At 68.1% G+C, this 55,153-nt stretch carries 55 protein-coding genes, 1 pseudogene and 1 riboswitch (2 of these 57 cut by a window edge); of the genes and pseudogenes, 30 read left to right on the top strand and 26 right to left on the bottom strand.

Annotation, left to right across the window (positions count from 1 at the left end; genetic code table 11):
* The 7 genes from grxD to map form a co-directional block, all read right to left on the bottom strand.
* Positions 1–105, bottom strand: partial view of a Grx4 family monothiol glutaredoxin gene (grxD, locus tag AC1DW4_RS10595; protein ID WP_477017225.1) — the start only. 261 nt of this gene lie to the left of the window's left edge; 105 of the gene's 366 nt are visible here — the first part of the coding sequence; it begins with the start codon at positions 103–105; its stop codon lies off the left edge, out of view.
* Positions 106–198: 93 nt separating this feature from the next.
* The gene (locus AC1DW4_RS10590) at positions 199–1,107 is read right to left on the bottom strand and encodes an aldo/keto reductase (RefSeq protein ID WP_477017224.1); all 909 of its coding nucleotides are present in this window, start codon (positions 1,105–1,107) and stop codon (positions 199–201) included.
* 4 nt (positions 1,108–1,111) lie between these two features.
* The gene (locus AC1DW4_RS10585) at positions 1,112–1,354 is read right to left on the bottom strand and encodes a BolA family protein (RefSeq protein WP_477017223.1); all 243 of its coding nucleotides are present in this window, start codon (positions 1,352–1,354) and stop codon (positions 1,112–1,114) included.
* A gap of 389 nt (positions 1,355–1,743) precedes the next feature.
* Positions 1,744–2,265, bottom strand: a complete 522-nt coding sequence (locus AC1DW4_RS10580; RefSeq protein WP_477017222.1) for a GNAT family N-acetyltransferase — start codon at positions 2,263–2,265, stop codon at positions 1,744–1,746.
* A complete protein-coding gene (gene radC, locus AC1DW4_RS10575; protein WP_477017293.1) occupies positions 2,262–2,930 on the bottom strand; it encodes a RadC family protein in 669 nt (222 codons plus the stop codon). The genes AC1DW4_RS10580 and radC overlap by 4 nt, the downstream gene beginning before the upstream one ends.
* Before the next feature lie 225 nt (positions 2,931–3,155).
* Positions 3,156–3,629, bottom strand: a complete 474-nt coding sequence (locus tag AC1DW4_RS10570; protein WP_477017221.1) for a molybdopterin-dependent oxidoreductase — start codon at positions 3,627–3,629, stop codon at positions 3,156–3,158.
* The gene (gene map, locus AC1DW4_RS10565; protein ID WP_477017220.1) at positions 3,629–4,456 is read right to left on the bottom strand and encodes a type I methionyl aminopeptidase; all 828 of its coding nucleotides are present in this window, start codon (positions 4,454–4,456) and stop codon (positions 3,629–3,631) included. Before map ends, AC1DW4_RS10570 begins: the two co-directional genes overlap by 1 nt.
* 135 nt (positions 4,457–4,591) lie before the next feature.
* Here map and AC1DW4_RS10560 point away from each other — a divergent pair, with 135 nt between their 5' ends.
* Positions 4,592–5,350 (top strand): competence/damage-inducible protein A, encoded by a 759-nt coding sequence (locus AC1DW4_RS10560; protein WP_477017219.1) that lies wholly within the window; start codon positions 4,592–4,594, stop codon positions 5,348–5,350.
* A 184-nt stretch (positions 5,351–5,534) separates the two neighbouring features.
* A complete protein-coding gene (locus tag AC1DW4_RS10555) occupies positions 5,535–6,848 on the top strand; it encodes an OmpP1/FadL family transporter (RefSeq protein WP_477017218.1) in 1,314 nt (437 codons plus the stop codon).
* Positions 6,849–6,924: 76 nt separating this feature from the next.
* On the opposite strand, the gene AC1DW4_RS10550 is transcribed toward AC1DW4_RS10555, so the two are convergent.
* The 3 genes from AC1DW4_RS10550 to AC1DW4_RS10540 form a co-directional block, all read right to left on the bottom strand.
* A complete protein-coding gene (locus AC1DW4_RS10550; protein WP_477017217.1) occupies positions 6,925–8,496 on the bottom strand; it encodes a DEAD/DEAH box helicase in 1,572 nt (523 codons plus the stop codon).
* Positions 8,497–8,741: 245 nt separating this feature from the next.
* On the bottom strand, positions 8,742–9,395 hold the full coding sequence (locus AC1DW4_RS10545; RefSeq protein ID WP_477017216.1) for a DUF1345 domain-containing protein: 654 nt from the start codon (positions 9,393–9,395) through the stop codon (positions 8,742–8,744).
* A 37-nt stretch (positions 9,396–9,432) separates the two neighbouring features.
* Positions 9,433–11,010, bottom strand: coding sequence for a carboxylesterase/lipase family protein (locus tag AC1DW4_RS10540; protein WP_477017215.1), 1,578 nt, complete (start codon positions 11,008–11,010; stop codon positions 9,433–9,435).
* A gap of 173 nt (positions 11,011–11,183) precedes the next feature.
* On the opposite strand from AC1DW4_RS10540, the gene AC1DW4_RS10535 reads away from it, so the two are divergent.
* Complete coding sequence (locus AC1DW4_RS10535; RefSeq protein ID WP_477017214.1) at positions 11,184–13,331, top strand: malate synthase G; 2,148 nt, start codon at positions 11,184–11,186, stop codon at positions 13,329–13,331.
* Here AC1DW4_RS10535 and truA read toward each other — a convergent pair.
* The 3 genes from truA to AC1DW4_RS10520 all read right to left on the bottom strand — a co-directional run bounded on the left by truA (position 13,313) and on the right by AC1DW4_RS10520 (position 15,766).
* Complete coding sequence (gene truA, locus AC1DW4_RS10530; RefSeq protein WP_477017213.1) at positions 13,313–14,062, bottom strand: tRNA pseudouridine(38-40) synthase TruA; 750 nt, start codon at positions 14,060–14,062, stop codon at positions 13,313–13,315. The two genes, AC1DW4_RS10535 and truA, sit on opposite strands and share 19 nt — an antisense overlap.
* Positions 14,062–14,988, bottom strand: coding sequence for a methionyl-tRNA formyltransferase (fmt, locus tag AC1DW4_RS10525; RefSeq protein ID WP_477017212.1), 927 nt, complete (start codon positions 14,986–14,988; stop codon positions 14,062–14,064). Before fmt ends, truA begins: the two co-directional genes overlap by 1 nt.
* Positions 14,989–15,058: 70 nt before the next feature.
* Complete coding sequence (locus AC1DW4_RS10520; protein WP_477017211.1) at positions 15,059–15,766, bottom strand: hypothetical protein; 708 nt, start codon at positions 15,764–15,766, stop codon at positions 15,059–15,061.
* Positions 15,767–15,960: 194 nt separating this feature from the next.
* Between AC1DW4_RS10520 and AC1DW4_RS10515 the strand changes: the two genes are divergently transcribed.
* Complete coding sequence (locus tag AC1DW4_RS10515) at positions 15,961–16,620, top strand: DsbA family oxidoreductase (RefSeq protein WP_477017210.1); 660 nt, start codon at positions 15,961–15,963, stop codon at positions 16,618–16,620.
* A 62-nt stretch (positions 16,621–16,682) separates the two neighbouring features.
* On the opposite strand, the gene AC1DW4_RS10510 is transcribed toward AC1DW4_RS10515, so the two are convergent.
* Positions 16,683–19,127, bottom strand: coding sequence for a P-loop NTPase (locus AC1DW4_RS10510; protein WP_477017209.1), 2,445 nt, complete (start codon positions 19,125–19,127; stop codon positions 16,683–16,685).
* Positions 19,128–19,176: 49 nt separating this feature from the next.
* Positions 19,177–21,009 carry a phosphomethylpyrimidine synthase ThiC gene (gene thiC / locus AC1DW4_RS10505; RefSeq protein ID WP_477017292.1) on the bottom strand — a complete coding sequence of 611 codons (1,833 nt, stop codon included), beginning with the start codon at positions 21,007–21,009 and terminating at the stop codon, positions 19,177–19,179.
* Between the two features lie 161 nt (positions 21,010–21,170).
* Positions 21,171–21,279: riboswitch (TPP riboswitch) on the bottom strand.
* Positions 21,280–21,372: 93 nt separating this feature from the next.
* Here thiC and AC1DW4_RS10500 point away from each other — a divergent pair.
* Positions 21,373–22,623 (top strand): bifunctional alpha/beta hydrolase/OsmC family protein, encoded by a 1,251-nt coding sequence (locus tag AC1DW4_RS10500; RefSeq protein WP_477017208.1) that lies wholly within the window; start codon positions 21,373–21,375, stop codon positions 22,621–22,623.
* A 9-nt stretch (positions 22,624–22,632) separates the two neighbouring features.
* On the opposite strand, the gene AC1DW4_RS10495 is transcribed toward AC1DW4_RS10500, so the two are convergent.
* The 3 genes from AC1DW4_RS10495 to AC1DW4_RS10485 are packed head-to-tail and all read right to left on the bottom strand — an operon-like array spanning position 22,633 to position 24,500.
* The gene (locus AC1DW4_RS10495) at positions 22,633–23,433 is read right to left on the bottom strand and encodes an alpha/beta fold hydrolase (protein WP_477017207.1); all 801 of its coding nucleotides are present in this window, start codon (positions 23,431–23,433) and stop codon (positions 22,633–22,635) included.
* 51 nt (positions 23,434–23,484) lie between these two features.
* Positions 23,485–24,099 carry a TetR/AcrR family transcriptional regulator gene (locus tag AC1DW4_RS10490; protein WP_477017206.1) on the bottom strand — a complete coding sequence of 205 codons (615 nt, stop codon included), beginning with the start codon at positions 24,097–24,099 and terminating at the stop codon, positions 23,485–23,487.
* Positions 24,099–24,500: a hypothetical protein gene (locus AC1DW4_RS10485; RefSeq protein ID WP_477017205.1), complete on the bottom strand. Its 402-nt coding sequence runs from the start codon at positions 24,498–24,500 to the stop codon at positions 24,099–24,101. The genes AC1DW4_RS10490 and AC1DW4_RS10485 overlap by 1 nt, the downstream gene beginning before the upstream one ends.
* Positions 24,501–24,597: 97 nt before the next feature.
* Here AC1DW4_RS10485 and AC1DW4_RS10480 point away from each other — a divergent pair, with 97 nt between their 5' ends.
* The 5 genes from AC1DW4_RS10480 (at position 24,598) to AC1DW4_RS10460 (ending at position 27,961) form a co-directional block, all read left to right on the top strand.
* Positions 24,598–25,311, top strand: a complete 714-nt coding sequence (locus AC1DW4_RS10480) for a DUF4386 family protein (RefSeq protein WP_477017204.1) — start codon at positions 24,598–24,600, stop codon at positions 25,309–25,311.
* Entirely contained in the window at positions 25,308–25,727 is a 420-nt protein-coding gene (locus AC1DW4_RS10475; RefSeq protein ID WP_477017203.1) for a DUF4260 domain-containing protein, read from the top strand. Before AC1DW4_RS10480 ends, AC1DW4_RS10475 begins: the two co-directional genes overlap by 4 nt.
* Before the next feature lie 122 nt (positions 25,728–25,849).
* Positions 25,850–26,251, top strand: coding sequence for a BLUF domain-containing protein (locus tag AC1DW4_RS10470; RefSeq protein WP_477017202.1), 402 nt, complete (start codon positions 25,850–25,852; stop codon positions 26,249–26,251).
* Positions 26,252–26,312: 61 nt separating this feature from the next.
* Positions 26,313–27,314, top strand: coding sequence for a D-cysteate sulfo-lyase (gene cuyA / locus AC1DW4_RS10465; protein ID WP_477017201.1), 1,002 nt, complete (start codon positions 26,313–26,315; stop codon positions 27,312–27,314).
* Complete coding sequence (locus AC1DW4_RS10460; protein WP_477017200.1) at positions 27,311–27,961, top strand: glutathione S-transferase family protein; 651 nt, start codon at positions 27,311–27,313, stop codon at positions 27,959–27,961. Before cuyA ends, AC1DW4_RS10460 begins: the two co-directional genes overlap by 4 nt.
* On the opposite strand, the gene AC1DW4_RS10455 is transcribed toward AC1DW4_RS10460, so the two are convergent.
* Positions 27,958–30,288 (bottom strand): glycoside hydrolase family 95 protein, encoded by a 2,331-nt coding sequence (locus AC1DW4_RS10455; protein ID WP_477017199.1) that lies wholly within the window; start codon positions 30,286–30,288, stop codon positions 27,958–27,960. The genes AC1DW4_RS10460 and AC1DW4_RS10455 overlap by 4 nt on opposite strands.
* 104 nt (positions 30,289–30,392) lie before the next feature.
* Here AC1DW4_RS10455 and cuyB point away from each other — a divergent pair, with 104 nt between their 5' ends.
* The 4 genes from cuyB (at position 30,393) to AC1DW4_RS10435 (ending at position 35,509) form a co-directional block, all read left to right on the top strand.
* Positions 30,393–31,061: a cysteate racemase gene (cuyB, locus tag AC1DW4_RS10450; RefSeq protein ID WP_477017198.1), complete on the top strand. Its 669-nt coding sequence runs from the start codon at positions 30,393–30,395 to the stop codon at positions 31,059–31,061.
* A gap of 126 nt (positions 31,062–31,187) precedes the next feature.
* Positions 31,188–33,620, top strand: coding sequence for a PhoX family protein (locus AC1DW4_RS10445; protein ID WP_477017197.1), 2,433 nt, complete (start codon positions 31,188–31,190; stop codon positions 33,618–33,620).
* 90 nt (positions 33,621–33,710) lie between these two features.
* A complete protein-coding gene (locus AC1DW4_RS10440) occupies positions 33,711–34,649 on the top strand; it encodes a nucleoside hydrolase (RefSeq protein ID WP_477017196.1) in 939 nt (312 codons plus the stop codon).
* Positions 34,646–35,509, top strand: a complete 864-nt coding sequence (locus AC1DW4_RS10435; protein WP_477017195.1) for a ribokinase — start codon at positions 34,646–34,648, stop codon at positions 35,507–35,509. Before AC1DW4_RS10440 ends, AC1DW4_RS10435 begins: the two co-directional genes overlap by 4 nt.
* Here AC1DW4_RS10435 and AC1DW4_RS10430 read toward each other — a convergent pair.
* Both AC1DW4_RS10430 and AC1DW4_RS10425 read right to left on the bottom strand, forming a co-directional pair.
* On the bottom strand, positions 35,491–36,144 hold the full coding sequence (locus AC1DW4_RS10430; RefSeq protein ID WP_477017194.1) for a hypothetical protein: 654 nt from the start codon (positions 36,142–36,144) through the stop codon (positions 35,491–35,493). The two genes, AC1DW4_RS10435 and AC1DW4_RS10430, sit on opposite strands and share 19 nt — an antisense overlap.
* A gap of 301 nt (positions 36,145–36,445) precedes the next feature.
* Entirely contained in the window at positions 36,446–36,955 is a 510-nt protein-coding gene (locus tag AC1DW4_RS10425) for a DUF1993 domain-containing protein (RefSeq protein WP_477017193.1), read from the bottom strand.
* A 142-nt stretch (positions 36,956–37,097) separates the two neighbouring features.
* On the opposite strand from AC1DW4_RS10425, the gene AC1DW4_RS10420 reads away from it, so the two are divergent.
* Positions 37,098–37,730: a hypothetical protein gene (locus AC1DW4_RS10420; RefSeq protein WP_477017192.1), complete on the top strand. Its 633-nt coding sequence runs from the start codon at positions 37,098–37,100 to the stop codon at positions 37,728–37,730.
* Here the strand turns inward: AC1DW4_RS10420 and AC1DW4_RS10415 are convergent.
* Positions 37,623–38,756: a zinc-dependent alcohol dehydrogenase family protein gene (locus AC1DW4_RS10415; RefSeq protein ID WP_477017191.1), complete on the bottom strand. Its 1,134-nt coding sequence runs from the start codon at positions 38,754–38,756 to the stop codon at positions 37,623–37,625. The two genes, AC1DW4_RS10420 and AC1DW4_RS10415, sit on opposite strands and share 108 nt — an antisense overlap.
* Positions 38,757–38,881: 125 nt before the next feature.
* Here AC1DW4_RS10415 and AC1DW4_RS10410 point away from each other — a divergent pair, with 125 nt between their 5' ends.
* The gene (locus tag AC1DW4_RS10410) at positions 38,882–39,313 is read left to right on the top strand and encodes an acyl-CoA thioesterase (RefSeq protein WP_477017190.1); all 432 of its coding nucleotides are present in this window, start codon (positions 38,882–38,884) and stop codon (positions 39,311–39,313) included.
* A gap of 123 nt (positions 39,314–39,436) precedes the next feature.
* A complete protein-coding gene (locus AC1DW4_RS10405; RefSeq protein ID WP_477017189.1) occupies positions 39,437–39,778 on the top strand; it encodes a hypothetical protein in 342 nt (113 codons plus the stop codon).
* Between the two features lie 20 nt (positions 39,779–39,798).
* On the opposite strand, the gene AC1DW4_RS10400 is transcribed toward AC1DW4_RS10405, so the two are convergent.
* The gene (locus AC1DW4_RS10400) at positions 39,799–39,984 is read right to left on the bottom strand and encodes a hypothetical protein (protein WP_477017188.1); all 186 of its coding nucleotides are present in this window, start codon (positions 39,982–39,984) and stop codon (positions 39,799–39,801) included.
* 242 nt (positions 39,985–40,226) lie between these two features.
* Between AC1DW4_RS10400 and AC1DW4_RS10395 the strand changes: the two genes are divergently transcribed.
* The 4 genes from AC1DW4_RS10395 (at position 40,227) to AC1DW4_RS10380 (ending at position 43,642) form a co-directional block, all read left to right on the top strand.
* On the top strand, positions 40,227–41,000 hold the full coding sequence (locus tag AC1DW4_RS10395) for a YebC/PmpR family DNA-binding transcriptional regulator (RefSeq protein ID WP_477017187.1): 774 nt from the start codon (positions 40,227–40,229) through the stop codon (positions 40,998–41,000).
* Position 41,001: 1 nt separating this feature from the next.
* Positions 41,002–41,547: an energy transducer TonB family protein gene (locus tag AC1DW4_RS10390; protein ID WP_477017186.1), complete on the top strand. Its 546-nt coding sequence runs from the start codon at positions 41,002–41,004 to the stop codon at positions 41,545–41,547.
* Positions 41,548–41,710: 163 nt separating this feature from the next.
* Positions 41,711–43,057 carry a hypothetical protein gene (locus tag AC1DW4_RS10385; protein WP_477017185.1) on the top strand — a complete coding sequence of 449 codons (1,347 nt, stop codon included), beginning with the start codon at positions 41,711–41,713 and terminating at the stop codon, positions 43,055–43,057.
* Between the two features lie 66 nt (positions 43,058–43,123).
* Positions 43,124–43,642, top strand: a complete 519-nt coding sequence (locus AC1DW4_RS10380; protein WP_477017184.1) for a hemerythrin domain-containing protein — start codon at positions 43,124–43,126, stop codon at positions 43,640–43,642.
* A 4-nt stretch (positions 43,643–43,646) separates the two neighbouring features.
* On the opposite strand, the gene AC1DW4_RS10375 is transcribed toward AC1DW4_RS10380, so the two are convergent.
* Positions 43,647–45,320, bottom strand: coding sequence for a M20/M25/M40 family metallo-hydrolase (locus tag AC1DW4_RS10375; protein WP_477017183.1), 1,674 nt, complete (start codon positions 45,318–45,320; stop codon positions 43,647–43,649).
* A gap of 78 nt (positions 45,321–45,398) precedes the next feature.
* Here AC1DW4_RS10375 and ruvC point away from each other — a divergent pair.
* From ruvC to AC1DW4_RS10355, 4 genes and pseudogenes are all read left to right on the top strand, one after another.
* Positions 45,399–45,887 (top strand): annotated as a pseudogene (ruvC, locus tag AC1DW4_RS10370) (crossover junction endodeoxyribonuclease RuvC); the annotation flags it as partial.
* Between the two features lie 143 nt (positions 45,888–46,030).
* Entirely contained in the window at positions 46,031–46,648 is a 618-nt protein-coding gene (gene ruvA / locus AC1DW4_RS10365) for a Holliday junction branch migration protein RuvA (protein ID WP_477017182.1), read from the top strand.
* Complete coding sequence (gene ruvB / locus AC1DW4_RS10360) at positions 46,645–47,673, top strand: Holliday junction branch migration DNA helicase RuvB (RefSeq protein ID WP_477017181.1); 1,029 nt, start codon at positions 46,645–46,647, stop codon at positions 47,671–47,673. The genes ruvA and ruvB overlap by 4 nt, the downstream gene beginning before the upstream one ends.
* A gap of 150 nt (positions 47,674–47,823) precedes the next feature.
* On the top strand, positions 47,824–48,843 hold the full coding sequence (locus AC1DW4_RS10355; RefSeq protein ID WP_477017180.1) for a pentapeptide repeat-containing protein: 1,020 nt from the start codon (positions 47,824–47,826) through the stop codon (positions 48,841–48,843).
* Here AC1DW4_RS10355 and AC1DW4_RS10350 read toward each other — a convergent pair.
* Entirely contained in the window at positions 48,826–49,227 is a 402-nt protein-coding gene (locus AC1DW4_RS10350) for an acyl-CoA thioesterase (RefSeq protein ID WP_477017179.1), read from the bottom strand. The genes AC1DW4_RS10355 and AC1DW4_RS10350 overlap by 18 nt on opposite strands.
* Positions 49,228–49,232: 5 nt before the next feature.
* A complete protein-coding gene (locus AC1DW4_RS10345) occupies positions 49,233–51,344 on the bottom strand; it encodes a S9 family peptidase (protein ID WP_477017178.1) in 2,112 nt (703 codons plus the stop codon).
* 122 nt (positions 51,345–51,466) lie between these two features.
* On the opposite strand from AC1DW4_RS10345, the gene AC1DW4_RS10340 reads away from it, so the two are divergent.
* The 5 genes in view from AC1DW4_RS10340 to addB are tightly spaced (at most 5 nt apart) and all read left to right on the top strand, a layout consistent with a single transcriptional unit that may run on beyond the window.
* Positions 51,467–52,351, top strand: a complete 885-nt coding sequence (locus tag AC1DW4_RS10340; protein ID WP_477017177.1) for a GNAT family N-acetyltransferase — start codon at positions 51,467–51,469, stop codon at positions 52,349–52,351.
* Positions 52,352–52,356: 5 nt separating this feature from the next.
* Complete coding sequence (gene tsaE / locus AC1DW4_RS10335; RefSeq protein ID WP_477017291.1) at positions 52,357–52,830, top strand: tRNA (adenosine(37)-N6)-threonylcarbamoyltransferase complex ATPase subunit type 1 TsaE; 474 nt, start codon at positions 52,357–52,359, stop codon at positions 52,828–52,830.
* The gene (gene amgK, locus AC1DW4_RS10330; protein WP_477017176.1) at positions 52,823–53,923 is read left to right on the top strand and encodes an N-acetylmuramate/N-acetylglucosamine kinase AmgK; all 1,101 of its coding nucleotides are present in this window, start codon (positions 52,823–52,825) and stop codon (positions 53,921–53,923) included. The genes tsaE and amgK overlap by 8 nt, the downstream gene beginning before the upstream one ends.
* A complete protein-coding gene (murU, locus tag AC1DW4_RS10325; protein WP_477017175.1) occupies positions 53,920–54,633 on the top strand; it encodes an N-acetylmuramate alpha-1-phosphate uridylyltransferase MurU in 714 nt (237 codons plus the stop codon). The genes amgK and murU overlap by 4 nt, the downstream gene beginning before the upstream one ends.
* Positions 54,630–55,153, top strand: the beginning of a protein-coding gene (addB, locus tag AC1DW4_RS10320; protein ID WP_477017174.1) for a double-strand break repair protein AddB. The gene runs 2,548 nt beyond the window's last position; the window shows 524 of its 3,072 coding nt (coding positions 1–524); the start codon lies at positions 54,630–54,632; its stop codon lies beyond the right edge, outside the window. The genes murU and addB overlap by 4 nt, the downstream gene beginning before the upstream one ends.

Below are 55,153 nucleotides of genomic sequence, written 5' to 3'. Positions count from 1 at the left end.
CGTGCCCTTCATGAACAGCACCACGGGATGTTCGGCCACGGTTTGGGCGATGAAGGCGTGGATCGGATCGGCCGGGGTCGCGGTATCGAGAACTTGGTCGGACACGGAGGGACGCCTTTCGTTGCAGGCGTCAGCTAGGGTCGGCGACCCCTGTGGTCAAGGGCCGGAGCCATCACCTGACCGCGATCAGGCTGTGGATCACGCCGCGACCCTGGCCATCTCGATTTGGGCGGACAGGCCGGGCGGCATGTCCTTTTCGGGGACATCGGCCAGGAAGTTCAGCCGTTCGGCGTCGTGCGCCTTGATCAGCACGCTGGAGACGGACGGGTCGGTCATGGCGTGGGCCAGGCAGATGGCCTCGGCCGTCCAGTTCGGCGTGCGATGCAGGAAGGCGAAGGTTCCCGCGCCCGCCAGGGGATCGTCCTTGGGTCGGCCGCCCGAGCCGAAGCCGAACAAACCCTTTTTTGGCTGGCTGAGCGAGACCGCCTTCTTTTCGGTGTTCAGGCTTTCGGGGAAATAGTCATAAGCCAGGATCGCCATGTCCTGTTCGCGGGCGGCCCGCATCCGCGAGCGGGTCTTCCAGTCGACGTTGACGTGAAAGGGCGTGGCCAGCACATCGAAGGCCCCGGTGGAGACATAGGCGTCCATCACGTCGCCGTCGCCGCTGACGCCCAGATAACGGACCCGCCCCGTGGCGCGGAGCGCCTTCAGCGCGCTCAGCGAGGATTGCGGCAGTTCGTCCTCGCCCGGCTCCTCGAGCAGGGCGACGTCGATCCAGCCCAGACCGGAAACGTGCAGGGCGCGATCTATGGCACCGGTCATCCCTTCGGCGGAGAAGTCCCGGGCCGAACCGCGACGACCGTCGCCGGCCCCCAGTTCCAGACTGACGTTCAGCAGCTTGCGATCCACATTGGCCAGGGCCTGGCCCACGACCTCGGCCAGCACCGGATCGGCGGTCTCCAGACGGTAGGCGTTGATGCCGGCTTCGAGGGCGGAATAGATCAGATCGCTGGCCGCGCCCTGGCCGCGCGACAGGCTGTCGAGGCCCAGGCTGAGCGTCAGGGTCGAGATGGCGGCGCCGGACGCGCCGAACGGGCGATAGCGCATGGGATCAGCCTGTGGTCGGCGGGGCGGAGGTTTCGAGCGCCAGGGCGTGCAAGGCACCGCCCATGTGGCCCTTCAGGGCAGCGTAAACGAGCTGGTGTTGTTTGACGCGTGGCACGCCGGCGAAGGCGGCCGAGACGATCCGTGCGCGATAGTGATCTCCGTCGCCCGCCAGATCGTCGATCGCGATCTCGGCGTCGGGAAAGGCCTGGATCAGATAGGCATGCAGGGTGTCGACGGACATGGGCATGGAGGGCGAACGGCTCCGGGAGTTCGGCAGGCAGAATGAAGCGTAAGGGTTAATGGCAAGCTACGGAGAGGCTGGTGTCAGACGCGCTCCATCGCTCTTCCGCTGTGAACGGGCGGGCGTGGCGGACAGGAAGGAAGGGTTTCTTCACAGCGAGCACAACGGAAGCGAAGACACGAAGGACACGACGGGACCGCGTGTGCGGCTGCGGTCGGGGGACGCCTCCGGGATGGATTGCGGCGAAGCCGCCTTACGCGGCGCGGCGTTGGGGGGCGGCGGTCGTGTGACAGCTGCTCGGTTCCGCCGTGCTCTCCGTGCCTTCCTCCGTTCTCTCCGTGATGAACCTCTTTCTACCATCCAGACGCTCGGTCAGATCGGCATGGTCACGACCCTCAGGGCTTCATCCGCTCCATCAGAAGCGTCGGTTCGGCGTGGTAGGTGCCCTCGGCGTAAGTGACATAGCCGACGCGGCCCGCCAGACGGATCGAGGCCAGGTTGCCGGGACCGATCATGCAGACGGTGCGCGACGCCTGCAGAACGGTGTCGACCCAGGACAGGGCGGCATCCACCCCCTCGCGGGCCAGACCCTGACCCTGGAAGGCGCCGCCGATGCCCCAGCCGAGTTCGGGCGCGTCCATCGGCGGGACGACGTCGCGGCGGTAGTCCAGAACGCCGACGGAGCCGACATAGGCCCCGCCCGCTTTCAGCCGCATGGTCCAGTTGCCGCGATTCAGGGCCGACCAATGGCCGAGATCACGCAGAAGGCGGAACCAGACCTCCTCCTCCGACAACGACCGGCCGGTGATCTCGCGTGTGAAGGCCTCGTCGCGCCACAGGGCGCAGAGGTCGTCGAAGTCGGACAGGGCGACCGGCGTCAGGATCAGCCGGTCGGTTACCAGGACAGAGCCTGTCACATCAGGCCCAGTTGCTTGAAGCTGGTCACGCCCTCGCGGCCGACGATCAGGTGGTCGTGGACCTCGACCCCCAGGGCTCTGGCCGCCTGGACGATCTGTTTGGTCATGTCGATGTCGGCGCGGCTGGGGGTCGGGTCACCGGAAGGGTGGTTGTGGACCAGGATCATGGCGGCGGCGCTGACCTCCAGACCCCGTCGAACGACCTCGCGCGGATAGACGGGGGCGTGATCGACGGTGCCGCGGTTCTGGATTTCGTCCAGGATCAGCTGGTTCTTCTTGTCGAGGTACAGCACCCGGAACTGTTCGCGCGGTTCGTGCTGGAGGGCCAGGCGGACATAGGCGAGAAGCGCCGTCCACGAGGAGATGACGGGGCGTTTGACGGCCGGTTCCTTGGCCACGCGCTGGGCGACTTCGTGCAGGGCCGCGAGGTCGAGTGCGGTTTCCATGCCGACGGACTTGGTGCGGCCCCTGGTGTCCTCGGTGCGGACGGTCATCAGGTCCTCGACGCTGGCGGCGAGCACGGCGGCGAGGGAGCCGAAACGGCCGAGCAACGCCTTGGCGATGGGTTTGACGTCGCCCTGGGGCTGGCTGCGGAACAGGAACAGCTCCAGCAGCTCGTAGTCGGGCAGGTGCGTCAGGCCGGCGGTGCGCGCGCGGTGGCGCAGGCGTTCGCGGTGGCCGGCGTGGTGGGGCAGGGGCTTGGGGGCCTAGGACTGGTCTTGCTCGCTCACCCCAAACTCCCGCTCATCCCGACGGAAGTCGGGGTCCAGTCCTGAGCCAGACGGTATTCTTTCGGCCCACGAGTTCAAGCATTGCAACCAACGAAAGAACTGGATCCCGGCTTTGACTGCTTCGCGCCGCCCTTCGGGTCGCCGGGATGAGCGGAAAAACTAGTCGGCGGTGTACACCGCGATCGTCGTGACCTGCCGGGCCGACCGGGCGGGGCGGGCGTCACCCTCGACCACCAGGCGGAAGGGGCCGTCTTCAGCGCCGATCGGGGCGCCGTCGACCTTATCCGCCAGCAGGACGGCGGTCGGGCTGATCGCGGTATCGACCTCGGCCAGAGACAGAACGACGCCATAGCCGTCGGCGGCCCGGACGGTGACGTAGTCCAGAAGCGCCGGGCCGCGCAGGCGCTCGCCCAGCGGCGCATCGACCCGTTCCAGCACGGTGGCGAGAAGGGGACCCGAAAAGGCATGGGTTTCGCCGTGGATCGTCAATGACACCGTCTGGCGCGGGAACGCGGCGATATCGGCGGCGGTCAGGGTCACGGGCGTGCCCGAGAGGCCGGACACCGACACCGTCTGGGCGGTCGCGGGCAGTGCCAAGGCCATGACGGCCATGGCACCCAGCACAGCGCGCATCAGACAGCGGCCGAGGGGTTGAACAAGCCCATCGCGCTGGTGGTGAAGATTTCGACGCCGTCCTCGGTCACGCCGACCGTGTGCTCGCACTGGGCAGACAGGGACTTGTCGCGGGTGACGGCGGTCCAGCCGTCGGAGAGGACCTTCACGTGCGGCTTGCCCAGGTTCACCATCGGCTCGACCGTGAAGAACATGCCGGGCTTCAGCACCGCGCCCTCGCCCTTTCGGCCATAGTGCAGGACGTTGGGGCTGTCGTGGAACAGGCGGCCGATGCCGTGGCCGCAGAAGTCGCGAACCACCGACATGCGGTTGGCCTCGACGTGGCGCTGGATGACGAAGCCGATGTCGCCGAAGGTGTTGCCGGGCTTCACCTGCTCGAGGCCCAGCGCAAGAGATTCATAGGTGACGTCGATCAGCTTCTGGCTGCGGGCGTTGATGTTGCCGACGGCGTACATGCGGCTGGAATCGCCGTGCCAGCCGTCGACGATGACGGTGTGGTCGATGTTGACGATGTCGCCGTCCTTCAGCACCCGGTCGCCGGGAATCCCGTGGCACACCACATGATTGATCGAGGTGCAGACGGTCTTCATATAGCCCTTGTAGCCCAGGCAGGCGGGCAGGCCGCCGCGGTCCAGGGTGTACTGGCGGATGCGGTCGTCGATCTCCTGCGTCGTGACGCCGGGCACCACATAGGGGGTGATCATGTCCAGCGCGTCGGCCACCAGACGCCCGGCGATCCGCATGCCCTCGAAATCGTCAGGCTCATACAGGCGGATGGCGCTGGTGCGGACCAGGGTGTCGGTTTCCAGCTCGGGCGTTTCGTACATCGGTGGGTCTCGGGCACGCTGGGATCAGCGTTTCGGGGCTCAGATGGCGAGCCTAACACGGAATCTCAAGCCGTTTTAGGGCCGTGCGTCGCAAGGGCGGCTTGCGGGACCGGCAAGCCGGCCTAGGTGTTCCGCATGGAAACCACATCCCCGACCGCCGCCGTCCTGATCATCGGCGATGAAATCCTGTCCGGGCGGACGGCGGACACCAATCTGAACACCATCGCGCGGTTCTTGGGGGCCCTGGGCATCGATCTGATGGAGGCGCGGACGGTGGGTGATCGGCCGGGCCAGATCGTCGAGGCCCTCAACGCGCTGAGGGCCGGCCACGACTATGTCTTCTCCACCGGCGGGATCGGGCCGACGCACGACGACATCACGGCGGACTGCGTGGCCGAGGCGTTCGGGGTCGGCATCTCCGAACGGGCCGACGCCCTGGCGATCCTCGAGCGGCGCTATGGCGACGACCTGAATGAAGCGCGGCGCCGGATGGCGCGGATTCCGGACGGCGGGGTCCTGATCGTCAACCCCGTGACCGATGCGCCGGGCTTCCAGATCGGCAATGTCTTCGTCATGGCGGGCGTGCCGAAGATCATGACGGCCATGCTGGAGGACGTGGCCCCGCGCCTGCGCACCGGGGCGGTGGTCCACGCCCGGACCCTGAGGGTGACGGGTGTCGGCGAGGGGGCGATCGCCGCGCCCCTGGCCGAGGCGGCGAAGGCCAGCCGCGACCTGTCCTTCGGCAGCTATCCGTTCGGAGCGGGGTCGGACGGCGAGCTCGGGACCAATCTGGTCGTGCGCGGCAGAGACGCCGCAAGTGTGGATGCGGCGATCGACGCGCTGGCCGAGCGGCTGGCGCAGGATGGCGTGACTACGGTCAAGATCGCCCCTTGACGCCATTTTAATGCACGGTTCAACGAACAATGGGCGACGGATCACATATTTGAAACATTGAGACCGGTTACATTGCAACAATCCACCGCGTCGCGCACTCAGGGATGACCAGGGCCTCCCTGCCCTCCCTTCCCCGAACGCCAGCGACGCTCCGCAGAACCGGGAGCGCCCGAAAGGATGCTCCATGCCCATTTCCACGACCCCGGCGGGCGCTGTTCGCCTCACCGTCTGCATCGCCGCCCTGACGGCGGTGGCCACGCCGTCCCTGGCCGAGACCTTCTATTTGAAGGAACAGTCGGCGCGCGGCGCGGGCCGCGCCTATTCGGCCGAGACGGCCGACACCGGTGTTTCGTCCCTGTGGTGGAATCCGGCCTCGATCGCGCGCAGTGGACGCGAGCTCTATGTCGGGCTGCACGGCCTGTTGCTGGATTCCGGCGTCGACAACGCGGGTTCGACCCTGACCTATCCGGGTGGCGTCACCGTGCCGGTCACGGGACCGCTGGGCGTCAGCCACGAGGGCGACGCGATCGAGAGCGGGCTGGTGCCCAACTTCGCCTTCGCCATGCCCATCGGCGTCCGGTTCGCGGTCGGGGTCAGCGTCGCCGCGCCCTACAACTTCACGACCAAGTACGAGCCGGGTGCCTTCACCCGCTATGACGCCCTGACGTCGGAACTGCGCTCGGCCAACGTCGGGCTGACGGCCGCCTATCAGGTCAACGACTGGCTGGACGTCGGGGCCGGGCTGGACATCCAGTATGTCGAGGCGTTCCTCGGCTCGAGCCTGCCCAACCTGTCGCCCCTTCTGCCGGACGGCCGCTCGACGCTGCAGGGCGACGGCGTCGATTATGGCTGGAACGTCGGGGCCCAGGTGCACAAGGGCCGGTGGGATTTCGGCCTCAGCTACCGTTCCGAGATCGAGCACGAGCTGGACGGCGACGTGAACATCTCGGGTCTGCTGGGACCGATCGCGGCGGGCAATGTCGCGACCGACGGCACGGCGACCTTCACCACGCCGTGGTTCGCCTCCGCCTCGATCCGCTATGCCGTCACCGACCGACTGACCCTGAACGCACAGGTCAACCGCGTCGGCTGGTCCAAGTTCGACGCCATCCGCGTGCAGTATGCGACGGGCGGCGACACGATCGTGCAGGACTATGAGGACACCACGGGCGGCTCGGTAGGCTTCGACTATGTCGCCAACGACCGCGTGACCTTCCGGGGCGGGATCGCCTACGACCCGACGCCGACGCAGGACGGCGAGCGAACCGCGCGCATCCCGGACGGCGACCGCTTCCTGTATTCGGGCGGAGTGTCGATCAAGGCGACCGACGCGATCACGGTCGACACGGCCCTGACCTACATCGCGCTGGACGACACCACGATCTCCAGCGACCGGACCTTCTACGCCGGGACGCCCGCCGCCACGACCAGCCAGCTGCGCGGCCGGGCCGACGGCGAAGGCCTGGGGGCCTCGGTCGGGGTGCGCTGGGCGTTCTGATCCCGTCCGCCGGGGCAAAGAAAAACGGCGGGTCCCTCGCGGGGCCCGCCGTTCTCATCTCGGTCGTGAAGGGCGATCACCCCTTGGCGGCATAGCCCTTGCCGCCGTTGGAGGGGCGACGGCCGCGCGGGCGACGGCGGATCTCACCTTCGGGCTTGGTCGTATCCGATTGGGGGCGGTTGGCAGCCGAGGCCGAGCGGGCGCGATCGGCCGCCAGGGGATCGAACGGCACGACGTTGGAGATCGAGCGGTCGCCGTTGTGGCCCCGGTTGTCTCCGCCCTGTCCGCCGCCCTGCCCGCCACGCGGACCGCCCTTGCCGCGTACGCGGTGCGGCTGGCCGCCATGCTCTTTCTTCACACCATCGCGGCGCGGATTGCGCGGGCCGCGCTGTTGCTGGCGATCGCCGCGACCGTCGTCGGGCATGGAGGCCTTGGAGCCGACGCCCGAGGCCATGATCGACTGATCCAGCAGACCCAGCGACTTGTCGTTGCGACGGTCGGACGCCGGGATCTTCTGGCGCGTGACCTTTTCGATGTCGCGCAGCAGCTTCATCTCGTCGCCGGCGACGAAGCTGACGGCCGAGCCGTCCTTGCCCGCGCGGGCGGTGCGGCCGATGCGGTGGACATAGGCTTCCGGTACGAAGGGCAGTTCGAAGTTCACGACGTGCGAGACACCGTCCACGTCGATGCCGCGCGCGGCGATGTCGGTGGCGACCAGGACGCGCAGCTTGCCGGCCTTGAAGGCGGCGAGGGTGCGCTCACGCTGGGGCTGGGACTTGTTGCCGTGGATGGCGCCGGCCTGGACGCCGCCGGCCTCCAGATAGGCCGCGACCTTGTCAGCGCCGTGCTTGGTCTTGGTGAAGACCAGGCAGCGGGTGTAGTTCGGATCGGCGAACATCTCGGTCAGCAGGGCGCGCTTTCGGCCCTGTTCGATGTGTATCACCGACTGATTGATGCGCTCGACCGTGGTCGACTGCGGGGTGACCTGGACCTTGACGGGCTCCTTCAGAAGCTCGCCGGCCAGCTTGCCGATCTCGGTCGGCATGGTGGCGGAGAAGAACAGGTTCTGGCGCTTGGCCGGGATGCGGCTGACGATCTGGCGGATCGGCTTGACGAAGCCGAGGTCCAGCATCTGGTCGGCCTCGTCCAGGACGAAGATTTCGGTCGACGACAGGTCCAGCGTCTTCTGCTGCATGTGGTCCAGCAGACGGCCGGGGGTGGCGACCAGGACGTCGAGACCGCCCTGCAGCGCGCGCTCCTGCGGGCCGTATTTCACGCCGCCGAAGACGACCGCGACCTTGAAGCCAAGGTGTCGGCCGTAGGCCTTGAAGCTGTCGGCGATCTGGGTGGCCAGTTCGCGGGTCGGCGACAGGACCAGGCAGCGCGTGGTGCGCGGCAGGGCGACGGTGCGGTTCTCGGCCAGGCGATGCAGGATCGGCAGGGCGAACGCAGCCGTCTTGCCGGTGCCGGTCTGGGCGATGCCCAGCAGGTCCTTGCCGGTCATGACCGACGGAATGGCCTGGGCCTGGATCGGGGTGGGGATGGTGTAGCCCTCGGTGGTGAGGGCCTGGAGAAGGGCCTTGTTCAGGCCGAAGGATTCGAAGGTGGTGGTCAAGGTAGATGTTCTTTCGCGTGCGGCGACGCGCATCGGCCGGGCATTGACGCCAAAGGACCGCGCGCCGCCAATCCCGACGGATCACCAGGGTGGCGGTCGCGGGCTTGATCGGGCGCCGCCCCGCGTGTCCGGGCAGCGAATGAATCTTGAGGGCCGGCCGCTGCTACAGTCAGGTCTTCGCTTGGGAGGAAGACCCACACGCGCTGGAGCGCACCGGGGGTCGCTAGAGTGCGACGAGGTGGCAGATGGGCCGTTGTTACGGCAAAGTCAAGGCTGGCCTAGATGAGGTTGACCGCCAGATTGACCGCCAGGGCCACCAAGACAGTATTGAACACGAAGGCCGTCACGCTGTGGACCGTGGACAGGCGGCGGATGCGCTGTTCGGAGATCTGGATGTCGGCCGTCTGGCTGGCGACGCCGATGATCAGTGCGAAATGCAGGAAGTCCCAGTAGTCGGGCTCGTCCGTACCCGGAAAGATCAGGCCGCCCGTGTCCCCGTTCGCTTCGTCCGGCGCATAGAAGCGGTGGGCGTAGTGCAGGCCGAAGATGACGTGGACGAACAGCCATGACAGGGCCTCGGTGCCCAGGATCAGGGCGGCGGCGCTGGCCGGGTTCTCGCCACTGGCCGAGGCGGCCTCTGACACCACGATGACGACGCTGGCCATGGCCGCCAGCAGGCTGAGCGGCAGGACGCCGGTGCCGCCTTCGTCCAGGTCGGCGGCGCGCCGGCGGATCGCATCGACCGATCGGGCGCGCGCCATCTTGATGAAGGTCAGCATCAGGAACAGGGCCACGCCCGCGTCCCAGCCGCTGGCCAGACGCACCGTCCAGCGCCACTCGGACGGGGACGCCAGGGTGACCACGATCGCCAGGGCCAGCCCGATCAGCAGGTGGCCATGAAGCCGGAACAGCCGCGGCCCGGACCTGATCACCGGGGGGGCTCGGCGGGCTTCGACGGCTTTCGGGGCATCAGGTTCCGGGCTGGATATAGGGAATGGCGGCGAACAGGCGGCGTTCGCCCCCGCGCGGATCGTCCTCCATCCGCGCCGGTTCGTCCATGATCATCGTCTGGCGACGGGTCAGGTCATAAGGAACCCAGGTCGGCAGGCCGGGGTGGTTGGGATCGCCATCGCGGGCCAGGGCGACGAAGGCGCGCGACAGACGGTCGGCCATGCCCTGCGCCTGCGGGCCCTGCGCCCGGCTGCCGGCCGCCATGACGTTATCCAGCGCCAGGGGAATGTCGTCGGTGTGCATGGCCCCGCGACGGCCCCCGTCGATGGGCGATGTCCAGTCCAGCTGATAGACGAAGGCGGGCGAGCCGGACGCCGCGCGGGCCTCCGCCTCTATGATCGCACCGCGCCAGGACCGCGCGGCCGTGGTGGCGGCGAAGAAGACGTCGGACGGGCTGTAATCCGGATACATCCGGCGATAGGCGGCGATCACCGGTTCGGGGGCGACGTCGATGCGGAATTCGCGGTTGGTCATCTTTCGGGCCAGGTCGTCCCAGGTCAGGCTGAAGTTCGCTGGATCGCCGCCCAAGAAGGCCCTGGTCTCGTCGTGGGTATTGCCGATGATCATCGGGATGTGGGCCGACTGGGCCGGGGCGTCGGGATAGAAGGGGTGGCGGGGTAGGCTGCGGTCATCCAGCACCGGGCCGAAATACAGGCCGCCGAAGCCCAGCACGGGGTCGGTTTCCTCGGCGGCCTTCAGGATGTCGGCGACCGGCCGTGAGGCGGCCTCGGCCGCGCGATCCCTGGACAGGCCCAGGGCGTCGAGGAAGACCTCCGCACGCCGCGTGGCGTTCCAGGGGCCGGAGGCGGTGACCTGCTGGCCGCTCATGGTCGCGGCGCGGTGGAACAGGCCCTCCGCCGCCGGTGTGGCCATCATCGTCGCGATCTTGGCCCCGCCGCCGGACTGGCCAAAGACCATGACGCGGCCGGGATCGCCGCCGAAGGCCGCGATGTTGTCGCGCACCCATTGCAGGGCCAGGATCAGGTCCAGCTGTCCCGCATTGCCGCTGTCCAGGAAGGGCGCGCCCGCGATCCGGGCCAGATAGGCATAGCCCAGCGGGCCGAGACGATGGTTGAGCGTGACGACGACCACGTCGTTCCGCCGCGCCAGCCGTGTGCCGTCGTACAGCGGGCTCGATCCCGATCCGCTCGAATAGGCGCCGCCATGGATATAGACCATGACCGGGCGGCGCCCGGCGTCCAGGCCCGGCGACCAGACGTTCAGGAACAGGCAATCCTCGGACGTGTTCGGCTCGGTGCCGCCCTGGGGGCTGGCGGGGCCGTAGGCGAAGGCGTCGACCGGCGTCGTCCAGGGGGTGGGACGCACGGGCGGCTGAAAGCGGCGCGGGGCTGTGTCGGCCCCGTAACGGAGGCCCTTGAACACATGGACCCCGGCGTCGGTCTGACCTCGGACCGGGCCACTGGACGTGGCGACGACGGGATGAGCGCCCTGAGCCCGGGCGGGGACACTCAGGAAGGGCAGGGCCAGACCGGAAGCGATCAGGCCCCGGCGGTCGATCAGAAGTCTGGCGTCCATGGCGCGTCCTCTTTATTTTTCGCCAGACTAGGCGCGCCACCACGGGCTTGTCACCGGTGTCATTTCCGGGCGGGCTTGCAGGGCGGCATCCGCCCCGCTCTAGTGCGATCACGCATTGTTACGAGCCGCCTCCTCCCCTCGCGAAACGGGGCGGCTCGCGCTGGAGAGACCACATGACCCATCACGACCGCGCCGGCCTGTCGGTCGACCGCCAGCTGTCGGCCTTTCTGGAAGACGAGGTTCTGCCCGGGCTTGGCATCGGAGCCGAAGGCTTCTGGGCGGGGGTGGCCGAGGTGTTCGCGCGGTTCGCACCGGAGAACCGCAAACTGCTGGCGCGGCGGGACGAATTGCAGACCCGGATCGATGCCTGGCATGTCGGGCGCAAGGGTCAGCCGCACGATCCGGTGGCGACCGAAAGGTTCCTGCGCGAGATCGGCTATCTGGTCGATGCGCCGGCACCCTTCCAGATCGCGACCCGGAACGTGGACCCCGAGCTGGCGACCCTGGCCGGGCCGCAGCTGGTGGTGCCGATCCTGAACGCGCGGTTCCTGCTGAACGCGGCCAACGCGCGCTGGGGCAGCCTGTATGACGCCCTCTACGGCACCGACGCGCTCGGCGACCTGCCGCCGGGTGGACCCTATGACACCGCGCGGGGGCAGCGGGTCGTGGCGCGGGCCAAGGCGTTCCTGGACGAGGCCGTGCCGCTGGTCGAAGGGACCCATGCGAACGTGGCCGGTTGGTCGGTGGTCGATGGTGCCCTGACGCCCGCGCTGAAGGACCCCACGCAGTTCGTCGGCTATCGCGGAGAGCCGGGCGCGCCGTCTTCGGTGCTGCTGGCCAACAACGGTCTGCACATCGAACTGGTCATCGACGGTGGGAGCGCGATCGGAGGAGCGGACGCCTCCGGTTTGTCGGACGTCGTGCTGGAAAGCGCGCTGTCGACCATCTGCGATCTGGAGGATTCGGTCGCGGCGGTGGACGCCGAGGACAAGGTCGCCGCCTATCGCAACTGGCTGGGGCTGATGAAGGGCGACCTGTCCGCGAGCTTTCAGAAGAGCGGCAAGACGCTGGAGCGGCGGCTGGAGCCGGACCGGGTGTTCACGGCACCGGGCGGCGGTGCGGTAAGGCTGAAGGGACGGTCTTTGCTCTTTGTACGGAACGTCGGCCACCTGATGACCAATCCAGCGATCGTCCTGACGGACGGATCGGAGGCGCCGGAGGGGATTCTGGACGCCATCGTGACGTCGCTGGTCGCGATGTACGACCTCAAAGGGCTGGGTGGCTTCACCAACTCGGCGGCCGGGTCGGTCTATATCGTCAAGCCCAAGATGCACGGGCCGGACGAGGCGGCCTTCACCAACGCCCTGTTCGACGCGGTCGAGGACCTGCTGGGCGTGGCGCGGCACACGATCAAGGTCGGGGTGATGGACGAGGAGCGGCGGACCTCCGCCAACCTGGCCGCCTGTATCCACGCGGTGAAGGACCGGATCGTTTTCATCAATACCGGCTTCCTGGACCGCACCGGCGACGAGATCCACACCGCCATGCAGGCCGGGCCGATGGTGCGCAAAGCCGACATCAAGGCCTCGACATGGATCGCGGCGTATGAGGCGAGGAACGTCGCGATCGGACTGGCGTGCGGCCTGTCGGGACGGGCCCAGATCGGCAAGGGGATGTGGGCCGCGCCGGACCGGATGGCCGACATGCTGGAGCAGAAGATCGGCCACCCCAGGACGGGGGCGAACACGGCCTGGACGCCCAGTCCCACGGCCGCGACCCTGCATGCCCTCCATTATCACGCCGTCGATGTCTTCGTAGTCCAGAAGGACGTGGCACAGCGGCCGACACCCGGGCTGGCAGACCTGCTGACGCCGCCGCTGGCTCACGGCGTCAACTGGTCGGAGCAGGAGGTGGCCGACGAGTTGGACAACAACGCCCAGGGCATCCTGGGCTATGTCGTGCGCTGGATCGACCAGGGGGTGGGGTGCTCCAAGGTCCCGGACATCCACGACGTGGGGCTGATGGAAGACCGGGCGACGCTGCGGATTAGCTCACAGCACATCGCCAACTGGCTCCTGCACGGGGTGTGCACGGCGGAGCAGGTGGACGCAGCCTTCCTGCGGATGGCGAGGAAGGTGGACGCCCAGAACGCGGGCGATCCGCAGTATCGTCCGATGGCGGACGATCCGGCGGGGTCGATGGCGTTCCAGGCCGCGCGGGCGCTGGTGTTCGAGGGGCTAACGCAGCCGAACGGCTATACCGAGCCGCTGCTGCATGCCTGGCGCCAGCGGGCCAAGGCCGCTCAGGTCTCTGGGTCGTAGGCGACACCGGTCAGGTAGAGGCCGTCCGAGGGCGAGACGGGGCCGCAGGCGGTGCGGTCGCGAGCTTCGAGCGCGGTCCTGACCTTATCGGGCGACCAGCGGCCCAGGCCCACCTCGACCAGGGTGCCGGTCATGGAGCGGACCTGGCGGTGCAGGAAGGAGCGGGCCTCGAACACCAGATGTACCTCCTCGCCGACGGCCGTGACGCGGGCGACGTCCAGGGTCTTTTCCGGCGACTTCGACTGGCAGGCCAGGTCGCGGAAGGTGGTGAAGTCATGATGGCCGATCAGGTGGTCGGCCCCGGCCTGCATGGCGGCGACGTCCAGCGGGCGACGGACGTGCCAGACCTTGCCGCGCTCCAGCGCCGGGCGACCGGGGCGGTTCAGAATGCGATAGAGATAGCGCCGCCCGGTGGCCGAGAAGCGGGCGTGCCAGTCGTCGGGCACGGCCTGGCAGGCCAGCACGGCGACGCCCTCCTTCACCATGTGGGCGTTCAGGGCGTTCATGACGGTGGAGGCGGGCCAGGCCTTCTCGAGATCGACGTGGGCGACCTGGCCGGTGGCGTGGACGCCCGCGTCGGTGCGGCCGGCGGCGGCGATGCGGACGGTCTGGCCACAGAAGGCGGTCACGGCCGCCTCGACCACCCCCTGGACCGTCGGCAGCGTTCCTTGCGCCTGGAAGCCCGCATAGGGGCCGCCATCGTACTCCAGCGTCAGCCGGTAGCGGGGCATCAGCCGAGCACGGTCCCGACGGGCAGGGGGAACCCGCGCAGGAAGTCGCCCGGGCCTTGCGCCGCCTTGCCCTCGCGCTGGACGCGGAGCAGGCGGACGGCTCCGTCGCCCGTGCCGATCAGGAGGTCGTCGTCGAGAACCTCTCCCGGCGCGCCACGGCCCTTCAGGCTGGGCCTGGACATCAGGGCCTTGATGCGGACCGGGCCGTCCGGTCCCGGGGCCTCGAACCAGGCGCCGGGGAAGGGGGACAGGCCCCGGATGTGCCAGTCCAGCTCGGCGGCGGGGCGGGTCCAGTCGATGCGGGCCTCGGCGGGCGTGATCTTCTTCGCATAGGTGACCTCGCCGACCTGCTCGGTCTCGGTCACGCCGCCGCGTTCGATGGCGGCCAGCGCCCGGGTCCACAGGGTCGCGCCGGTGGTGGCCATGCGCTCGGACAGGGTCGCGGCGGTGTCGTCGGGGGCGATGGGCAGGACCTCGGACAGCAGGATGGCCCCCTCGTCCAGCCCTTCGGACATGCGCATGATCTGGACGCCCGTCTGGCGGTCCCCGGCCATGATGGCCCGCTGGATCGGAGCGGCCCCCCGCCAGCGCGGCAGCAGCGAGCCGTGCAGGTTGAAACAGCCCAGCCGGGGGGCCGACAGCACCTCGGCCTTCAGGATCTGGCCATAGGCGACGACGCAGGCGGCATCGAGGTCCAGGCTCTGGAAGGTGTCGATGGCATCGGCGGCCTTCATGCTGGCGGGGGTGAAGACCGGTAGGCCCATGGTCTCGGCGAAGGCATGGACCGGCGACGGCGTCAGCTTCTGGCCCCGGCCGCGCGGCTTCGGCGGCTGCGAGTAGACGGCGACGATGTCGTGGCCCGAGGCGATCAGCTCGGCCAGGGACGGAACGGCGAAGTCGGGGGTACCCATGAAGGCGAGGCGCATCGCCTGTCTCTAGTCGCGCCGCCCCCTCAGCGCCAGTCTGTCGGCCCGCCTGTTCAGGGGAAGGGGCGGGTCAGGGATCGCCGGAAAAAATTTCGTCGGCACCGTGCAGACCGTGCAGATCAGGGGGACCGAGGCGGGCGGAGAGAGCTTCGTTGAGCACGACGCTGGAGGCGACATAGGCGTCGGCCTCGCGCTGTTTCAGGATGCGTCGCTCGGCGTCCTTGGCGGCCCAGACGGAGGTGAAGCGTTCGGGTTCGACGGCGCGGGCCGCCTCGGCAGCGGCCACCTGCGCAGCGGACTCGGCCCGGCGCTGGGCCTCGGCCATTTCGGACAGAAGGCGGTGGGTCCGGATCCAGCGCCCCGCCTCGACGGCCCGGTCGGCGGCGATGGCGCGCCGCACGCACAGCAGGGCACGGTCGACGAGGACGTCCAGTGGAACCTCGTCCAGGGTGTCGTCGATCAGGGCGTCGCGGCCGTCCTCGACCGCATATTCGACGCGCGGGCCAATGACCTCGACCTGATCGGCGCGCCGCCAGCCCTGTTCTTGCGCGCGCGCCCGGATCGTGCGTTCCGCCATGCCGAACCGCGCCGAGATCGAGGCGGCGCTTTCGCCGTCCAGATAGGCGTCGCGCGCGGCCCGCCAGTGGGTGTCGGAAACGAAGCGATGGCCGCTGCGGGGCGCGGGCGCGCCCTCCGCCCCCTCTCCGTCCTGTGGCAGCAGACCGAAGGGGTCATAGGGCGGCGGGTTGAAATCGTCTTCGTCGTCCGACCAGGCCACGGCGTGCCTCCCGATGTGAAAATGCGGGCGGCAGGATCGCACGCGGGGATAGGCGGGCGCGTTCGAGGGGGTGGTTTTCTCAGGCGGCGTTGAAAGGGCAGGGGAAATCGGCGCGAGCGCGGACAACTGGTGAAGCGGAAGCGGACACCGTCGTGCCCCTCGCCCAATGTGGGAGGAATACCCATCTGCACCCCATGACAAAGACCCTGCATATCGATTTCGTCTCGGACGTCGTCTGCCCCTGGTGCGTGGTGGGGCTGGGCGGGCTGGAGGCGGCGCTTGAGACCCTGAAGGCCGAGGGGATCGAGGCGGACATCCATTTCCAGCCGTTCGAGCTGAGCCCCGACATGGTGGCCGAGGGCGAGAACGTCACCGAGCACATCGCCCGCAAATACGGATCGACCCCCGAACAGTCGGCCGCCAACCGGGCCATGATCACCGAACGGGCGGCCGAGGCCTGGGACGGGTTCGAGATGCGGATGGGGCCAGACAGCCGCATCTGGAACACCTTCGACGCCCACCGGCTGCTGCACTGGGCGGGGACGGTGGGAGCGGGCGAGCAACGAGCGCTGAAGGAGGCGCTGTTCAGGACGCACTTCACCGAGGGGCGCGCGTTGCCGGATGCGGCGGTGTTGGCCGATGCGGCGGCGGCGGCCGGGCTGGACCGGGACAAGGCCGTCGAGGTTCTGGCCGACGATCTCTATGCCGCCGAAGTGCGGGAAGCGGAGGCGCTGTGGCGATCGCGTGGCATCAGCGCGGTGCCCGCCGTGGTGGTGGAGGGGAAATGGCTGATCTCGGGCGGGCAGCCGGCGGCGGTGTTCGAGGAGGCTTTGCGGAAGATGGTGGGGGCCTGAGCACAAATTTGGTTAATCGGGAAAGCTTCAAAGGGAAAGCAGAATCACGGACGCCTACCTGATCAGATCGCGGCTTCTAGCTGCTTTCTTATATCTCTGAGCTCACGATCTCGAGGAAAATACTCCTTCGAGTCTTTAATTCTAGAAATCAAATCTTGATACTGATCGTCTCCAATCTCTCCGCCGAGCTCTATGTATTCTGTAGTCCCTCGGAACAAATTGACATAGGCATGAACGGACGCTCTTCCGCGACGTTTCTCTTGAGAGATTGCTTCTTGTAGCAAGTCGAAGGCTTCCCGAAACGCATCGTCCTTCGAATAGCGTGCGTCGTGCATCTGCGCCATGAGCATTCTGGCTAAAGTGGTTAATGTGAAAGCATGTTTTTCCACCGCCACCGCATGCCGAGAGTGCTGTATTGCTTGGTCTAGAAATAAGGGGTCAGACGTGGCGCGGTAACGCGACAAATTGAACAACGCGACTTGTTCCCAATAGCGGGAATTCCATCGCCAAGATCCTTTGACGTCTTCGTAAAACGACTCGGCATCGTTCCCCAGATACCGCTTTATTATATCTTCAAAATCGAAAAGACGACCCGCAAGGCGAGCTTCCGGGCTTCGCCGCTTTATAGTTTCGCGGTTGACCCGTGGGGCGATCGCGATCGCCAACCGTCGAAACGCTTTCGCTAGCTCCTCGCGGGGAGCTCTCTCCAGGGTCCTTTCCGCCATTGTTACATTGAGCGGCGCAACAAATTCGTGCTGCCTATCGTAGAACGTCAACGGTAGGGGGTGGCTGGGCGCAAATTGAGCATTTAGGCCGGCAAACGTTGATGCAGCGGTTAGAACGTCATACCTAACGCCGCCGGGAAAACACACGCGTGCCAACGCGGCCAGAAGGTATCTAGCGCGTTCGGTGGCCTGACCCTCCGCGAATGCCGATTCTACTATCCTGTCGAGGGGCCGCATATCGCGAAGAATATGGCAGCAGGCAACGGCAATCGGTTCTTTGGAGAGCTTACGGATGAAATCCGGGCGATTGGACAGAGCGGTCCGATTTCCCACCCATCCGCGCTTTTCATAGTTTGCAAGAAGTTGAGCGGCCTCGGGAGGTGAAAGCTTTAGGCCAAGAACGGTTTTGAAGGTCGATCCACCAAACGCTCTTTGAATGTGGTGGTGCCTGTAAGACCGTTCCGCACATAGGAAAGCGATGTCTGTTCTCTCGGATAGTTCGAGGATATTGTTTATGGACTGGGCCTGATCTGCGAGATTATCGACCACAATAACAAGTGGGCCATCAATGTGCCGAAGGGCCTCGACGGTGGTGGCCGGTTCTATGCGGCTCAATGCCGAGCAAATTAGCGTTGTGGTGCCAGTCCGGCTTAACTCAAATGCTGCTCTTCTAAGTACCGTTGATTTCCCGACCCCGCTATCGTCTTCAATTATCAAGACTCGCTCAGGCAGTGTTCTTTCGATCATTGCCTTCACGATTCCCAGAGCGCGACCAGTCAGGTTTCGTCCGACGTCCCAGCCGCCTTCTAGGTCCGACCAGTCGGGAACATGTCCGTAGGCGAACCTGATCGCATTCGCCGAGCTCGCGCTCACCGATTTGGGTACGGTTTCAAAGTCGTTAGCGAACGAAAGCAGTATCTCGTTCGAGATTTTCTCCGAAAACAATGACCTAGCGTCTTGTGACACCAGTTCGTGAGCGGACGGCCTGTTCGGAACAATTTTATCGAGCTCGGACAAAAACTGCTCGATCGTACCGATAAACAGAGTTAGTCCGTATCGCTCGCATTCTTTTTCCGTGAATGTGTCGGGATCCGGCTTTACGTAGAACGATGGCCCCTTGTCCTGACGAGCAGAATCCGAGGTCCGCCGAGCAAGGTAGAAATCCAAGTCTACTTCATCAAGCGCCGTTCCTGACACGATGAAAGGCTCTACTGGCATTATATCTGCAAGGATTGTCATCCAGGCATTGTTGTCTGCCATCACTGAGGCATACTGAGCGCGTGAGAAAACGTATCCTCGTTCCGGCGTCCTAGCCCATCCGTGGAGATGGACTATTGGAACTTCGGCTAGAGTCCGCGCATCGGAGAATGCATCTTTGAAATGAACGGGCTCGCACTTCTGTATACTGTTAGATGACTCATATGCGTGCTCTAGTGCGTCATCGATGTTGAGAGTAAAAATTCTCTTCCATAAGAAACTGGGGAAGCCAGCCAAGGATTTTCCAGATTTGCAAGGCGAAAAGCGTTTAGTAACTAGCTCTTCGATCTGGGTGTCGTTTAACGCCGAGAATGCTCGCTGCAGCGCTGACGTAGTGGATATATGGGCCGCTTGGCTCAAAGACTCTTGGAGCTTCCAGCCCGTTGGTAGCAGCTCTCCATCGCCACCGGTCGAGTCGAGGCTCACGCCAGCACCGAGGAACAGATTGTAGTCGCCCGAGCGGACCGAACTGGCAGTTGCCGCCAGCTGTGTCGCGTCGAGTTCCTCCAGTGATGAAATTGCCATGAGCCTCTCTCCCGGTCTCAAGCTAACTGCAGTCGCGGGTTTGTCGACATCAATCGACTTTCACCTCAATGGCTCCGCCCCCCGCCCGGAACTTCGCCGACATCTCCGCCATGCCGGCCTCCGCGTCCGCCAGCGAGCCGCCCGCGTCGTTCTGGGCCGCCGCGTCCCTGCGGATATCCTGGCTGATCTTCATGGAGCAGAACTTGGGGCCGCACATGGAGCAGAAGTGGGCGGTCTTGTGGGCCTCCTTGGGCAGGGTGGCGTCGTGGTATTTGCGGGCCGTCTCGGGGTCGAGGCCGAGGTTGAACTGGTCCTCCCAGCGGAACTCGAACCGGGCGCGCGACAGGGCGTCGTCGTGCAGGCGGGCGGCGGGGTGGCCCTTGGCCAGGTCGGCGGCGTGGGCGGCGATCTTGTAGGTGATGACGCCGTCCTTGACGTCCTGACGGTCGGGCAGGCCCAGATGCTCCTTGGGCGTGACGTAGCAGAGCATGGCCGTGCCGAACCAGCCGATCATGGCCGCGCCGATGGCCGATGTGATGTGGTCATAGCCGGGGGCGATGTCGGTCGTCAGCGGGCCAAGCGTATAGAAGGGCGCCTCGTGGCAGTGTTTCAGCTGCTCATCCATATTGGCCTTGATCTTGTGCATCGGCACATGGCCGGGGCCCTCGATCATGACCTGACAGCCCCTGGCCCAGGCGATCTTGGTCAGTTCGCCCAGGGTGCGCAGCTCGGCGAACTGGGCCTCGTCATTGGCGTCTGCGATGGAGCCGGGACGCAGGCCGTCGCCAAGGCTGAACGACACGTCGTAGGCCCGCATGATGTCGCAGATGTCCTCGAAATGCTCGTAGAGGAAGCTCTCGCGGTGATGGCTGAGGCACCACTTGGCCATGATGGAGCCGCCGCGCGACACGATGCCGGTGACGCGCTTGGCCGTCATGGGGATGAAGGGCAGGCGGACGCCCGCGTGGATGGTGAAATAGTCCACGCCCTGTTCGGCCTGTTCGATCAGGGTGTCGCGATAGACCTCCCAGGTCAGGTCCTCGGCGACGCCGTTCACCTTCTCCAGCGCCTGATAGATGGGGACCGTGCCGATGGGGACGCTGGAGTTGCGGATGATCCAGTCGCGGATGTTGTGGATGTTGCGGCCCGTCGACAGGTCCATGACGTTGTCGGCGCCCCAGCGGGTGGCCCAGACCAGCTTGTCGACCTCGTCGTCCACGGAGGACAGGACGGCCGAGTTGCCGATGTTGGCGTTGATCTTCACCAGGAAGTTGCGGCCGATGATCATCGGCTCGACCTCGGGGTGGTTGATGTTGTGCGGGATGATGGCGCGGCCGCGCGCGATCTCCTGACGCACGAACTCGGGCGTGACGAAGTCGGGGATCGAGGCACCGAAGTCCTCGCCGTCGCGGATGCAGGGGGCGGTCTGCTCGCGGCGCAGGTTCTCGCGGATGGCGACATATTCCATCTCGGGCGTGACGATGCCGGCGTTGGCGTATTCGTACTGGGTCGTGGGGCGGCCGGGGACGCCCTTGAAGACGCGGTGGTTGGAGACGTCGAAGCGGGGGGCGAGGGTCTTGCCGCTGGCGTGGCCGTTGTCCTCGGGCTTGACCTCGCGGGGGTTGAGGACGGCGGCGATGTCGCCGCGATCCAGCTGCCAGCTGGATTTGACCAGGGGCAGGCCGCGCTTGATGTCGATGGTCACGGTCGGGTCGGTGTAGGGGCCGGAGGAGTCGTAGATCGTCACCGGCGGCTCGTTCGCGCTCGGGTGGACGGCGACCTCGCGGAAGGGGACGCGGATGTCGGGGTAGAGCTCGCCGGCGACATAGACCTTGCGCGACCCGGCGCGTTCGCCGGTGGGGATGGTGCCGGTCTCCTTCATCACCTGCTCGCGGGCGACTTGAAGCGGGAGGCTATCGCTCTCGACGCGGTCGATCGCTGCTTGAGCCTCGTCTGCGTTGGCTTGCGGGGTGACGTGGACGTTCATGGCGGCCTCTGCGTTTGAGGGCTCCGCCGACGAACGGATCGCGCGGTCCATCGGCGTGGACCCCGTGTTACTCATCCCTTCGCCGGCATGACCCGGATCAGGTTCGACGGGTCAGGCGATCACGCCAATCTCAGCCGCTTCGATGCGACCCCCCGGAGAACGCGATCACGATAGGCCGATCGCGCGCGGAAAGGAAACCTTTCGCGGGCGGGCGGCGAACAGGCGGGCTAGGCTGGCGGTTCAGCCGGGAGAGCCGCGATGCAGACTGAACCCTTCGACTTCGATTGCGCGGATGGACGCCGCGTGCGGGCGCGGCTGGATCGGCCGGACGGGCAGGCGCGAGCCTGGGCGCTGTTCGCCCACTGTTTCACCTGCGGCAAGGATAACCTGGCGGCGACGCGGATCAGCCGGGCGCTGGCGGCGAAAGGGGTGGGCACGCTGCGGATCGACTTCGCCGCGATCGGGGAGAAGGGCGTGGCCGCGATGCCGGCCGGGTTCACCGTCGATGTCGGCGACCTGGTGGCGGCGGCGGCGCACATGGCGGCGCACGGCTGCGCGCCGGGGCTGCTGGTCGGCCACAGCCTGGGCGGGGCGGCGGCGATCGCGGCGGCGGGCGACATCCCCAGCATCAGGTGCGTGGCCACCATCGGGGCCCCCTTCGACGTGGCCCATGTGCTGAAGCTGCTGGGACCCGAAGCGGACGCGCTGGCCCATGGCGAGACCCACACCGCCAGCGTCGGCGGGCGGCCGGTCTCGGTCGGGGCGGGCTTCGCCGACGATCTGAGAATGCAGGATCAGAAGACGCGGCTGGCGAACCTGAAGCGGGCGCTGCTGGTGCTGCACTCGCCGGTGGACCAGATCGTGGGGATCGAGGAATCGGCCGGCATCTTCCTGGCGGCGAAACATCCCAAGAGCTTCGTCTCGCTGGACCATGCCGACCACCTGTTGTCGAAGCCGGAAGACGCGGCCTATGCGGCGAGCGTGATCGCGGCCTGGGCCAGTCGCTACATCGACGAAATGCCCGCGCCTCTGGCCGCGCCCGCCGCCGACGGGGTGGTGCGGGTGGCCGAGACGGGGGCCGGCAAGTTCCAGGTCCGGGTCGAGGCGGGCGGGGCGATGCTGCTGGCCGACGAGCCGGTGTCGGTCGGTGGCCTGGCCAGCGGGCCGACGCCCTATGAGCTGGTGGCGGCGGGGCTGGGGGCGTGCACGGTGATGACGCTGAGGCTGTACGCGGACAAGAAGGGCCTGCCGCTGGACAAGGCCTCGGTCGAAGTGCGGCACGAGCGGCAGGCGGGGCAGACGCCGCCCGATGTGTTCGAGCGGACGCTGGTCCTGGACGGCCCGCTGGACGAGGATCAGCGCGCGCGGCTGTTCGAGATCGCCGACAAATGCCCGGTCCACCGGACGCTGGAGGCCGGCGCGCGGGTCCTGACCCTGGCCGCGCCCGCCATGGAGCCGGCCCCGGAGACCGAGCATTTCGCCGAGATGGAAGACGCCTGCGCGAGCTGAGCCGGCCCCTCAGGCCTCCCGGCTCAGAAAGGATGCCAGGGCCCGGTTGAACACCTGGGGCCGCTCGATCATCACCGCGTGGCCGGTATCGGGGACGGACAGGAAGCGCGTGCCTGGGATGCCGTCCGCCACCGCGCGGGCCGTGGCGGGCGGGACCGGACGGTCCTCGGTGCCCGAGACGACGAGGGTCGGGGCGGTGATGCGGACCAGCTCATGCCCGATCGCGCCGCGCGCCGCGGAGGCCGCCGCCGCCCGCGCCAGGGATCGCGGCAGGGCGCGCAGCATGGCCCGCCACTGCGCCCGCTCGGCACGCCGGGTCGGATCGGTCAGGAAGGTGTCGCCGAACAGGATCTTCATCAGCGGCCGTACGAACGGCCGGGCACCGAACAGGGTCACCAGGGCGATCAGCAGCCGGTAGGCCGGCATCTTCTCGGGAGCCTCCGCCTCGGCGCTGGGCCCGATCAGGGTCAGGGTGCGGACCAGGTCGGGTCGCCGGGCCGCGACGCGCAGGGCGATGAAGGCCCCCATGGAAAAGCCGACCAGATGGCAGGGTCCGCCCGCCAGGCGGTCGATCAGCTCTGCGGTATCGGCCGCCAGGTTGTCGAGATCGAGACCGGCCGAGACATGGGCCGAGCCCCCCTGGCCGCGCAGGTCGAAGGTGATGACCCGATAGCGGTCGGAGAAGGCCGCGACCTGGGCTTCCCAGGACGGCGAGGCCAGCATCAGGCCGTGGACGAGGACGAGGGTTTCGGGACCGTCGCCGTGGATGTCGTAGTGCAGGCGAACGCCGCCGATCATGATGTCGGGCATGAGGTGTCTTTCTGAGATGTGAGGATCCCGCCGCATCGGCGGAATGAAGGGTCAGGCCGGGTAGGCCTCGAGCAGGCGGTCGATGGCCGCCTCGATCCGAAGCCAGCCGGCGTCGTCCAGGGTCACGCCCGCGAACCGGTCGCGGGTGGCGGCGGCCAGGGCCAGGTGCTGGACCGCGGCCAGGAAGACGACGTTCAGGGCCACGACATCGACGCCGGTCGGCATCGGAATGTCGGGGCGGCGCGAGGCGGTCCAGCGCTGCAGCACGGCCGAGCGGGCCGTCTCCAGCCGACGCAGCAGGGGCGTGTCCTGGCTGAGCTCCCAGGCGACGAGGCGAAGGATCAGGGGGTTGGCCCGGAGCGCGCCCAGATAGCCCAGCAGCATCTCGCGGGCGAAGGCGCGGTAGCTGGTCGCCGCGACCGGGGGATGGGCGGCCAGGGTTTCCCCCAGCCAAAGGTCCAGCCGACCGGCGAGCCGTTCGACCACCCCCTCCACCCCCTCGAAATAGCGATAGACCAGCTTGCGATCGACCCCGGCCTCGGCCGCCAGGGTGTTGACGTTCAGACTGGTCCAGCCATCGCGGAGCAGCAGGGTCTCGGCGGCGGTCACGATGGCCGCCTCGGTCGCGGCGCGATCGCGGGGTTTGGCTTTGACTGTAACGGCCATCAGCCGTTCGTGTCCGAGGCGGCGCAGGCGCGCAAGGCCCCGGCGCGGTCCTTTTCGAAATTGGCGGCCCAGCGGCTGTCGTAGTTGCCCATCCGGACCTGCGCCTCGGACCCCGTCGCGGTCGGGCGAATGGTCACGCTCTCATAGGCCGCGCCATAGCCGGCGAGCGAATAGCGCCACTGGTCGTCGGTCTTCACGAAGCGGCTGAGCGGCAGGAAGTCGGCGCGTTCCTGAAAGCAGGCGGCGAAGGCATCGACGCCGAGTGCGCTGGCCACGATCTCGTCCGGCGACTGAGCCGCCAGGGTGTCGAGGGTGTCCACGCCGACGCGCGGCGCGGCGCAGGCGGCCAGGGTCAGAAGGGCCGCGAAGGGCGCGGCGATGAGGGGCGAGGCGATGTTCACGGGAAGGCTCCTTGGTTCGGCGAGATCAGGTCGGGATTGACATGTCTCGATGCTGGGACATATACAAGTCCCACAACTGAGACAACAGGAAAATGCAATGACCATGACGATGAGACGAAAGGCCGGAGCGGCGATGATCGCTTTCGCCCTGGCCGTGAACGTGCCGTACGCCCTGCTGGTGGACCGGTTCGGATACGACGACGTGCTTCGCGAGCCGCCGCTGGACGTGCTGGCGGCGTTCGAGGCGGGCGGGCCGGAGCTGATCCTGATCTGGCTGGCCTTCGCCGCCTGCGCCCTGGGCTTTCTGTGGGTGTCCGGCTGGGTCGGGGACGCGGTGAATGATGAGGGCGGGCGCTTGCCCGGCTGGGCGGCGGCGGCGGGCGCGGCCTCGGCGGTGGCGCAGGCCGTCGGTCTGTCGCGCTGGCCCTTCGTGGTCCCCGGGCTGGCGGACCGGGCCCTGCACGGCGATCCGATGGAATCGGCCGGAGCGGTCGCGGTCTATCAGGGGCTGCATCAGTTTGCGGGCGTCGCGATCGGCGAGTGGCTGGGCCAGACCCTGCTGGCGGCCTGGACCCTGGCCATGGGGCTGGCGCTGGTGCGCGGGCCGCTGGCGCGGGGACTGTGGACGCGGGCGCTGGGTGTCGTGGCCCTGGTCCTGTCGCCGCTGTGGATCCTGGGCCAGACCGAGCTTCTGGCCACGGTCGATCCGGCCTTCCCCGACTTTCAGATCACCCAGTGGGTGTTCACCGCCTGGCTCGTCTGGCTTCTGGCCCTCGGCGTGACCTGGCTCGTCCAGGGAGAGACGAAATGACGAACGCGATCCTCCAGACCGAGGGCGGCACGAAGGGTTGGCCCAAGGCTCTGCTCAGGCTCGAAGGGCTGGGCGTCCTGACCCTGTGCGCCTTCCTGTATCACCAGACCGGAGCGTCGTGGTGGTGGTTCGCCGGGCTGTTCCTGGCCCCGGACCTGTCGTTCTTGGCCTATGTGCTGTGGCGCGGGGCGGGCACCGTGGCCTATAACGCCACCCACACCGAGATCGGGCCGATGGCGCTGGCGGCGGTCGGGTTGACGGTGATGCCCGCCGCCCTGCCGTTCGCCCTGATCTGGGGCGCGCACATCGGGTGGGACCGACTGGTCGGATACGGGCTGAAGTATGCCTCCAGCTTCGACCACACCCACCTTGGGCCGGTCGGCAAGGCGGCCAAGGCCGTCAAAACCGGACGATGACCGGGCCCACCATCGCTGCCCACTCTGTCGGAAACCGGACATTTCTGTTTATCGGCAAAGGTTTACCTTTCGCTTACTCCGGGCCCATAGCCTTTCGGAACGGTCGAGCGGAGTGAGCGGTGATGGCGAGGCTTGAACGGGTGCTGTACGGCAGCACGGCGACCGGGCGGACCGACAATCTGATGAACGTCGCCGCCATCCTGGGTGAATCGCAACGGAACAATGACCGCGACGGTCTGACCGGCGCGCTGGCCGCCCACGACGGGCGGTTCCTGCAGGTCATCGAAGGCCCATCCGACGTGCTGGACGGATTGTTGCGCCGGCTGGACCGCGACCCGCGTCACAAGGACATTCAGGTCATCGAACGTGCGCCGATCGAGACCCGCTCGTTCGCCGACTGGTCCATGGCCGCGACCCGGATCACCCCCGCGCTGGAGGCCAGGCTGAAGGCGGTGGTGTCGAACCCCGCCGACGATCCGGGCCGCACGGTCTGCCTGCTGCGCGAGGCGGTGACGCAGGGCTGAGGATCGCTCGCGTCGATGCCGGCGCGGTGTTACGACGGGGCAAACCCGACAAGGCCGACCCATGCACCTCGCCCGCTTTCCCCGTCTGCGCCTGGCGCACCTGCCCACGCCGCTGGAGCCCTTGCCCCGGCTGTCGGAGGCGCTGGGCATCGACCTTTGGATCAAGCGCGACGACTGCACGGGCCTGGCCGGCGGCGGCAACAAGACGCGGAAGCTGGAGTTCCTGCTGGGCGATGCGTTCGAGCACGACGCGGACACCCTGATCACCCAGGGCGCGGTGCAGTCCAACCATGTCCGCCAGACGGCGGCGGCGGCTGCGGCGACCGGACTGAAGTGCGAAGTCATCCTGGAGGAGCGGACGGGGTCCAGGGCCGTCGACTATGTCCACAACGGCAACGTCCTGATGGACCGGCTGTTCGGAGCGACCATTCGCTCCGTGCCCGGAGGATCGGACATGCCGGCCGAGCTGGAGAAATCGGCGGACGAGGTGCGGGCGCGTGGCGGGCGGCCCTATGTCATCCCCGGTGGCGGGTCGAACGCGGTCGGGGCGCTGGGGTATGTGGACTGCGCGCGCGAGATCGTGGTGCAGGCCGACGAGCTGGACCTGGCCATCGACCGGATCGTGACGGCGACCGGCAGCGCGGGCACGCACGCGGGACTGGTGGCCGGACTGGCCGTGCTGGGAGCGGACATCCCGGTCCTGGGCATCGGGGTCCGCGCGCCCAGGGAGAAACAGGAAGCCAATGTGCTGAAGCTGGCGAAGGAAACCGCCATGCTGCTGGGTCACGCCGACCGGGTGACGGACGCGATGGTAGTCGCCGATTGCGACTATGTCGGCGCGGGTTACGGCCTGATCGATCAGGGGGTGGTGGATGCCCTGGTCCTGGCGGCGCGGACCGACGGCATCGTGCTGGACCCCGTCTATACCGGCAAGGCGATGAAGGGGCTGATCGCCCTGGCGAAGACCGGTCGGTTCGAGGGCGAGCGGGTGGTGTTCCTGCACACCGGCGGGGCGCAGGGACTGTTCGGGTACCAGGGCGAACTGGACGCGATGTTCGGATGACCGTCACCATCACCGCGTTCAAGGCGTCGCCCGATCGCGGGCGCGGGCTGGCGCGTGACATGCGGGTCCGCTGGGCGCTGGAGGAAGTGGGCCAGCCGTATGACGTGCGGCTGGTCTCGTTCGCTGAGATGAAGCAGCCGGAACATCTGGCGCGCCAGCCGTTCGGCCAGATTCCCACCTATGAGGAAGGGGACCTGACGCTGTTCGAGTGCGGCGCGATCGTGCTGCACATCGCCGGCCAGCATCCGGGACTGCTGCCGACCGATCCGGAGGCACGGGCGCGGGCGGCGACCTGGCTGGTCTGCGCGCTGAGCACGATGGAGCCGCCGATCGTGGAGCGGGAAGCCGCGATGCTGGTCGAGCGCGACAAGCCGTGGTTCGCGGAGCGAGACGCCATGCTGGTCGAACGGGTCAACCGGCGGCTCACCTCCTTGTCGAACCGGCTGGACGAAGCGCACTGGCTGGATGGTGACTTCAGCGCCGGGGACCTGATGATGGTCGAGGTCTTGCTGAGGCCCGCTGCGTTCGCACTGCTAGAGGGCTTTCCCAACCTGCAGGCCTATGTCGCGCGTGGGCAGGCGCGTCCGGCGTTCCAGCGGGCGTTCGCCGCACAGTTGGCCGTGTTCGAGGCCAGCCAGTCGTCCTAGACGAACGATTCCGGCGTCAGGGACTGACGCCGTCCGCGAGCGAGGGTCAGGGCGAGGGTGCGTTCGCCGTAGCGGACGGTGCAGGGCTCGCCCAGGTCGCTGGACAGTTCAGCCTCGACCAGACGCCCCTCGGCCCAGCGGATCGAAAGGCCGAAACCGCCCCGGCAGCGCAGGCCGGTGACGGAGCCGTTCGGCCAGGCGGTGGGCAGCGACGGCAACAGCGCGATCTCGCCCGAATGATCCTGCAGCAGCATCTCGGTCATGCCGGACACGCCGCCGAAATTGCCGTCGATCTGGAACGGCGGGTGGGCGTCGAACAGGTTGGGATAGGTGCGGTCGGGGCCGAGCAGATGCATCAGGATTCGGTGCGCCCGGTCGCCGTCGCCCAGCCGTGCCCACAGGTTCAGCCGCCAGGCGATGGCCCAGCCGGTGGAGATGTCGCCGCGCACGGTCAGGCTGCGTTTCGCGGCCTCGGCCAGTTCGGGCGTCCTGCGCACGGTGATCTGATCCGAGGGATAGACGCCGTACAGGTGGCTGACGTGGCGGTGGGTCTGTTCGGGGGCCTGGGTGTCCCAGTCGGCGCGCCATTCCTTGAGCAGGCCGGTGGAGCCGATCTCGCTGGGGGCCAGCCGGTCGCGCGCGGCGACGATCCGGGCGCGCAGGTCGCGGTCCAGGTTCAGGCGGTCGCCGGCGGCCACGGTGTTGGTGAACAGGTCGCGGATGATCTGCTGATCCATCGTCGGGCCGGCGCACAGGGACGTGCCGCCCGGATGCGTATTTTCCGGCGAGATGGACGGCGAGGAGATCAGATAGCCGGTGCCCTTTTCGACCTGGAGCGTATCCAGGAAGAACAGGCTGGCCCCCTTCAGCACTGGGTAGATGTCGGCCAGATAGGCGGGGTCGCGGTGATAGTCCCAGCGGTCCCATAGGTGCTTGCACAGCCAGGCTCCGCCGGTCGGCCAGATGCCGTACTGCGAGCCGTCGATCGGGGCGGTCGCGCGCCAGACGTCTGTGTTGTGATGGCAGACCCAGCCGCGCGCGCCGTACATGACCCGGGCCGTGTGGGCGCCGGTGACGGCCAGATCCTTGACCATGGCGACCAGGGGTTCGACGCACTCGCCCAGACCCGTCGGCTCGGCCGGCCAGTAGTTCATCTCGGTGTTGATATTGACGGTGTATTTGCAGCCCCAGGGCGGCGCGTTGGTCTCGTTCCAGAGGCCCTGGAGGTTGGCCGGCTGCGTGCCCGGCCGCGAGCAGGCGATCAGCAGGTAGCGGCCATACTGGTAGTAGAGCGAGGCCAGGGCCGGGTCGTCGGAGGTCTGGGAGGTCGCGACCCGTTCGTCGGTCGGGCGGTCAGCGGCGGGGGTGCGGCCGACGTCGAACGAGACCCGACGGAACAGGCGGCGATGCTCGCGCTGATGATCGGCCAGCAGGGTATCCCAGCCCTTGGTGGCGGCGGCGGCGATGGCCTCGCGGGTGCGGGCCGCTGGGTCGCCCGAGACGTCGCGAAAGGCCTGATAGCTGGTCGCCGCCGCGATCAGCAGCACGACGGAGTCCGCACCGGTGACGGTCAGTGTGTCATCCTCGACGGTCGTGCGGCCACCGGACCGGAGGATGCGGACGCGGGTCTGGTAGGCCAGGGCACCGGGGACACTGTTCTGGGTGCCGTTGCGGCCGGCGAAGATCAGGGTGTCGTCGCCCTCGACGCTGGCGACGGCGGCGGCTCCGACGGGGTTCTCGAAGGCGGCCGTGAAGGTCAGGGTGCCGGGGGCGGCCGTCAGCCGGACGGCGATCACCTGGTCGATGGCGGAGGCGAAGGCCTCTCGGCGATGGGTCGCTCCGTCGGCCTGGAAGGCGACCGTGGACAGGGCCGCGTGGAGATCGAGCTGACGGCGATAGTCGGAGGTCTGGCCCAGGCCGGGAAAGTCCAGATACAGACTGCCCAGGCTGTTGAACGACATCTGGCGGATCGGGGTGGCCATGACATAGGCGGTGGCGAAATCGCGCGCCTCGACCCAGCGTTCCTCTTCGATCAGCTGGCGTAGGCGGGGGATGTTGTCGAGCGCCTTGGGGTTGGCCGGGTCGTAGGGGCCGCCGGCCCACAGGGTGTCTTCGTTCAGCTGAAGGCGTTCGCGCGCAACCCCGCCGAAGACCATGGCCCCGAGGCGTCCGTTGCCGATCGGCAGGGCCTCGGTCCAGGCGGCGGCGGGCTGGCGATACCAGAGCATCAGGTCGGATGCGGCGGACTGGGATCGGGCGGGTCCGACCGGCAGGGTGGTCACAGTTGCACCGAGACCGGCCACGATCGCCTCACGCCGAGACAGCATTCCAACCCTCCAAAGACCGCTTCGCCATTTGTATTACAATTCGCCGCTGTCGATGTCGCAACAAAAGCGGGGCAGACTGGATCGCGAACGATGAGGCGGATTCGATGAGCAAGATCCTGGGTGTTCTGGGCGGCATGGGGCCTGCGGCGACGGTGGCGTTTCTGGGGCGGGTGCAGGCGCTGACGCCCGCCGGCGGCGATGCGGATCACATCCGGGTGGTCATGGACATGAACCCGCAGGTGCCGGACCGGAACACGCGGCCCGGCGAGGCGGAGGCGGAGCTGGCGGCGATGGCTGCGCGCCTGAAGACGGCGGGCGCCCAGGTGCTGGCCATGCCCTGCAACACCGCCCATGCGCAGAAGGCGGGGATTGAGGCGGTCGGGCTGCCCTTCATCGACATGATCGCGGCGACGGTGGCGGTGGCCAAAGGATATGAAGCGCGCGCGATCGGTATCCTGGCGACCCCGGGGGGCGAGGCGCTGTATCGGTCGGCGCTGGGGGCGGAGGCGGTGCAGCCCGTGCTGCTGACGGGCGCGGACCGCGAGGCCTTCATGGCCTGCGTCTACGGGGTGAAGCGAGGCGATACGGGCGCGGCGAACCGGGCGGAGATGGCGCGACTGGCCGGGGCGCTGGTCAAGGCGGGGGCCGAGGCCATCATCGCCGGGTGCACGGAGGTTCCGCTTTTGCTGGACGGGAAGGCCGTGTCGGTGCCGCTGGTGGATTCGGCCGAGGTGCTGGCCCAGACGTGCGTGGACGCCTGTCTGGACGATTGATCCGAACACGGTGTGCACGTCGCCGCCGCGTCTTCCATTCCCCACGAAACGGTCAGAAATCGGACATTTGGGTCTCAACAATCGTCGATACCGATGGCACCCAGACATTTATCTGGGGGAACATCCATGTCCGAGATCCATCTGACCGGCAGCCACGACGATGGCAACGTCGAGTTGAACACATCGTCCAATCCGACGTTCGGATCGATCATCGAACAGCGCCAGTCGCGGCGTGGCGTTCTGGGCGGCATGGCCTCGGTCGCGGCTCTGTTCGGCCTCGCGGCGTGCGACGAAGGCGATGGACGAGGCCGCACTGAAGCCACGGTGATGGCGGGTGCCACAGGCGCGACGACCTCGGGCAGGGTCGTGACCCTGACCGGCACGGCGACGGGTGCAAACAGCGTTCAGTGGATCCAGGAATCGGGCCCGACCGTGGTCCTGACCAACGCCAACACCAATAGCGCCACCTTCATCGCCCCGTCGGTGACGACGGCGACCAATCTGGTCTTCTCGTTCAGCGGATCGGGTGGCAACGGCGTGCCCACCTCGGCCACGACGACGGTCATCGTCGGCCCGGCCGCCCTGGGCTTCACCGCCATTCCCAAGAACCTGCTGGACGTGGTGACGGTGCCGGCCGGCTATTCGGTCAATGTGCTGTACCGCCTGGGCGACCCGATCAACACCGTCACGCCGGCCTATGCCAACAACGGCACCGACACCGGCTTCGCGACCCGCGCGGGCGATCACCACGACGGCATGTATTTCTTCGGCCTGGGTGCGTCGACCGGCCTCCGGGACGACACCTCCAGCACGCGCGGCCTGCTGGCGATGAACCACGAAAACATCACCCCCGCCTATCTGCACGTGAACGGTCCCACCTCCGTCGCCGGCGCGCGACCCGAGGCCGAGGCGATCAAGGAGATCGAGTGCCACGGCGTCAGCGTCATCGAGGTTCTGCGCGGCACGACGGGGTGGAGCTACGTGCAGAACTCGACCTTCAACCGCCGCATCACGCCGAATACGCCGACCGTGTTCAACGGTCCGGTCCGGGGCAATGCGGCCCTGTTTACCGCCTATTCGCCGACGGGCGTGGCCGGACGCGGCACGATCAACAACTGCGCCAACGGCTTCACCCCCTGGGGCACCTATCTGACCTGCGAGGAGAACTGGGCCGGCTATTTCCGTCGTTCAGCGACGGACAACGCGGTGCGCACGGCCAAGGAGGTCGCCAGCTTCAACCGCTACGGGATCGCCCAGGGCGCCTCGGGCGCCAACAACTGGGCCTCGGTGACGCCGTCCACCGTCGGGTCCACGGTGTTCGCCAAGTGGAACACGTCCACCCTGGCCGCCGACGCCACGCAGGATTTCCGAAACGAAGCCAACCAGTTCGGCTGGGTCGTCGAGGTCGATCCCTATGACGTCAACTCCGTGCCCCGCAAGCGCACCGCGCTGGGCCGGATGGGCCACGAAGGGGCCTGGCCTGCGGCCTTCGTGGCGGGCCGCAAGCCCGTCTTCTACATGGGCGACGATTCGCGCGGCGAGTATTTCTACAAGTTCGTGTCGGCCACGTCCTGGGCCGCGGCGGATGCCCAGGCCACGGATCGCCTGGCGATCGGTGACAAATATCTCGATAACGGCACCCTGTACGTCGCGCGCTACGACGCCAACGGCACAGGCGTATGGCTGCCGCTGGTGTTCGGGCAGGGCTTCGTGACATCGGCCTACGGCCCCTACAGCTTCTCCGGCCAGGCCGACGTGCTGATCAACGCCCGCCATGCGGCGGACGCTGTGGGTGCCACCAAGATGGACCGGCCGGAGTGGGCGGCGGTCAATCCGGTCAACGGCGAGGTCTATCTGACATTGACGAACAATTCGGCCAGGACGCCGTCGACGACCGACGCGGCCAACCCGCGCGCGTACAACGATCCGAAGGGCGCAGCCGCTCAGACCGGCAACCCCAACGGCCACATCATCCGCCTGCGCGAGGCGGGCAATACGCCGGAAGCGGTGTCCTTCACCTGGGACGTCTACGCCTTCGGAGCCGGATCGGATCTGAACGCCGCCAACATCAACCTGTCGGGCCTGGACGCCACCAACGACTTCTCTTCGCCGGACGGCCTTTGGTTCGGGCGGCCGCAGAACGCGTCTGGGCTGGTCAATCCGCTGCTGTGGATCCAAACCGACGACGGTGCCTACACCGACCAGACCAACAACCAGATGCTGCTGGCCCAGCCCGGCGTCGTCGGCGACGGCGGCGCGCGTACGATCACCAACACGGTCGGGGCCGCGACCGGAACCCAATCGACCTTCGTCGGCAAGGCCCCGGCCATGACCCTGCGCCGCTTCCTGGTCGGACCCAAGGAGTGCGAGATCACCGGGATCGACTCCACCCCCGACGGTCGCACGATCTTCGTCAACATCCAGCATCCGGGCGAACTGGGCTCGGCCGCCACGCCGACCTCGTCCTGGCCCGCCAGCCAGACGGGCGGCACGGGTTCGCGTCCGCGCTCGGCCACGATCGTCATCACCAAGGACGATACCGGCGTCGTCGGCCTTTAACCGACCGTCCAGATCGAATGGAGGGGTGCGCCAGCGATGGCGCACCCCTTTTTCGTTGCGAGGATCGCCAGCCGTCTGCATTCAGGCGGTGTGAGACGCCAGAGCCTGATCATCGACTGCGACCCCGGGGTGGACGACGCCATCGGCCTGTTGCTGGCCTTCGCCTCGCCCGAACTGGACCTGAAGGCGATCACGACCGTGGGGGGCAATGTCCCGGTCGAACGGACCAGTCGCAATGCCCGGATCATGCGGCAGATCGCGGGGCGCGAGGACGTGCCGGTGCTCGCAGGGGCGGGCGAGCCCTTGCGACGCGAGCCAGCGGGGGCGGGGGAATTCCACGGTGCCGAGGGGCTGGGCGGGCTGGAGGTGTTCGAGCCCCACGCTCCGCTGGCGGACGGTCATGCGGCGGAGGCGATCGCGCGGACCGTGATGGACGCGCCCGAGCGTTCGGTCGCCCTGGCCGTTATGGGGCCGATGACGAACCTGGCGCTGGCGATGCGGGCCGAGCCCCGCCTGGCCGCGCGGCTGGGTCCGGTGGTGGCCATGGGCGGGGCGCGCTCCGAGGGCGGCAACATCACGGCGTCGGCCGAATTCAACATCTGGGCCGATCCGGACGCGGCGGCGGAAGTGTTCGCTTCGGGGTGCGAGATGATCGTCCTGGGGCTGGACGCGACGCATCAGGTGCGGGCGACCGAAGACCGGATCGCAGCGCTGGAGGCGGTCGCCGATGAGAGGGCGCAGACGGCGGCGAAGCTGCTGCGGTTCTCGCAGAGCATCGAGCGCGACATCGTCGGCTGGGATGCGGCACCTTTGCATGATCCGTGCACGGTGGCGTGGCTGCTGAATCCGGCGCTGTTCCGGCTGGCGCCCTGCCGGATCGAGGTCGAGACCGGGAGCGACCTGACGCGGGGACATACGGCGGTGGAGTTTCGGGTCGATCCGGCCACGGCACGTCACCGTTGGGCGACCTGGGCGGACGGGCAGGGGGTGTTCGACCTGTTGACCCGGCGGCTGGGGGATGGGTCGTGAACATCACCGTCGTCGGATCGATCAACCTGGATCTGGTGGCCAGCGCGCCGAGCCTGCCGCTGGCGGGCGAAACGGTGACGGGGGCGACGCTGGCGCGGCATCCCGGTGGCAAGGGGGCGAACCAGGCGCTGGCGGCCGCCAAGCTGGGGGCCAAGGTTTCCCTGATCGGGCGGGTCGGCGACGACGACATGGCGAACGAGGCGCTGGCCCTGCTGGAAGCCTTCGGGGTCGAGCTGTCGGGGACGGAGACGGACGTCGAGGCCCCGACCGGTGTGGCCCTGATCGCGGTGGACCCCTCCGGCGAGAACCAGATCGTGGTCGCGGCCGGGGCCAATCACACCATCACCATTGAGCAGCTGTGGGCCCGGATCGAGACGCCGCTGATCGTCCAGCTGGAACTGCCGATCGCCGTGGTCGAGGCGGCCGTGGGACGAGCGACGGAGTTCGTTTGCGCCAACCTGGCCCCGGCGCAACCGGTGTCGGACCAGCTCTTGCGACGTTGCGACCTGATCGTCGTCAACGAGGTCGAGGCGGAGTTCTATGGCGACCTGCTGCATCACGGCGGGGGTCGGGTGGTGATCACCTATGGGGCGGGCGGGGCGATGATGTTCCAGCGCGGGCAGGAGGTGGCACGGGCCGTGCCGCCGACGGTCACGGCGGTGGACGCGACCGGAGCGGGCGATGCCTTCGTGGGAGCGATCACGGTGGCACTGTTGGAAGGAATGGCACCTGAAAGCGCGCTGACCTTTGCCTGTGCCGCAGGTGCCTTCGCCGCGACGCGGCCGGGCGCGCAACCGTCACTGCCGACGCGCGCCGAGGTCGAGGCCTTGATGGCGCAGGCCTACAGCTCGCCCGAATAGAGCGCCTTCATCAGCTGGGGCGACTGGGTGACCGTGTTGAAGCCTTCCCAGGCCGTGATGGTGGCCGCGCAGCCTGCTGCTGCATCATAGGTGGCGCCGGACATGATCTGGGGCAAAAGTTCCAGCGCCTGACCATCGCCGAGCGCGGCCGAGAGGCTCTGCATCGACCCGGACATCAGGTTCTCGGACGGGGCCGTATGGGACGCGCCATCGGTGATGACGGCGAGGCGATCGGTCAGCATCTTGCGGAACGCCGGCAGGGCCTCGGCCGGAACCGCCGCCAGGGTTTCAGGCCGGAACCGGGCTAGCGGAGCCTCGGCGCAGAAGCGCGGATCGGCGCTCTGGACCGCCTTGATGAAGGTCAGGGTCGATGTGATGAAGGCGTTATCGACGTCGTTGCCGGCCTTGGCGATCTGGGCGAAGCCGGGGTCGAAGGCAGCAGACAGGTCGTCGATCCCAGGCGGGGTCTGACCTGGATTGGCGGCCTGCCAGACCTCGACGAGCACAGCCTCGGCAGGGCCGGTCGAGGCGGTCGAAGCGGCGGTCTGGTCCGCCTCGATCGCGGCCTTGTCTCCGTGATCGCAGGCCGAGAGTGACAGAACCGCGAAAGCGGCGACGACACTGCGAATGACCATGACGATCCCCAAGGCAACGGCTGGATGATCTGGGGCCAAACGCCGATCTTGGGAAGCGTTTCCGACACGATGTCAGATGCCGTCACGCCGGGAGATCAGCGACGACCGTCGCCGCGAGAGAACCAGGCCATGAACAGGCGGAAAAGCCAGCCGCCTCGCGGACGGTCCTGTCGCGAGACAGCGGAGCGGCCCCGACCCTTGAACTGATTGACGATCAAGACGGCACTCATTCCGTGAACAGACGGAGCAGAAACGCTAATTTCTGCTACGAGTTCCGCGACCGGCTTGCCGGGGCGGTGCCTCAGCCCGGCGCGCCCATGTAGTCCCGCTTGCCCAGAGGCACGCCGGCCTGACGCAGCAGGCCGTAGGCCGTGGTCAGGTGGAAGTAGAAGTTCGGCAGGGCGAAGCCGATGGCATAGGGAAGGCCCAGGAACTTCATCTCTCCGCCCGGAAAGGTCAGGGTCACGTCACGGGCTTCCTGGCCGTCGATGGCGGAGCGGGGCACGGACTGGACGTAGGCCAGGGTGTCGGCGATGCGGACCTGAAGGTCGGCCATGGTCTTTTCCGTATCGTCGTTGACCGGGGCGGCGATGCCGGACAGGCGCGCAACGCACAGCTTGGGGCTGTCGCAGGCGGTCTGGACCTGTTTGATCAGCGGGTTCATGTCGTCGATCAGGCGCAGCGACAGCCAGTCGTCGGCATTGACCCCGGTCTCGGTCGCATGGGCCACGGCCTTGTCCAGGATGGCCGACAGGGCGCGCAGGCCCCGCGTGAAACCGGGCACGGTGAGGTCGTAGAGTTCGGTGGCCATGGTGCGTTTCCTGTATCGTTGGGACGGGCTGTAGCGTCGCCGCATCGCTGTGTCACTCGCGCGTGACAGCTTGGCGACAGGGCGGGAATGGTTCTAGGGTCCGCCCGCCGTCGGGGGGACGGTGCGTTCGCCGGTTGACTGCATGATTCGATCCCTGATCGCCGTGGGCTTCGCAATGGGACTTGGGGCCTGCCAGCCCGTGTCGGGGAATGGCGGCGATGCCACCGGCGAGGCGATCAGGGTCGGGGGCGATCCTGTCCCCCCGGACTACGACTGGCATTTCGTGGCGCACGGCGGCTCCGCCGATCTGGATTTCGGCGACGGTGACTGGGCCGAGGGCGTCAGTCTGTTCCACATGAGTTGCCTGCCGGACAGCCAGAGGGTCGGTACGAGCTGGGACGGCACCGGCGAGGCGGTCCTGACCAGCGGCACGGCGACAGGCACCTTTCGCCGCGACAGGGACGCGGCCGCCGATCATCCGGTCTTCGCGGCCTTGCGTGACGGAAACGCGCTGGCGGTGGGCCTGGACGACGCGGACCTGACCCTGACCGCCAAGGACGCCGGCAGGACGCAGATCGCGGCCTTCTTCGACTATTGCACCACGCCGCTGCCGCCGTCGCCGCCGGAACCGGTCGTGGCACCGCCGATGGAGGTGGCCACGCCGCCACTAGAAGGTGACGACCAGCCGGACGACCTCGCCGGCGTTAAGCCGGTCGAACCCGGCGTTGATGTCGTCCAGCCCGATGGTGCCGCTCATCAGCCGGTCGACCGGTAGCCGCCCTTGGCGGTACAGGGCGACGTAGCGGGGAATGTCGCGGCTGGGCACGCAGGTGCCGATGTACGACCCTTTCAGCGTCCGCTCCTCACCCACCAGGGAGACGACGTTGACCGCAAGCGTCGCATCGGGCGGGGGGAGGCCGGCGGTGACGGTGGTGCCGCCGCGCCGGGTCATCTTCCAGGCGGCCTCCAGCGCGCGGACGGATCCTGCCATTTCGACGGCGACGTCGGCTCCGCCCCGGGTCAGGGCGCGGACCTGATCAACCGCGTCGGGGTCGGCGGCATTGACGGTGTGCACCGGGCCGAGCGTACGGGCCAGCGCCAGCTTGTCCTCGGACAGATCGACGGCGACGACCGGTGAGGCCCCGCAGGCGAGCGCGCCCAGCACACTGGCCAGGCCGACGCCACCCAGGCCCACGACGACGACGCTCTGGCCCGCGGTGACGCCCGCAGTGTTCACCACGGCCCCGACGCCGGTCAGGACCGCGCAGCCGAACAGGGCGGCCTCCCGAAACGACAGGGCCGGATCGACCTTCACCAGCGAGCGGCGCGAAACCACCGCGCGGTCGGCGAAGGCGGAGCAGCCCAGGTGGTGGTTCAGGGCTTCGGGCCCGTGGTGGATGCGCCTGCCGCCCGCCAGAAGCTCGCCCCGGCCGTTGGCGGCGGACCCCGGCTCGCACAGGGCGGGACGGCCGCCTGCGCAGGGATCGCAGTGGCCGCAGGACGGCATGAAGACCATGGCGACGTGATCGCCGATGCTGAGATCGGTGACGCCCTCGCCGAGCGCCTCCACCACGCCCGCCGCCTCGTGCCCCAGGGCCATGGGCAGGGGCCGGGGCCGGTCGCCGTTGATGACGCTGAGGTCCGAATGACACAGGCCGGCGGCCTTGACGGCGACCAGCACCTCTCCGGAACCCGGCGGGTCCAGGGTCACGGTCTCGATCGACAAGGGACGGCTGGCGGCATAGGGGCGGGCGGCCCCCAGGCTGCGAAGGACAGCGGCGCGGGTGGTGATCTGGGTCATGGCCTGTCGGATGAAAACGCGCGGATCCGCCTCGATAGGCGCTTGACGCGGCGGAGGCCAAGCCCGAGCGTCCGACGAGAAAAAGGGTCGGATCGAACGCCGGCCAGACAAGGGACGAAACACCGATGCCGAAACGCGACGAAGGGGCCCTGGCCCACCGCTCGACCTACAACGCCTTTCACACCGTCTCGACGCGCTGGGCGGACAACGACCAGTACGGCCACATCAACAACGCCAAATTCTACGAATTCGTGGATTCGGCGGTGAACGCGCACCTGATCATCGCCGGGGTGTTGAAGGATTCGATCGGACTGGTTGTCGACAGCGGCTGCCGCTACACGTCCTCGCTGGCCTTTCCCGACGTCATCGAGGTGGGGATCAAGGTCGACCACATCGGCACGTCCAGTGTGACCTACGGCTTCGCGGTCTTTCGCAGGGCGTCGAGCGAACCCGCCGCCATCGGCCATTTCGTGCACGTCTATGTCGATGCCGAGACGCGTCGGCCCAAACCGCTTCCCGATGCCCTCAGGCGGGTCGTCGAGAACCTGCGGACCTAGTCCGCATCGCCCATGAATGGTGTAAAACCGTCACGGTTTCGCGAGCGCGTCAAAACACACATTGCATTCCTGTAATAATGCGCAAGGGTAGGGGAACTTCGTTCTTCCTCCACGAGCACCCTCATGTCCCACGCCATCAAGATCGCCGTCCTGAGTGCCGTCACCCTGCTGGGTCTGGACGCGGTGATCCCGGCGCCCGCCACGGCCGCTCCGGTGATGGTGCAGTCGCGCATGCAGCAGATGATGGACCGCTCCGCCCGTCGTCAAGCCAGACTGGCCGAAGACCGGCGCTTCGCCGAGGAAGAGGCGCAGATGGCGGCGGCGGCCCAGGCCGAAGCGGCACGCCGGGCGCAGCAAGAGGCGCAGGCGGCGACACCCGCGCCGACGCCGGCGCCGGCAGAGACGACCGACGTCAAGGCCGAAGACGCGGAAGACGACGCCCAGACCCCCGCCCCGCAGATCTGATTCCGGCGGCGTCAGGCGGATCAGTCGTCCATGTAGCCGAGCAGGGCCAGAGCACCCACGGCCGTCAGCACGCCCAGGGCGAAGGCCCCGACGATCGAGCCGGTCGCGACGGCCGTCGAGACGGTGACCGGGCGCTTTTCGTACCATTCGACGATGTCGGCTTCGTCCGGGGTTTCGTCGTCGTAATAGACGTCTTCGGCTTGCATGGTTCGGCTCCGGGGAGGTTCGCCCCCTGAAACCCCCGCCAATGGCAGCGGTTCCGCACGCCGTGACAGCCGCGCGGCCATGGGCTAGAGGCGCTGCTCAATCCGATCCGATCCGCGCCGGTGCAGCCAGCGGGCGGTCCCACAAACCTTGCGCTCAAGCAGCGAGACGGAGCCTGTCGCCCGGCCGATCTGAGATCGGACCGGGGGGCGCGTCGAGCGGCAGCGCCTTTCGAGAGGCAAAGATGGCCGGCCATTCCAAGTTCAAGAACATCATGCACAGGAAGGGCCGCGCCGACGCGGTGCGGTCCAAGCTGTTCTCGAAACTGTCGCGCGACATCACGGTCGCGGCCAAGTCGGGAATGCCCGACGTCGCCCTGAACCCGCGCCTGCGCCTGGCCGTCAACAACGCCAAGGCCGAAAGCCTGCCCAAGGACGTGATCCAGCGCGCCATCAACAAGGCGGCCGGCGGCGACGTCGATACGATGGAGGAGGTCCGTTATGAGGGGCGTGGTCCCGGCGGCGTCGGCATCATCGTCGAGGCCCTGACCGACAACAGGAACCGCGCCAACTCCAACATCGGCACCGCGTTCAAGAAGAACGGCGGCGCGCTGGGCGAGATGAACTCGGTCGCCTTCATGTGGGACAAGGTCGGCAAGATCGTCTACGCGGCCGAGGCGGGGACCGAGGACGCCGTCATGGAGGCGGCGATCGAGGCCGGGGCCCAGGATGTCGAGAGCGACCTGGTGAAGCCCGACATCTATGAGGACGCGCCGGGGCACACCATCTGGACCGCATTCGAGGACCTGAACGAGGTGGCCGAGGCCATGTCCAAGGTGCTGGGCGATCCGAAATCCACCGCCATCGTGTGGAAGCCCCAGTCCGAGGTGCCCGTGACCGGCGAGGCGGTCGGCACGCTGATGAAGCTGCTGGACGCGCTGGACGCCGAGGACGACGTGTCCATGGTCTATTCCAACGAGGACATCTCCGACGAGGACATGGCCAAATACGCGGGCTGAGATGAGCGAGTCGGAGGATATCGCGCTTTCGGCACAGGCGGTCCGACGCCCGTCGAGGACGCTGCGCATCCTGCAGGTCGTGATGATCTGGGGTCTGATCCTGGGCTTGCTGGTCGGGCTGGCCTGGATCATCGCCGGGGTCTGGCGCGACAGCATGCCCCTGATCGAGCGCAGGCTGGCGCAGATGCGATCGACCACGACCGTGGCCGCAGCCCGTCCGCTTCCCGGCGAAAGCGATCCGCCCGCGACCCGGGTCGTGGATGGCCACACGATCACCAGTCCCGCCTGGGTCACCGTGCCCAGCCCGGTCTATCCCTATTCTCCGGGGACCGGGATGCGTTCCGGCCGTGTTTCGCTGGCCTGCGATGTCGCGCCCACGGGCCGGCTGGGAGCGTGCACGATTGTCGAGGAGGTTCCCCAGGGGCAGGGGTTCGGTTCCGCGGCGCTGGAGGCGACCCGGACGGCGCGCATGGCCCCCCGAACGGTCGATGGCGTGCCGACGGGGGGCACGGTCCGGTTCACGATGCGGTTCGAACCGGCACCCTGACGCCACCGGGGCCGCGGCGCGATATGTCCGCCACCGTAAAGGACCGGTGGTATCGACACCCCGGTTAACGCCGGTTAACCTTTCATCTCAGGGGAGAATGACAGGCTCGATTCGAGGCCGCCGATGTCAGGCGTCATCTCACCCACAGGGCGGGAGCACGACCATGATGTTGTCCAGGATCGACCGGGTTCTGTCGCGGAACGGCAAGGGCGAGCGCGCGGCGCCGGCCGCCGCCACGACGGCCAATGCCAATTTCGACAGCGCCGGCGTCATCGGCGAGCGGTTCGAGACCATTCAGGACAGTCTGGACCAGATGGCCGAGATGGCGACCCATTTCGGCGCCTTCGAGACCCTGTTGGGCCAGCTTCGGCAACCCCTGGAGGCGGAGTTCCAGTCGCGGCGCGACAGCCATGTCGAACTGATCAACCTGCGCGCCGCCAACGTCGAGATCGACGGACGTCTGGCGGCCCTGAACGCCGAAGCCCGCGCCGTGGCCGATGCCCTGGCCGAGGCGGAGGGCCGGGTCGAGGAGCTGACCGCGCGCAACGGCGAGCACACGAGCGCCCTGCAGGACGCACGTCTTGAAACCGACCGCCTCCGCAGCGAACTGTCACAGACCACGGCCCGGGCCGAGACGCTTGAGACCAGCCAGCGCGCGGCCGAGCAGCGTATCCGTGAACTGGAACAGGACCAGGAGGCGCTGCGCAGCCAGTTGAAACAGGCGGAGGGCTTGAGGGCCGAGTCCGAGAGCGCGCGCACCCAGATGCAGCGCGACCACGCCCTGGCCGCCGAAGAAAACACCATCCTGCGCCGCCGTATGGACGAGGTCGGGGCCGAACTGGCCGCCCTGGCCCGGGCATCGGCCGCCAACGAGGGCTTGCTGGCCACCGAACGGGCCCGCACGTCCTCCGAACAGACCGAGACCGCCCGGGCGATGCGGGCGCTGGAAACCCAGGTCGAGACGGCCCGCGCCGAGATCGCGGCCTTGTCCTCGCGCCTGGACACGGCCACAGCCCGCGCCAACGGACTGGAGGCCCTGAACACCGAGCAGGCCACGCGTCTGAGCGACCTTCAGACCGGTCAGCATACGGCCGAGCGAAAGGCGGAAACCCTGCAGATCGCGCTCGACCGCGCACTGGAGCGGGTGAAGGGCCTAGAGACCGAAGCCGAGGACGCGCGCCAGCGTCTGGCCGGGATGGAGGTCGCGCGTCTGGCGGCCGTCGACCGCGCCGAGATGCTGACCAAGGCGGCCGCGACCCACGACAAGGCCATCGCCCGCGCCGAGGACCGGATGCTGAAGCTGCAGGCCAAGCTGGCCGCTGCCCAGGACGATCACCACGCCAAGGCCCAGACCCTGATGCAGCAGGCGTCAGCCCTGCGCGCCGAGCTGGAACGCTCGCGAGCCGAAGGCGCGATGTCGGCGGCGGCGCTGGAGGCCGCGCGGCGCGAGCGGGGCGGCCGGTTCGCTTCGATCGAACCGCAGGGCGCGGTCCAGGCGCTGGTGGGCTAGGCGTCGAGGGGAACCGGTGATGGGGGACCGGGTTTAGTCCGGGCCTCAGACCCCAAGGACCGCCTTATGGACATCACCCAGCTGATCCTCGACGACCACGCCGAACAGCGCCGCCTGTTCGCGATCATCGAGCAGATCGACCCCAAGGACACCGAGGCGCTGAGCGCGGTCTGGTCGCGCCTGTCGGCGTTCCTGGACGTCCATGCCGAGGCCGAGGAGCGGTTCTTCTATCCCGAGCTGCTGAAGCTGGGTCAGGGTGCCAACGACGCCGAGGACGGCACGGTCGAGGGCGAGACCGAGGACGCCATCGAGGACCACAACAAGCTGCGCGACGCGGTCAAGGCGGTCGGCAAGTATCCCGTAGGCACCGGGGCCTGGATCGAGGCGGTCGGAAAGGCCAACGTCGTCAACTCCAAGCATATGGGCGAGGAAGAGCGTCAGGGCCTGACGGACTTCCGCAGGCACGCACCCATCGCCAAACGCCACGACCTGGCCGTCCAGTTCGCCGCCTTCGAGGCCGAGCACATCACGGGGGTCAAGCCGGTGAACAAGGAGCCGGAGGCCTATATCGAGGCGAACGGCTGACGCATCAGCGTCCCTGCATCGCGTACAGCTTGACGACCTCGAACAGGAAGTCCCGGCCTTCGTAGAGGCTGCGGACGCGGATGCGTTCGTTCAGGCCGTGGGCGCCGCCGCCGTCGGGGTCGCCGAACATGCCGGTCAGTCCATAGGTCGGGATGCCCGCCGCATTGGTGAAGCGGCCGTCGGTGGCGCCCGTCGACATGGTCGGCAGGATCGGCACGTTCGGCCACATCGCGCCGGCGACCTGGCGGATCGGCCCCATGATGGCGTCGGACAGCGGCGGGGGTGGCGTCGAGGGATCGGGCGCGCCGACGGTCGCGATGGCGATCGCGGGGTTGTCCAGCAGGGTCTCCAACTGGGCCTGCGTGTCCCCGATCGTGTTGCCGGGGAAGATGCGGCAGTTGATGTTGGCGCTGACGTGCTGGGGCTGGGCGTTCGGGGCGTGGCCACCCTCTATCAGGGTGGGGATGCAGGTGGTGCGCAGCGTCGCATTCCAGCTGGGGTTGGCGGCGGATATGCGGGCCGCGGCGGCGGCGTCCGGACCACCCTCGGCGACCAGGGCGCGCATGTCGGCGGCATACTGTGGCTGGGTCTCCGCGAGGGAGCCGAAATAGGCGCGGGTGACGGGGCTCAGCTGAAGCGGGAAATCGTAAGCCCCGATCCGTGACAGGCCGTTGGCCAAGGCGACGATGGCGTTGTCCTTCCTTGGCCGCGCGGAATGGCCACCCGGATTGATGAGATCGAGGCGATAGTCCTGATACAGTTTCTCGCCCGCCTGGACGGCCAGGGCGACGCGGTTGCCGTCGGCATCCAGCAGACCGCCCGCGCCCTCGTTCAGGGCGAAGCCCGCCTGGAGCGCCTCCGGGTGGTTGGCCAGCAGCCATTCGACGCCGTTGAAGGTATCGGCGGTCTCCTCGCCGCAGGTCAGGGCCAGCTTGATGTCGCGTACCGGGGTGAAGCCGGACTGTTTCAGTCGGATGAGGGTATCGACCCAGACCGACGCCTGCGCCTTGTCGTCGGTCGCACCCCGCGCATAGAAATAACCACCCTCCTCTACCAGGGTGAAGGGATCGCGGGTCCAGTCGGCGGCGTTGGCCTCCACCACATCGATGTGGGCGAGCAGCAGCAGCGCGGGGGCGGAGGGGGCCGAGCCGTGCAGGACGACCGACAGATTGCCGTCCCTGGGCCGGTCCTCGGGGATCAGGATGCGGATGTCTTCGGCCGGGTATCCGGCGGCGGTCAGGCGGGCAGCCATGCGCTCGGACGCCAGGGTGCAGCTGCCGACCGACAGGGTAGTGTTGGTTTCGACCAGTTCCTCGTACAGGGCGCGGAAGGCCAGCTGATCGGGGCGCGTCGCGGGGGTCTGGGCCCTGGTCGATGTGGCGATCGCGATCGCGGCCAGGACGACCACGGCGATGATGGCGACGCCGATCGCAAGGCGTTTGCGGGTCTCGCGGACGGCGGCATAGACAGGCTCGTCCAGCCAGTAGAACCCCGGCGACGTCTGGCGCACCGCGTTCTGGCGCAGCAGGCCGCGCAGGGCGAGCCGGCCCATGTTGCGATCGGGAACGATGGGGATGGCGCGGTCCGGACCGAACGCCTGGGCCGTGCGCAGGGCCTCGATCATGTGGCGCTCGGCCCGCTTGCGCATGGCCGCGACGACGGCACCGGTGGTGGACATGTTTTGCTCCCCGTGGGAGCGCGATGTGGCGACGGCCTTCATTGCTCGTCAACCCTGTTTGCGGCATGACAGGAACGAATGACGAACGCGACTCGCATATTGGGGCTGGACCCGGGCCTGCGCCGCACCGGCTGGGGCGTGGTGGTGGCCGAGGGGGCGCGCCTGCGCTGGATCGCGCACGGGGTGGTGGCCCCACCCGAGACGCTGGCCCTGTCGGACCGGCTGCTGTGGTTGCTGGACAAGGTGGGCGAGGTCTGCGCCGCCCATGCCTGTGACGAGGCGGCGATCGAGGAGGTGTTCGTGAACGTCAATCCGGCCTCGACCCTCAAGCTGGGTCATGCGCGGGCGGCGGTGATGCTGGCCCCGGCGCGGGCGGGGCTGTCGGTCGCGGAATATTCGCCCAACCTGATCAAGAAGGCAGTGGTCGGAGCCGGCCATGCGGACAAGAGCCAGATCGCCTTCATGGTGAAGCGGCTGTTGCCCTCCGCCGGGGATGTGAAGGCCGATGCCGCCGATGCCCTGGCCGTGGCGATCACCCATGCGCAGATGCGCAGGCGAGCAATCCTCACCCGCGCAGCGGGGGAGGGGGACCGCGAAGCGGTGGAGGGGGCGACCCCGGACGCGGTGCGTGGTTCCGCCCCCTCCACCACGACGCAAGCGCGTCGCGGTCCCCCTCCCCCGTTCGCTTCGCTCCGGGGGAGGATTGCATCATGATCGGGCGCATCCGGGGTGTGCTGGCCGAGGTCGAGGAGGCGCACTGCCTGATCGACTGCGCCGGTGTGGGGTATGTCGTGGCCTGCGGCGCGCGGACGCTTCAGCGTCTGCCGGCGCCGGGGGACGAGGCGACGCTGCATATCGAGTCGAGCTGGTCGGCGGAGAATGGGCCCCGGCTGTATGGTTTTCTGACACGGGACGAGCGGCGGGCGTTCACGACGCTGACCGGGATCCAGGGGGTGGGTCCCAAGGCGGCGCTGTCGGTGCTGGACGTGCTGCCGCCGGGCGAGCTGGCGGGGGCGGTGGCGCGCGACGATAAGGCGGCGATCGGGCGCGCGAATGGCGTCGGGCCGAAACTGGCGCTGCGGATCGTGACCGAGCTGAAGGGCAAGCCGCTGGGGGATGTGTCGTTCACGCCGTCTGTGGGTGGGGTGCACGCGGAAGCCCCGGCGCCGGTGCCGAGCGTGACGGGCGAGGCGGTGTCGGCCCTGCTTGGGCTGGGCGTGGCCGAGGTCAATGCAAGGCGGGCCGTGGATCAGGCGCTGATCCGGCTGGGGGATGAGGCGGAGCTGTCGGCGGTGATCCGGGCGGCGTTGCAGGAGCTGGGTCGGTGAGCGACGACCGTATCATCTCGCCCGACGCTGCCCCCGGCGAGGCTTATGATAGAGCGCTGCGACCGCAGACCCTGTCGGAGTTCGTCGGGCAGGAGCAGGCCAAGGGCAATCTGAAGGTCTTCATCGATGCGGCGCGGGGGCGGGGCGAGGCGCTGGACCACGTCCTGCTGTTCGGGCCGCCGGGGCTGGGCAAGACGACGCTGGCGCAGATCGTGGCGCGCGAGCTGGGGGTGGGGTTCCGCGCGACATCGGGGCCGATCCTGGCCAAGGCCGGAGACCTGGCGGCGATCCTGACCAATCTGGAACCCCGCGACGTCCTGTTCATCGACGAAATCCACCGTCTGGCCCCGACGGTCGAGGAGATCCTGTATCCCGCCATGGAGGACCATGTGCTGGACCTGATCATCGGCGAGGGGCCGTCGGCGCGATCGGTACGGATCGACCTGGCGCCCTTCACCCTGGTCGGGGCGACGACGCGGGCGGGCCTGCTGGCCACGCCGCTGAGGGACCGCTTCGGGATACCGTTGAGGCTGGAGTTCTATACGCCCGCCGAATTGGTGCGGGTGATCACCGGCGCGGCGAGGAAGATGGGCGCGCCGATCAACGACGAGGGGGCGGGCGAGATCGCCTCGCGCTCACGCGGCACGCCACGGGTTGCGGGGCGGCTTCTGCGGCGGGTGCGGGACTTCGCTGAGGCCGAAGGGGCGAAGGTCATCGACCGGATCGTCGCGGCGCGCGCCCTGTCGCGGCTGGAGATCGACGAGGCGGGGCTGGACGCCAATGACCGCCGCTTCCTCAAGGCCCTGATCGAGAACTATGGCGGCGGGCCGGTCGGCATGGACACCCTGGCCGCCGCGATCGCCGAGGCGCGTGACGCGGTCGAGGACGTGATCGAGCCCTATCTTCTGCAACAGGGGTTCATCCAGCGGACGCCGCGCGGACGGATGGCCTGCGCCAAGGCCTATGCGCATATGGGGCTGAGCGAACCGCTGAAGCCTGAAGGGGCGGGCGATCTGTTCAGCTGAGCGAACGGTTCCGAAACCATCGACAAGCTAGGCTGTTAGACATGCCTGCCCGTCTTCACATGAAGGCCGCGATGTCGGCCGTTACGCTTCACGAACGTTTCGCCACCGGGCGACCCGGGCGGGCGGCGGCTGATCCTGAGATTCGCGCGGTTGTCGGGCGTGGTGCTGCAGAAGCGGGCGCTGAGCGGCGTCGATCTGACCGGGTCGAACCTGTCGGCGGCCCGGCTGGCGGTCAGCGACCTGTCGGCGGCGACCCTGTATTGCTGCGATCTGCGCGACGCCGATCTGCGCGGGGCCAATCTGACCAACGCGGACCTGCGCGGGTCGAGTCTGAAGGGCACCAGCCTGTATGGCGCGCGGATGGACGGGGTCGATCTGAGGGATGCGAGGCTCGCCCGGGTCGAGGCCAGCGGGCAGTTTCGCGTCTGGACCGTGGACCCCGAGAGGTCACAGCCGGTCGCGGGACCGGATGGCCTGGTTCATCAAGGCGTGGACTTGCGTCATGCCTCGCTGAAGCGGGCGCGGTTGGGCAATGCGCGGCTGAAGAACGCGGATTTCAGCGGCGCGAACATGGCCGGGGCCGATCTGGCCAATGCGAACCTGCAGGGCTGCACCTTCGCCAATACCATCCTGACCGGCGTCGACCTGAAGCACGTGCGGATCGATCCGGGGGCCTTGAGGACCTGCGTGCTGGATCCGAATGAGGATGCGCTGGCCGGCGCGGCGGACGTGCGGTTCGCGCTGGATGAGGCCGAGGCCTGGGTCGACAGCGGGGGTCGCCGGGGCCGGGTCGCGGACCTGACGGATCGAGACGTGCGGCCACTGGCGGATGCCTTCGCCAGGCGCAGGCTGGCGGGGCTGAGGGCCAACGGCATCCGCGCCATCGATGTGGACTTCTCGGGCGCGCTGCTGACCGGAGCGACCCTGCGGCGGGCCGACCTGCGAGGCGCGAAGTTCGCCGGATGCGACCTGCGGGGCGTCAGCTTCGTGGACTGCCAGCTTGGCTTCGCGGATTTCACCGGCGCGACGACGGGCGGGATCGTCAAGGAGGACGGCACTGAGGTGTCGACCGATTTCAACGGTGCGAACCTGACCGGCGCGATCTTCGATCCGTCCGTCGACCCGGTGGGCAAGTCGGCTGACGCCGAGAAGCTAGCCCTCGCCTGCTGACGGCAGTGGCCTCGGTTTCCGGTCGGCGTCGATGGCGACATACGTGAAGACGCCTTCGGTGACGCGGCTGACCGCGTGGGTCGAACGCGGGCGTTTCCAGGCCTCGACGCGGACGCGGATCGAGGTGCGGCCGGTCTTCAGGACGGTGGCATACAGGGACACCTCGTCGCCGACGGAAACGGGCTGGTGGAAGACCATGGCATCGACCGCGATCGTGGCGCACCGTCCCTGGGCCAGGTCGAAGGCGGGCGTGGAGCCCGCCAGGTCCATCTGGGCCAGCAGCCAACCGCCGAAGATGTCGCCCTCTGGGTTGGTGTCGGCGGGCATGGCGATGACCCGCCCGACGAGCTGGCCGTCGGGCGTTTCCGGGGAGGGATGGGTCACGTCGCTCAGTCCTGGGGCTTCAGGTGGTCGTCCAGCCAGTGGAAGACCTCGTTGTGCCATTGCAGGCTGTTCTGGGGTTTCAGGACCCAGTGGTTCTCGTCCGGGAAGACGATCAGTCGGCTCTCGATGCCGCGACGCTGCAGGGCGGTGAAGGTCGACAACCCTTGCGCTGTGGGGATGCGGTAGTCGCGGTCGCCCTGAACCACCAGCATCGGCGTCTTCCAGTCGTCGACGTGGTTGACCGGGTTGAAGCGCTCGTAGCCCGCTGGGTTGTCATAGACGGTGCCGCCGTATTCCCACTCGGTGAACCACAGCTCTTCGGAGGCATAGCCCATGCCGCGCACATCGAAGACGCCGTCGTGATTGACCAGGCATTTGAATTCGTTCGACCAGTTTCCGGCGATCCAGTTGATCATGTAGCCGCCGTAGGAGGCCCCAAGAGCGCAGGCGTTGTCGCCGTCGAGGAAGCTGTATTTCGACTGGGCGGCGGCCCATCCCTTTTGCAGGTCTTCCAGCGGGCGGTCGCCCCAGTGCTGGCTGATCGCATCGGTGAAGCCCTGGCCGTAGCCGGTGGAGCCGTGGAAATCGATCATGACGACGGCATAGCCCGCGCCGGCATAGGTCTCGGGGTTCCAGCGATAGGACCAGCTGTTACCGAATGACCCTTGCGGGCCGCCGTGGATCAGGAAGGCGACCGGGTATTTCTGGCCTTCGACGTAGTTGGCGGGCTTGATGACGTAGCCGTGGACGGTCTCGTTGTTCCAGCCGGGGAAGGTGAACTGCTCGGCCTGTCCGAACAGGCGGCTGTCCAGCTCGGGGTTCACGTCGGTGATCTGGATCGGCAGCTCCCGGCCGCGGAAGGTCTTGACGTAGAGCTCTGACGGCGAGGTCAGGCTGTCCATCGCCAGGACGAAGCCGGACGGGGTCTGTTCGAAGGCCGAGACGTGCCCTTCGCCGGTGATCGGCACGACCGCGCCGCTGGCGGCGTTGATCTGGAACAGTTTCACCTGGCCCACGTCGCCGGCGGTGACGAACAGGCTGCGGCCGTCGGCGGACCACTGCAGGCTGTCGGACGATCGATCCCAGTCGGCGGCGACCTCGCGCTTGGCCCCCGTCGCCACGTCCATCAGCACAATCTGATAGCGATCGGCCTCGAAGCCCGGACGCTTCATGGCGCGGTACGCCAGGGTGCGACCGTCGGGCGAATAGACCGGGCCGGTGTCCCAGGCGTCGTTGTCGTCGGTCAGGTTGGTGAAACCCGGACCGGTCAGGCCGTTGGTCTTGAACAGGTCGAAGTTGGTGCTCCAGGGCTCGGTCTGACCGGCGACGCGGGCGGAGAAGACAATGGCGGAACTGTCGGGGGTGAAGGTGAACTCGTTCTCGTCGCCGAAAGGCTTGGAAGGGGTGTCGCCGTCAAAGCCGTGGGTGACCCAGGCCGGCTCGCCCGAGCCGTCGGTGTTGACCACGAAAAGGTGGTTCTGGGTGCCGTCGGCCCAGGTATCCCAGTGGCGCACGAACATCCGGTCATAGACCTGTCCCGTGGACTTGCGGGCGGCGGCCTCCGTGCCGCGCGCGACCGAGCAGGCCAGGTCATCGCAGTCGGGATAGACAGCCAGCGACACGGCGATCTTCTCGGCGTCGGGACTGAGGCGGTAGGCGTTGACGTCCAGCGGCAGGTTGGTGACCTGGGTCGCGTTCTCGCCGCGGGCATTGGCGCGCCAGACCTGGCTGGTGCCGGACCTGCCCGACAGGAAATACAGATTGCCGTCCGAACCCCAGCGGGCGGTGTTGGCACCCTGGTCCGAGATGGCCAGGCGGCGCGGCTCGCCCTCGCCGTTCAGGGCCTGGATCATCAGGCTGGAGACGCCGCGATTGGCCTCCATGTCGGTGGCGCGCACCGAATAGACGACCTGGGTGCCGTCCGGCGACACGCGCGGGTCGGACAGGCGGTTGGCGGCCAGCATGTCCGTGTAGGTGAAGGCGCGCTGCTCGGCCTGGGGCGCGGGGGCGATCGTTGCGGCTGGGGCGGCCTCATACGGGGTGACCTCGGCGGCGGCGGGCAAGCCCGTCATCAGGGCGAGGACGGCGGCGGCGGCGAGCAGAGACGGGTGACGCATCGGGCGGCTCCTGGGGATACTTCGGCGCTGGCGTAGCACCGCGCGGGGCGGGGCGGAAGTTTGCAGATGCCGGGTCCGCAGCGGCTTGCCTGCCTTACCATCAGAGGCGACAAGGGTTGGGCATGGCCGTTTCGCTTCCGTCCGATTCCGATCCTGTGCCGACGCCGACCGGGCGAGGGCATGACCATGTCGTGGACGTGCTGATCGCCGAGCGGGCACCACGGCTGACGGGATCGTGGGTGTGGCCCCTGGTGCGGCCGGCGCTTTACGGGATGCTCGGCTATGGCAAGGCGCGGCGGATGGCGGATGCCATCGCGCATCTGTCAGGACAGGGCACGCTGGAGCATGTGTCGAACCTGCTGGACCTGAAGGTCTCGACCATGAACCTGGAGCGGGTGCCGACGACCGGGCGGTGCGTGGTGGTCTGTAATCATCCGACCGGGATCGCCGATGGCATCGCCGTCTATGACGCGATCCGGAAGCGTCGCTCCGATGCGATCTGGTTCGCCAACGCCGATGCGATCCGGGTCTCGCCCCGGTTGTCCGAGGTGCTGATCCCGGTGGAATGGGTCGTCGACAAGCGAACGCGCGAGAAGACCCGCGCAACGCTGGAGGCCGCCAAGGCCGCCTTCGAGGCGGAGCGGTGCATCGTCATGTTCCCCGCCGGGCGGCTGGCACGGGCGGGCAAGGACGGGACGCTGACCGATCCCGAGTGGGCCCCAACGGCGGCGTCGATGGCGCGCAAATACGGCGCGCCGGTCATTCCGATCCATGTGACGGGTCCGAACTCGACCCTGTTTCACCTGTTCAACCGGGTGTCGCCGGAACTGCGGGACATCACCCTGTTCCACGAGCTGCTGAACAAGCGAAAGAAGCCGTTCCGCCTGAGCGTCGGCAAGGCGATCGCGCCGACGCGGCTGGATATCGACGCGACGCGCGCGACCTATGCGCTGAAGGCCTTCACCGAGCGGGTGCTGGCCAGCCAGCCGGACGCGGATTTCGCATGAGCGGGATGGTCGAGCTGAAACTGGCCGACGAGGCGGCGACAACAGCGCTGGGGGCCGCGCTGGCCGGGTCGCTGGGCGTGGGCGAGGCGATCCTGCTGCAGGGGCCACTGGGCATGGGCAAGTCGACGCTGGCGCGCGGGCTGATCCGGGCGCTGGCCGGACCGGATGAGGACGTGCCGTCGCCGACCTTCACCCTGGTGCAGGTCTACGAGACCGATCCGCCCTTGGCCCATTTCGACCTGTATCGGCTGACGCGGCCCGAGGAAGCCTTCGAGATCGGGCTGGACGAGGCGCTGGACACCGGCGTCGCCCTGATCGAATGGCCCGAGCGGCTGGGCGACGATCTGGACCGGGCGCTCGGTCCGGACCGGTTGTCGATCGTGCTGTCGGAAGACGGCGACGGACGCGTTGCGACCGTTTCTGGCGTAGGCGCATGGGCAGGAAAGATTGATGCGGGGATCGAAGGGTTGAATGGCTGACGGACTAAACGAGCGCGAGACGCAGCGGGTGGCGTTTCTGGCGCAGGCCGGGCTGGGTGACGTGGTGCGCGCGCCCTTGCCGGGCGATGCCTCCACGCGCCGGTACGAGCGGCTGACGACGGCGTCGGGCACCTCGTTGATGCTGATGGACCAGGTCGCTGCGGCCGAGAGCCCGCCGGCGGATCCGTCCTGGTCGCCTGAGCGGCGCAGGGCCGAGGGCTGGAACGCCATCGCGCGCTTGTCGGCTGGCCGGATCGAGGCGTTCGCGGCGGTGGCGGCCCATCTGCGGTCGGTCGGGCTGTCAGCGCCGGAGGTCGTGGCGCTGGACGCGCCCGAGGGGCTGGCCGTGCTGGAGGACTTCGGGGACGCCCTGTTCGCGCGGGTCATCGAGGCGGGAACGGACGAGACGCCGCTGTATCTGGCGGCGGTCGAGGCGCTGGCGACGTTGCATGCCGCGCGAACGCCGCGCGTGCTGAGCGGGGCGGCGGGTGACTGGCCGTTGCAGGTCTATGACGAGACGGCGCTGCAGGGCGGGGCGGACCTGTTCGTGGAGTGGTTGCCCAAATTGAAGCCCGGACTGGCGTTCGACGACGCGGCGATGGCCGACTGGCACGCGGCCTGGGCACCGATCGTGGCCGAAGGCGCGGCGGGGGCCAGCGTGGTGGCGCATCGCGACTATCACGCCGAGAACCTGATCTGGCTGCCGGAACGCCAGGGCGCGGCGCGCGTGGGCATGATCGATTTTCAGGACGCGGTGCGGGCACATCCCAGCTGGGACCTGCATTCGCTGTTGCAGGATGCGCGACGCGACGTGTCCCGCGCGCTGGAGGCCGAGGCGCTGGACCGCTATTTCGAACTGGCGGGGATCGATGACCGGGCGGCGTTCATGCGGTCCTATGCCGGTCTGGCCGCTCTGAACGAGGCGCGCATTCTGGGCATCTTCGCGCGGCTAATCGTGCGGGACGGCAAGCCGCGCTATGCGGGCTTCATGCCCAGGATGTGGCGACACCTGAACGCCAATCTGACCCGGCCGGGGCTGGAGGGCGTGGCGCGCTGGTTCGATCGGCACGTGCCCGAGGAGATGCGGACATGACCGGACCGAAGACGGCGATGGTGCTGGCGGCCGGGCTGGGCACGCGGATGCGGCCGCTGACGGACGACCGGCCCAAGGCCCTGGTCGAGGTCGGGGGGCGGGCGCTGATCGATCACGTGCTGGATCGTCTGGCGCAGGCGGGCGTGCAGCGGGCGGTGGTCAATGTGCACTGGTTCGCGGACCGGCTGGAGGCGCATCTGGCCGGGCGCGAACGGGGGCCTGAGATCGCGATATCGGACGAGCGCGAGGCGTTGCTGGAAACCGGCGGGGGGCTGAAGAGGGCGCGGCCACTCCTGGGCGACGGCGCGGTGTTCGTGGCCAATATCGACAGCGTCTGGACCGGGCCGTCCGACTGGGCTTCCGAGCTGATCCGCCTGTGGGATCCGGTGACGATGGACGCCTGTCTGCTGCTGGCGCGGCGCGAGGGGTCGATCGGCTTCGAGGGGGATGGCGATTTCTTCCTGGGCGACGACGGGCGGCTGACGTTCCGGGGCGAGGCGGCGTCGGCCCCCTATGCCTATATGGGCGTGCACATCACGCGGTCGGACTATGCGGACGGCGGGCCGGAGGGGGCGTTTTCGCTGAGTCCCCTGTGGCGCGCCTCGGCGGCGGCGGGGCGGCTGTATGGCTGCGTGCTGGACGGCGACTGGATGCATGTCGGCGATCCGCAGGCGCGGGATGAGGCCGAGGCCCGGCTGGGTAAGGCGTGACGGGTTTCGACCCCTTCGCAGGCGACACGCCGCGTTGGTTCGCAATTCCCGCGCATCGGCCGTTTCTGGAAGATCTGGCGGCGGGGGTGCTGGACTGGCTGGGCGAAAACCCGCCAGAGGCGCTGTCCGACGCGACGATCCTGTTGCCCAACCGCCGGGCCGCGCGGGCGTTCGGGGCAGCGCTAGCGAGCCAGGCGGGCGACCGGCCGGTACTGCTGCCGCAGGTGCGGCCACTGGGCGATCTGGAAGAGGACGAGCCGCCGTTCTCGCCCGGCGAACTGGGTCTGGACCTGCCGCCGGCCATCGCGCCCCTGACGCGCCGGTTCGAGATGGCGCGGATGATCGCCGAGGATTTCGCGCCCGGTCTGGCACCGCTGCGCGCACTGGAGCTGGCCGACGGACTGGGGGCGTTTCTGGATTCCTGCCACATCGAGGAGGTCGCGGATCCGGGGATGGTGGCCGGTTTCGGCGGCGAGGATTTCGCCGAGCACTGGCAGGCGTCGGCCGAGTTCCTGGGGCT

The sequence above is a fragment of the Brevundimonas sp. P2_A6 genome (genome assembly GCF_056404975.1).
This window is presented reverse-complemented; position numbering and strand designations above follow the sequence as displayed.

Coding starts and splice junctions, on each gene's coding strand:
- AC1DW4_RS10400 (WP_477017188.1), bottom strand. CDS start 39,984: ATGCAAGCCGAAGACGTCTATTACGACGACGAAACCCCGGACGAAGCC.
- AC1DW4_RS10555 (WP_477017218.1), top strand. CDS start 5,535: ATGCCCATTTCCACGACCCCGGCGGGCGCTGTTCGCCTCACCGTCTGC.
- AC1DW4_RS10375 (WP_477017183.1), bottom strand. CDS start 45,320: ATGTCCACCACCGGTGCCGTCGTCGCGGCCATGCGCAAGCGGGCCGAG.
- AC1DW4_RS10590 (WP_477017224.1), bottom strand. CDS start 1,107: ATGCGCTATCGCCCGTTCGGCGCGTCCGGCGCCGCCATCTCGACCCTG.
- AC1DW4_RS10340 (WP_477017177.1), top strand. CDS start 51,467: ATGGCCGTTTCGCTTCCGTCCGATTCCGATCCTGTGCCGACGCCGACC.
- AC1DW4_RS10430 (WP_477017194.1), bottom strand. CDS start 36,144: ATGGTCATTCGCAGTGTCGTCGCCGCTTTCGCGGTTCTGTCACTCTCG.
- tsaE (WP_477017291.1), top strand. CDS start 52,357: ATGGTCGAGCTGAAACTGGCCGACGAGGCGGCGACAACAGCGCTGGGG.
- AC1DW4_RS10475 (WP_477017203.1), top strand. CDS start 25,308: ATGACGAACGCGATCCTCCAGACCGAGGGCGGCACGAAGGGTTGGCCC.
- AC1DW4_RS10495 (WP_477017207.1), bottom strand. CDS start 23,433: ATGCCCGACATCATGATCGGCGGCGTTCGCCTGCACTACGACATCCAC.
- amgK (WP_477017176.1), top strand. CDS start 52,823: ATGGCTGACGGACTAAACGAGCGCGAGACGCAGCGGGTGGCGTTTCTG.
- AC1DW4_RS10540 (WP_477017215.1), bottom strand. CDS start 11,010: ATGGACGCCAGACTTCTGATCGACCGCCGGGGCCTGATCGCTTCCGGT.
- AC1DW4_RS10425 (WP_477017193.1), bottom strand. CDS start 36,955: ATGGCCACCGAACTCTACGACCTCACCGTGCCCGGTTTCACGCGGGGC.
- AC1DW4_RS10405 (WP_477017189.1), top strand. CDS start 39,437: ATGTCCCACGCCATCAAGATCGCCGTCCTGAGTGCCGTCACCCTGCTG.
- ruvA (WP_477017182.1), top strand. CDS start 46,031: ATGATCGGGCGCATCCGGGGTGTGCTGGCCGAGGTCGAGGAGGCGCAC.
- AC1DW4_RS10585 (WP_477017223.1), bottom strand. CDS start 1,354: ATGCCCATGTCCGTCGACACCCTGCATGCCTATCTGATCCAGGCCTTT.
- AC1DW4_RS10570 (WP_477017221.1), bottom strand. CDS start 3,629: ATGCGCGCTGTGCTGGGTGCCATGGCCGTCATGGCCTTGGCACTGCCC.
- thiC (WP_477017292.1), bottom strand. CDS start 21,009: ATGAAGGAGACCGGCACCATCCCCACCGGCGAACGCGCCGGGTCGCGC.
- AC1DW4_RS10420 (WP_477017192.1), top strand. CDS start 37,098: ATGATTCGATCCCTGATCGCCGTGGGCTTCGCAATGGGACTTGGGGCC.
- AC1DW4_RS10460 (WP_477017200.1), top strand. CDS start 27,311: ATGACCGTCACCATCACCGCGTTCAAGGCGTCGCCCGATCGCGGGCGC.
- AC1DW4_RS10510 (WP_477017209.1), bottom strand. CDS start 19,127: ATGGCAATTTCATCACTGGAGGAACTCGACGCGACACAGCTGGCGGCA.
- AC1DW4_RS10515 (WP_477017210.1), top strand. CDS start 15,961: ATGACAAAGACCCTGCATATCGATTTCGTCTCGGACGTCGTCTGCCCC.
- AC1DW4_RS10395 (WP_477017187.1), top strand. CDS start 40,227: ATGGCCGGCCATTCCAAGTTCAAGAACATCATGCACAGGAAGGGCCGC.
- AC1DW4_RS10345 (WP_477017178.1), bottom strand. CDS start 51,344: ATGCGTCACCCGTCTCTGCTCGCCGCCGCCGCCGTCCTCGCCCTGATG.
- AC1DW4_RS10480 (WP_477017204.1), top strand. CDS start 24,598: ATGACCATGACGATGAGACGAAAGGCCGGAGCGGCGATGATCGCTTTC.
- AC1DW4_RS10550 (WP_477017217.1), bottom strand. CDS start 8,496: ATGCGCGTCGCCGCACGCGAAAGAACATCTACCTTGACCACCACCTTC.
- AC1DW4_RS10470 (WP_477017202.1), top strand. CDS start 25,850: ATGGCGAGGCTTGAACGGGTGCTGTACGGCAGCACGGCGACCGGGCGG.
- cuyB (WP_477017198.1), top strand. CDS start 30,393: ATGAGCAAGATCCTGGGTGTTCTGGGCGGCATGGGGCCTGCGGCGACG.
- AC1DW4_RS10490 (WP_477017206.1), bottom strand. CDS start 24,099: ATGGCCGTTACAGTCAAAGCCAAACCCCGCGATCGCGCCGCGACCGAG.
- AC1DW4_RS10455 (WP_477017199.1), bottom strand. CDS start 30,288: ATGCTGTCTCGGCGTGAGGCGATCGTGGCCGGTCTCGGTGCAACTGTG.
- AC1DW4_RS10380 (WP_477017184.1), top strand. CDS start 43,124: ATGGACATCACCCAGCTGATCCTCGACGACCACGCCGAACAGCGCCGC.
- truA (WP_477017213.1), bottom strand. CDS start 14,062: ATGCCCCGCTACCGGCTGACGCTGGAGTACGATGGCGGCCCCTATGCG.
- AC1DW4_RS10385 (WP_477017185.1), top strand. CDS start 41,711: ATGATGTTGTCCAGGATCGACCGGGTTCTGTCGCGGAACGGCAAGGGC.
- AC1DW4_RS10445 (WP_477017197.1), top strand. CDS start 31,188: ATGTCCGAGATCCATCTGACCGGCAGCCACGACGATGGCAACGTCGAG.
- AC1DW4_RS10410 (WP_477017190.1), top strand. CDS start 38,882: ATGCCGAAACGCGACGAAGGGGCCCTGGCCCACCGCTCGACCTACAAC.
- murU (WP_477017175.1), top strand. CDS start 53,920: ATGACCGGACCGAAGACGGCGATGGTGCTGGCGGCCGGGCTGGGCACG.
- map (WP_477017220.1), bottom strand. CDS start 4,456: ATGTACGAAACGCCCGAGCTGGAAACCGACACCCTGGTCCGCACCAGC.
- AC1DW4_RS10500 (WP_477017208.1), top strand. CDS start 21,373: ATGCAGACTGAACCCTTCGACTTCGATTGCGCGGATGGACGCCGCGTG.
- AC1DW4_RS10560 (WP_477017219.1), top strand. CDS start 4,592: ATGGAAACCACATCCCCGACCGCCGCCGTCCTGATCATCGGCGATGAA.
- AC1DW4_RS10390 (WP_477017186.1), top strand. CDS start 41,002: ATGAGCGAGTCGGAGGATATCGCGCTTTCGGCACAGGCGGTCCGACGC.
- cuyA (WP_477017201.1), top strand. CDS start 26,313: ATGCACCTCGCCCGCTTTCCCCGTCTGCGCCTGGCGCACCTGCCCACG.
- AC1DW4_RS10535 (WP_477017214.1), top strand. CDS start 11,184: ATGACCCATCACGACCGCGCCGGCCTGTCGGTCGACCGCCAGCTGTCG.
- fmt (WP_477017212.1), bottom strand. CDS start 14,988: ATGCGCCTCGCCTTCATGGGTACCCCCGACTTCGCCGTTCCGTCCCTG.
- AC1DW4_RS10415 (WP_477017191.1), bottom strand. CDS start 38,756: ATGACCCAGATCACCACCCGCGCCGCTGTCCTTCGCAGCCTGGGGGCC.